The sequence below is a fragment of the Salinicoccus sediminis genome, from assembly GCF_000986795.1.
GTDB classification, from domain to species: domain Bacteria; phylum Bacillota; class Bacilli; order Staphylococcales; family Salinicoccaceae; genus Salinicoccus; species Salinicoccus sediminis.
Genome location: NZ_LAYZ01000026.1, coordinates 1 through 57,671, shown reverse-complemented (window position 1 = coordinate 57,671; position 57,671 = coordinate 1). Strand labels below are relative to the sequence as shown.

General features: G+C 50.0%; 56 protein-coding genes, 1 rRNA gene and 2 riboswitches (1 of these 59 running past the window's edge). Of the genes, 13 read left to right on the top strand and 44 right to left on the bottom strand.

What is annotated here, in order from left to right; genetic code table 11:
- Window positions 1-76: the 5' portion of a DHA2 family efflux MFS transporter permease subunit gene (locus tag WN59_RS12760; RefSeq protein ID WP_046580723.1), read on the bottom strand. The gene continues 1,349 nt to the left of window position 1, outside the view; only the first 76 of its 1,425 coding nucleotides appear in the window; the start codon lies at window positions 74-76; the stop codon falls past the left edge of the window.
- 37 nt (window positions 77-113) lie between these two features.
- Here WN59_RS12760 and WN59_RS12755 point away from each other — a divergent pair, with 37 nt between their 5' ends.
- Window positions 114-617 (top strand): MarR family winged helix-turn-helix transcriptional regulator, encoded by a 504-nt coding sequence (locus WN59_RS12755; protein WP_052747445.1) that lies wholly within the window; start codon window positions 114-116, stop codon window positions 615-617.
- 43 nt (window positions 618-660) lie between these two features.
- On the opposite strand, the gene WN59_RS12750 is transcribed toward WN59_RS12755, so the two are convergent.
- The 5 genes from WN59_RS12750 to ddlA all read right to left on the bottom strand — a co-directional run bounded on the left by WN59_RS12750 (window position 661) and on the right by ddlA (window position 5,774).
- Window positions 661-2,064, bottom strand: coding sequence for an MDR family MFS transporter (locus WN59_RS12750; RefSeq protein ID WP_046580721.1), 1,404 nt, complete (start codon window positions 2,062-2,064; stop codon window positions 661-663).
- Window positions 2,065-2,157: 93 nt separating this feature from the next.
- The gene (pepT, locus tag WN59_RS12745; RefSeq protein ID WP_046580719.1) at window positions 2,158-3,381 is read right to left on the bottom strand and encodes a peptidase T; all 1,224 of its coding nucleotides are present in this window, start codon (window positions 3,379-3,381) and stop codon (window positions 2,158-2,160) included.
- Between the two features lie 319 nt (window positions 3,382-3,700).
- Window positions 3,701-4,213: a GNAT family N-acetyltransferase gene (locus WN59_RS12740; RefSeq protein ID WP_046580717.1), complete on the bottom strand. Its 513-nt coding sequence runs from the start codon at window positions 4,211-4,213 to the stop codon at window positions 3,701-3,703.
- Window positions 4,214-4,250: 37 nt separating this feature from the next.
- Window positions 4,251-4,703, bottom strand: a complete 453-nt coding sequence (locus WN59_RS12735) for an 8-oxo-dGTP diphosphatase (RefSeq protein WP_046580716.1) — start codon at window positions 4,701-4,703, stop codon at window positions 4,251-4,253.
- A gap of 9 nt (window positions 4,704-4,712) precedes the next feature.
- A complete protein-coding gene (ddlA, locus tag WN59_RS12730) occupies window positions 4,713-5,774 on the bottom strand; it encodes a D-alanine--D-alanine ligase (RefSeq protein ID WP_046580713.1) in 1,062 nt (353 codons plus the stop codon).
- 200 nt (window positions 5,775-5,974) lie between these two features.
- Here ddlA and WN59_RS12725 point away from each other — a divergent pair, with 200 nt between their 5' ends.
- Window positions 5,975-7,645, top strand: a complete 1,671-nt coding sequence (locus WN59_RS12725; protein WP_046580879.1) for an ABC transporter ATP-binding protein — start codon at window positions 5,975-5,977, stop codon at window positions 7,643-7,645.
- Between the two features lie 65 nt (window positions 7,646-7,710).
- Here the strand turns inward: WN59_RS12725 and WN59_RS12720 are convergent, their stop codons facing one another.
- On the bottom strand, window positions 7,711-9,192 hold the full coding sequence (locus WN59_RS12720; protein WP_082099316.1) for a Na+/H+ antiporter NhaC family protein: 1,482 nt from the start codon (window positions 9,190-9,192) through the stop codon (window positions 7,711-7,713).
- Window positions 9,193-9,679: 487 nt separating this feature from the next.
- Between WN59_RS12720 and WN59_RS12715 the strand changes: the two genes are divergently transcribed.
- On the top strand, window positions 9,680-10,534 hold the full coding sequence (locus tag WN59_RS12715) for a prephenate dehydratase (protein WP_046580709.1): 855 nt from the start codon (window positions 9,680-9,682) through the stop codon (window positions 10,532-10,534).
- A 105-nt stretch (window positions 10,535-10,639) separates the two neighbouring features.
- Here WN59_RS12715 and WN59_RS12710 read toward each other — a convergent pair whose 3' ends face one another.
- From WN59_RS12710 to WN59_RS12700, 4 genes are read right to left on the bottom strand one after another with little or no spacing between them, the layout of a single operon-like run.
- Window positions 10,640-13,648, bottom strand: coding sequence for an efflux RND transporter permease subunit (locus WN59_RS12710; protein WP_046580707.1), 3,009 nt, complete (start codon window positions 13,646-13,648; stop codon window positions 10,640-10,642).
- A 27-nt stretch (window positions 13,649-13,675) separates the two neighbouring features.
- Complete coding sequence (locus WN59_RS13775; protein ID WP_197073424.1) at window positions 13,676-13,831, bottom strand: hypothetical protein; 156 nt, start codon at window positions 13,829-13,831, stop codon at window positions 13,676-13,678.
- Between the two features lie 21 nt (window positions 13,832-13,852).
- On the bottom strand, window positions 13,853-14,434 hold the full coding sequence (locus tag WN59_RS12705; RefSeq protein WP_046580705.1) for a nitroreductase family protein: 582 nt from the start codon (window positions 14,432-14,434) through the stop codon (window positions 13,853-13,855).
- 29 nt (window positions 14,435-14,463) lie between these two features.
- On the bottom strand, window positions 14,464-15,630 hold the full coding sequence (locus WN59_RS12700; protein WP_046580703.1) for an amidohydrolase: 1,167 nt from the start codon (window positions 15,628-15,630) through the stop codon (window positions 14,464-14,466).
- A 134-nt stretch (window positions 15,631-15,764) separates the two neighbouring features.
- Between WN59_RS12700 and WN59_RS12695 the strand changes: the two genes are divergently transcribed.
- Window positions 15,765-16,688, top strand: coding sequence for a DMT family transporter (locus WN59_RS12695; protein WP_046580701.1), 924 nt, complete (start codon window positions 15,765-15,767; stop codon window positions 16,686-16,688).
- 35 nt (window positions 16,689-16,723) lie between these two features.
- On the opposite strand, the gene WN59_RS12690 is transcribed toward WN59_RS12695, so the two are convergent.
- The 3 genes from WN59_RS12690 to WN59_RS12685 all read right to left on the bottom strand — a co-directional run bounded on the left by WN59_RS12690 (window position 16,724) and on the right by WN59_RS12685 (window position 18,523).
- Window positions 16,724-17,761: a tellurite resistance/C4-dicarboxylate transporter family protein gene (locus tag WN59_RS12690; protein WP_046580700.1), complete on the bottom strand. Its 1,038-nt coding sequence runs from the start codon at window positions 17,759-17,761 to the stop codon at window positions 16,724-16,726.
- Between the two features lie 141 nt (window positions 17,762-17,902).
- Window positions 17,903-18,034, bottom strand: a complete 132-nt coding sequence (locus tag WN59_RS13910; protein WP_269430693.1) for a hypothetical protein — start codon at window positions 18,032-18,034, stop codon at window positions 17,903-17,905.
- A 90-nt stretch (window positions 18,035-18,124) separates the two neighbouring features.
- Window positions 18,125-18,523 (bottom strand): DUF805 domain-containing protein, encoded by a 399-nt coding sequence (locus tag WN59_RS12685; RefSeq protein WP_046580698.1) that lies wholly within the window; start codon window positions 18,521-18,523, stop codon window positions 18,125-18,127.
- 175 nt (window positions 18,524-18,698) lie between these two features.
- Window positions 18,699-18,799: riboswitch (purine riboswitch) on the top strand.
- Between the two features lie 126 nt (window positions 18,800-18,925).
- Between WN59_RS12685 and WN59_RS12680 the strand changes: the two genes are divergently transcribed.
- The 3 genes from WN59_RS12680 to WN59_RS12670 all read left to right on the top strand — a co-directional run bounded on the left by WN59_RS12680 (window position 18,926) and on the right by WN59_RS12670 (window position 21,274).
- Window positions 18,926-19,525, top strand: a complete 600-nt coding sequence (locus tag WN59_RS12680) for a xanthine phosphoribosyltransferase (RefSeq protein ID WP_046580696.1) — start codon at window positions 18,926-18,928, stop codon at window positions 19,523-19,525.
- Window positions 19,512-20,825 carry a nucleobase:cation symporter-2 family protein gene (locus tag WN59_RS12675; RefSeq protein ID WP_046580694.1) on the top strand — a complete coding sequence of 438 codons (1,314 nt, stop codon included), beginning with the start codon at window positions 19,512-19,514 and terminating at the stop codon, window positions 20,823-20,825. The genes WN59_RS12680 and WN59_RS12675 overlap by 14 nt, the downstream gene beginning before the upstream one ends.
- A 98-nt stretch (window positions 20,826-20,923) precedes the next feature.
- Window positions 20,924-21,274, top strand: a complete 351-nt coding sequence (locus tag WN59_RS12670; protein ID WP_046580692.1) for a DoxX family protein — start codon at window positions 20,924-20,926, stop codon at window positions 21,272-21,274.
- A gap of 75 nt (window positions 21,275-21,349) precedes the next feature.
- On the opposite strand, the gene WN59_RS12665 is transcribed toward WN59_RS12670, so the two are convergent.
- The 11 genes from WN59_RS12665 to WN59_RS12610 all read right to left on the bottom strand — a co-directional run bounded on the left by WN59_RS12665 (window position 21,350) and on the right by WN59_RS12610 (window position 31,764).
- Entirely contained in the window at window positions 21,350-22,300 is a 951-nt protein-coding gene (locus WN59_RS12665) for an ATP-grasp domain-containing protein (protein ID WP_046580690.1), read from the bottom strand.
- A gap of 75 nt (window positions 22,301-22,375) precedes the next feature.
- Window positions 22,376-22,480: riboswitch (SAM riboswitch) on the bottom strand.
- A gap of 65 nt (window positions 22,481-22,545) precedes the next feature.
- Window positions 22,546-24,054 carry an FAD-dependent monooxygenase gene (locus tag WN59_RS12655; RefSeq protein WP_046580686.1) on the bottom strand — a complete coding sequence of 503 codons (1,509 nt, stop codon included), beginning with the start codon at window positions 24,052-24,054 and terminating at the stop codon, window positions 22,546-22,548.
- A gap of 21 nt (window positions 24,055-24,075) precedes the next feature.
- Complete coding sequence (locus WN59_RS12650; RefSeq protein ID WP_046580684.1) at window positions 24,076-24,843, bottom strand: glycerophosphodiester phosphodiesterase; 768 nt, start codon at window positions 24,841-24,843, stop codon at window positions 24,076-24,078.
- A gap of 84 nt (window positions 24,844-24,927) precedes the next feature.
- Window positions 24,928-25,557, bottom strand: coding sequence for a 3-hexulose-6-phosphate synthase (gene hxlA / locus WN59_RS12645; RefSeq protein WP_046580682.1), 630 nt, complete (start codon window positions 25,555-25,557; stop codon window positions 24,928-24,930).
- A 21-nt stretch (window positions 25,558-25,578) separates the two neighbouring features.
- Window positions 25,579-26,229, bottom strand: a complete 651-nt coding sequence (gene rpiA / locus WN59_RS12640) for a ribose 5-phosphate isomerase A (RefSeq protein WP_046580680.1) — start codon at window positions 26,227-26,229, stop codon at window positions 25,579-25,581.
- Window positions 26,230-27,516 carry a TRAP transporter large permease gene (locus WN59_RS12635; protein WP_046580678.1) on the bottom strand — a complete coding sequence of 429 codons (1,287 nt, stop codon included), beginning with the start codon at window positions 27,514-27,516 and terminating at the stop codon, window positions 26,230-26,232.
- Window positions 27,516-28,010 (bottom strand): TRAP transporter small permease, encoded by a 495-nt coding sequence (locus tag WN59_RS12630; RefSeq protein WP_046580676.1) that lies wholly within the window; start codon window positions 28,008-28,010, stop codon window positions 27,516-27,518. Before WN59_RS12630 ends, WN59_RS12635 begins: the two co-directional genes overlap by 1 nt.
- Window positions 28,011-28,032: 22 nt before the next feature.
- Window positions 28,033-29,061 carry a TRAP transporter substrate-binding protein gene (locus WN59_RS12625; RefSeq protein WP_046580674.1) on the bottom strand — a complete coding sequence of 343 codons (1,029 nt, stop codon included), beginning with the start codon at window positions 29,059-29,061 and terminating at the stop codon, window positions 28,033-28,035.
- 13 nt (window positions 29,062-29,074) lie between these two features.
- Window positions 29,075-29,617 carry a 6-phospho-3-hexuloisomerase gene (gene hxlB / locus WN59_RS12620; RefSeq protein WP_046580672.1) on the bottom strand — a complete coding sequence of 181 codons (543 nt, stop codon included), beginning with the start codon at window positions 29,615-29,617 and terminating at the stop codon, window positions 29,075-29,077.
- Entirely contained in the window at window positions 29,610-30,614 is a 1,005-nt protein-coding gene (locus WN59_RS12615; RefSeq protein ID WP_046580670.1) for a substrate-binding domain-containing protein, read from the bottom strand. The genes hxlB and WN59_RS12615 overlap by 8 nt, the downstream gene beginning before the upstream one ends.
- A 148-nt stretch (window positions 30,615-30,762) precedes the next feature.
- Window positions 30,763-31,764 (bottom strand): acyl-CoA thioester hydrolase/BAAT C-terminal domain-containing protein, encoded by a 1,002-nt coding sequence (locus tag WN59_RS12610; protein WP_046580668.1) that lies wholly within the window; start codon window positions 31,762-31,764, stop codon window positions 30,763-30,765.
- Window positions 31,765-32,008: 244 nt separating this feature from the next.
- Between WN59_RS12610 and WN59_RS12605 the strand changes: the two genes are divergently transcribed.
- Window positions 32,009-32,899, top strand: a complete 891-nt coding sequence (locus tag WN59_RS12605; RefSeq protein ID WP_046580666.1) for a fructose bisphosphate aldolase — start codon at window positions 32,009-32,011, stop codon at window positions 32,897-32,899.
- Between the two features lie 233 nt (window positions 32,900-33,132).
- Window positions 33,133-33,333 carry a cold-shock protein gene (locus WN59_RS12600; protein ID WP_017549549.1) on the top strand — a complete coding sequence of 67 codons (201 nt, stop codon included), beginning with the start codon at window positions 33,133-33,135 and terminating at the stop codon, window positions 33,331-33,333.
- 104 nt (window positions 33,334-33,437) lie between these two features.
- Here the strand turns inward: WN59_RS12600 and WN59_RS12595 are convergent, their stop codons facing one another.
- The 3 genes from WN59_RS12595 to WN59_RS12585 form a co-directional block, all read right to left on the bottom strand.
- Window positions 33,438-34,709, bottom strand: coding sequence for a glutamate-5-semialdehyde dehydrogenase (locus tag WN59_RS12595; RefSeq protein ID WP_197073428.1), 1,272 nt, complete (start codon window positions 34,707-34,709; stop codon window positions 33,438-33,440).
- Between the two features lie 5 nt (window positions 34,710-34,714).
- On the bottom strand, window positions 34,715-35,548 hold the full coding sequence (gene proB / locus WN59_RS12590) for a glutamate 5-kinase (RefSeq protein ID WP_046517933.1): 834 nt from the start codon (window positions 35,546-35,548) through the stop codon (window positions 34,715-34,717).
- Window positions 35,549-35,774: 226 nt separating this feature from the next.
- Window positions 35,775-37,775: a penicillin-binding transpeptidase domain-containing protein gene (locus tag WN59_RS12585; RefSeq protein ID WP_046517929.1), complete on the bottom strand. Its 2,001-nt coding sequence runs from the start codon at window positions 37,773-37,775 to the stop codon at window positions 35,775-35,777.
- A gap of 218 nt (window positions 37,776-37,993) precedes the next feature.
- Between WN59_RS12585 and WN59_RS12580 the strand changes: the two genes are divergently transcribed.
- A complete protein-coding gene (locus tag WN59_RS12580) occupies window positions 37,994-38,233 on the top strand; it encodes an indolepyruvate ferredoxin oxidoreductase subunit alpha (protein WP_017549553.1) in 240 nt (79 codons plus the stop codon).
- A gap of 65 nt (window positions 38,234-38,298) precedes the next feature.
- Here the strand turns inward: WN59_RS12580 and WN59_RS12575 are convergent, their stop codons facing one another.
- The 4 genes from WN59_RS12575 to groES all read right to left on the bottom strand — a co-directional run bounded on the left by WN59_RS12575 (window position 38,299) and on the right by groES (window position 42,249).
- Window positions 38,299-38,868, bottom strand: a complete 570-nt coding sequence (locus tag WN59_RS12575; RefSeq protein WP_052747443.1) for a M15 family metallopeptidase — start codon at window positions 38,866-38,868, stop codon at window positions 38,299-38,301.
- Window positions 38,869-38,882: 14 nt separating this feature from the next.
- Window positions 38,883-40,115, bottom strand: a complete 1,233-nt coding sequence (locus tag WN59_RS12570; RefSeq protein WP_046517925.1) for a dicarboxylate/amino acid:cation symporter — start codon at window positions 40,113-40,115, stop codon at window positions 38,883-38,885.
- 159 nt (window positions 40,116-40,274) lie between these two features.
- Window positions 40,275-41,906, bottom strand: coding sequence for a chaperonin GroEL (gene groL / locus WN59_RS12565; protein WP_046517922.1), 1,632 nt, complete (start codon window positions 41,904-41,906; stop codon window positions 40,275-40,277).
- A gap of 58 nt (window positions 41,907-41,964) precedes the next feature.
- Window positions 41,965-42,249 carry a co-chaperone GroES gene (gene groES, locus WN59_RS12560; protein ID WP_046517920.1) on the bottom strand — a complete coding sequence of 95 codons (285 nt, stop codon included), beginning with the start codon at window positions 42,247-42,249 and terminating at the stop codon, window positions 41,965-41,967.
- 175 nt (window positions 42,250-42,424) lie between these two features.
- On the opposite strand from groES, the gene WN59_RS12555 reads away from it, so the two are divergent.
- A complete protein-coding gene (locus WN59_RS12555) occupies window positions 42,425-43,177 on the top strand; it encodes a CPBP family intramembrane glutamic endopeptidase (protein WP_046517917.1) in 753 nt (250 codons plus the stop codon).
- Between the two features lie 43 nt (window positions 43,178-43,220).
- On the opposite strand, the gene WN59_RS12550 is transcribed toward WN59_RS12555, so the two are convergent.
- Entirely contained in the window at window positions 43,221-44,651 is a 1,431-nt protein-coding gene (locus WN59_RS12550; RefSeq protein ID WP_046517911.1) for a phosphate--AMP phosphotransferase, read from the bottom strand.
- Window positions 44,652-44,787: 136 nt separating this feature from the next.
- On the opposite strand from WN59_RS12550, the gene WN59_RS12545 reads away from it, so the two are divergent.
- Window positions 44,788-46,488, top strand: a complete 1,701-nt coding sequence (locus tag WN59_RS12545; RefSeq protein ID WP_046517908.1) for a M3 family oligoendopeptidase — start codon at window positions 44,788-44,790, stop codon at window positions 46,486-46,488.
- A gap of 45 nt (window positions 46,489-46,533) precedes the next feature.
- Here the strand turns inward: WN59_RS12545 and WN59_RS12540 are convergent, their stop codons facing one another.
- The 6 genes from WN59_RS12540 to WN59_RS12515 all read right to left on the bottom strand — a co-directional run bounded on the left by WN59_RS12540 (window position 46,534) and on the right by WN59_RS12515 (window position 52,498).
- Window positions 46,534-47,994: an LPXTG cell wall anchor domain-containing protein gene (locus WN59_RS12540; RefSeq protein WP_046517904.1), complete on the bottom strand. Its 1,461-nt coding sequence runs from the start codon at window positions 47,992-47,994 to the stop codon at window positions 46,534-46,536.
- Window positions 47,995-48,267: 273 nt separating this feature from the next.
- The gene (locus WN59_RS12535; RefSeq protein WP_046517901.1) at window positions 48,268-49,104 is read right to left on the bottom strand and encodes a MurR/RpiR family transcriptional regulator; all 837 of its coding nucleotides are present in this window, start codon (window positions 49,102-49,104) and stop codon (window positions 48,268-48,270) included.
- Window positions 49,105-49,305: 201 nt separating this feature from the next.
- Window positions 49,306-50,790, bottom strand: a complete 1,485-nt coding sequence (locus tag WN59_RS12530) for a glycoside hydrolase family 32 protein (RefSeq protein ID WP_046517899.1) — start codon at window positions 50,788-50,790, stop codon at window positions 49,306-49,308.
- 12 nt (window positions 50,791-50,802) lie between these two features.
- Window positions 50,803-51,564, bottom strand: a complete 762-nt coding sequence (tatC, locus tag WN59_RS12525; protein ID WP_046517898.1) for a twin-arginine translocase subunit TatC — start codon at window positions 51,562-51,564, stop codon at window positions 50,803-50,805.
- A 45-nt stretch (window positions 51,565-51,609) separates the two neighbouring features.
- Window positions 51,610-51,855, bottom strand: a complete 246-nt coding sequence (locus WN59_RS12520; RefSeq protein WP_269430692.1) for a twin-arginine translocase TatA/TatE family subunit — start codon at window positions 51,853-51,855, stop codon at window positions 51,610-51,612.
- Window positions 51,856-51,865: 10 nt separating this feature from the next.
- Window positions 51,866-52,498 carry a redox-sensing transcriptional repressor Rex gene (locus tag WN59_RS12515; RefSeq protein ID WP_082099314.1) on the bottom strand — a complete coding sequence of 211 codons (633 nt, stop codon included), beginning with the start codon at window positions 52,496-52,498 and terminating at the stop codon, window positions 51,866-51,868.
- 139 nt (window positions 52,499-52,637) lie between these two features.
- On the opposite strand from WN59_RS12515, the gene WN59_RS12510 reads away from it, so the two are divergent.
- Window positions 52,638-54,548 carry an ABC-F family ATP-binding cassette domain-containing protein gene (locus WN59_RS12510; RefSeq protein WP_046517896.1) on the top strand — a complete coding sequence of 637 codons (1,911 nt, stop codon included), beginning with the start codon at window positions 52,638-52,640 and terminating at the stop codon, window positions 54,546-54,548.
- 365 nt (window positions 54,549-54,913) lie between these two features.
- Here the strand turns inward: WN59_RS12510 and tsaD are convergent, their stop codons facing one another.
- The 5 genes from tsaD to rrf all read right to left on the bottom strand — a co-directional run.
- On the bottom strand, window positions 54,914-55,933 hold the full coding sequence (gene tsaD, locus WN59_RS12505; RefSeq protein ID WP_046517894.1) for a tRNA (adenosine(37)-N6)-threonylcarbamoyltransferase complex transferase subunit TsaD: 1,020 nt from the start codon (window positions 55,931-55,933) through the stop codon (window positions 54,914-54,916).
- Window positions 55,930-56,382 (bottom strand): ribosomal protein S18-alanine N-acetyltransferase, encoded by a 453-nt coding sequence (gene rimI / locus WN59_RS12500; protein ID WP_231577240.1) that lies wholly within the window; start codon window positions 56,380-56,382, stop codon window positions 55,930-55,932. The genes tsaD and rimI overlap by 4 nt, the downstream gene beginning before the upstream one ends.
- Complete coding sequence (gene tsaB / locus WN59_RS12495; RefSeq protein WP_046517890.1) at window positions 56,358-57,014, bottom strand: tRNA (adenosine(37)-N6)-threonylcarbamoyltransferase complex dimerization subunit type 1 TsaB; 657 nt, start codon at window positions 57,012-57,014, stop codon at window positions 56,358-56,360. The genes rimI and tsaB overlap by 25 nt, the downstream gene beginning before the upstream one ends.
- Window positions 56,995-57,465: a tRNA (adenosine(37)-N6)-threonylcarbamoyltransferase complex ATPase subunit type 1 TsaE gene (gene tsaE, locus WN59_RS12490; RefSeq protein ID WP_046517886.1), complete on the bottom strand. Its 471-nt coding sequence runs from the start codon at window positions 57,463-57,465 to the stop codon at window positions 56,995-56,997. The genes tsaB and tsaE overlap by 20 nt, the downstream gene beginning before the upstream one ends.
- A 103-nt stretch (window positions 57,466-57,568) precedes the next feature.
- A 5S ribosomal RNA gene (rrf, locus tag WN59_RS12485) occupies window positions 57,569-57,671 on the bottom strand; the annotation flags it as partial.

Here is a 57,671-nt window from a genome sequence, read left to right as displayed (position 1 = left end):
CTGACAGGAGCACAGCCATCAGCGTGAGACGGCCTTTATTGGACAATTGGCCTTTACTTTCAAGTTGTGGAGACATAAAATTTCCTTCTTTCCTAGACATAGAACAAAAATGATTGTATTATACAACTATATTCGATGTCAATGAAAACAACCCGAAATTTGAAAGGCAGTGTGATCTGCACATGGTCAATGATAGATCGCTGGAAAAACTGGAACTTGAAATCGCCATGATGGTGCGGCGGCTCCGCCACCGGTCCCCCGACATAGATGAAAAGCAGAAACTCCAGCGGGCCAGCTATTTCATCATGCTCATGCTGGCCGACAAGGGACCGATGGGTGTAAAGGATATGGCAGACCGGCTGCACCTGGATATCTCCACTGTCAGCAGACAGGCCGGAGATCTGCTCAAAAAGGAATTTTTGAAAAAGACACCATCTGAAACGGACAAACGGTCCTATAAGTACGAGATGACGGATAAAGGGCAGGAAGTGCTCGAAAGCAACCGCGAAAGCCGCGAGGAGCGGTTCCGCAAAATGATTGATCAGTGGAATGAAGGGGAAATTGAGGAATTTGCCCGACTGCTGAAAAAATTCAACAGTCTGATCGAGTCGGACTGATGACAAAAGCAGCACCCCTGTGCGGGATGCTGCTCTTTTTTGTCTAATGCTTCTGCTCTGCCGGTTTGCGCAGTCTGAATGCGAGGATGAAACCGGCGAGTGAAAAGATGCCGGTGAGTATGAATGACATGTTCACACCGTGGATCATGCCGGCGGCCCCCTCCCCCGGGATCATCGCGATAGTCATGACCGACACGAAAAGTGCCGTTCCGACGGCGCCGGCCACCTGGCGCATCGTGTTGTTCATCGCGGTGCCGTGCGGCACCAGCCTGTCCGACAGCTGGTTCAGCCCGGCGGTGGTGGACGGCATCATCACCATCGATATGCCGAGCATGCGGACTGCATTGACCACCGTAAGATATGTGAATGTCGTTTCTGTATCGAGCACCGCAAACATGAAGGTGGTCACAGTGACGATGCCAAGCCCCGGTATCACCAGCCACCTGGCGCCGAATTTATCGAACATCCGGCCGGTGACGGGACTCATGATGCCCATGAGAAGTGCACCCGGCAGCATCATCAACCCGGACTCGAATGCGGTGAAGCCGAGCATGTTCTGCATCAGGATCGGCAGTATGATGGCACCGCCGATCATCGTCATGAACGCCACCATGCCGATGATTGTGGCAAGGGTGAATATCGGATCTTTGAACACCCTGAATTCAAGTATCGGCTGTTTGAGCCTGAACTGCCTTCTGATGAACAAAGTCAGTGTCACAGCTCCGACAGCAAGTGACGTAATGACCGTCGCGTTCAGCCAGCCGCTGCCTGCGACACTGAATCCATAGAGCAGTCCGCCGAAGCCGAGTGTCGACAGGATGATCGAAGTGACATCGAGCTTTGGATTCGTCTGCTCGGTGACATTCCTGAGTATGAAATACGCGACGATGAGGTCGATGACGACAATTGGCAGTATGATGTAGAACAGACCGCGCCACGGATAGATTTCAACAAACCAGCCGGACAGCGTCGGCCCGATGGCCGGGGCAAAGCTGATGACCAGCCCGAAGAAGCCCATCGCCGTCCCCCGCTTCTCCCGCGGATAGACCAGGAACAGGATCGTCTGCATCAACGGCATGATGATGCCCGCGCCTGAAGCCTGGAGTATTCTGCCGAGCATGAGTATCGTGAAGTTCGGTGCGGTGCCGCAGACCAGAGTACCGATTCCGAACAGTGTGAGCGCTGTGAAGAAAAGCCTTCTCGTCGTAAATTTTCCGATGAGGAATGCCGTGACGGGGATCATGATGCCGTTGACCAGCATGAAGACGGACTGCAGCCACTGGGCCACGTCCGCTTCCAGATCGAGATCCGCCATGATATGCGGGATCGCTGTTGCGAGCAGCGTCTGATTCAAAATTGCGGCGAATGCACCCGACAGGAGGACCAGCATCAGCGGCAGCTTCTTTATCTCTTTTTGTTCTTCCATTTCCTGTACATGTTGGGTCATAAGATTTCCTGCTTTCATTATCGAAAAAGTACGTCTCTGATCTTCCTGCATATAAGAGTGTAAGCGTCCCCGGAAACGGGACGCTTACAAATATCATCTGTCTTTGGCGAGCCTGCTGATTTCCGCGATGACCTTCACTGCTTTTTCCATCACATCGACCGAGGCGTATTCAAATTTGCCGTGGAAGTTCTCCCCGCCTGTGAACAGGTTCGGTGTCGGAAGCCCCTTATACGACAGCTGGGAGCCGTCGGTTCCACCCCTGACCGGCTGGATGACAGGCTCTATGTCCAGATTCCGCATCGCCTGTTCTGCATAATCGACGATTTCCATCACCGGTTCAATCTTATCCTTCATATTATAGTACTGGTCGTGCATTTCAAGCGCGACACGTTCTTCACCGTATTTTTTACCTATCTCCGCGACGTTCGCCTCCATCAGACGTTTGCGGGCTTCGAATTTCCCTTTGTCGAAGTCGCGGATGATGAATTCCGCCTTCATCTTTTCAACATCTCCGCCCATCCGCGTCAGATGGATGAATCCTTCATAACCCTCTGTGTGCTCCGGCGTCTCATCTGCATCGAACATCGTGACGAATTCGGACGCCATACGGCCCGCATTCACCATCTTGTCCCTGGCTGTCCCCGGATGCACACTGTTGCCGGTGAATGTCACATGCGCACTTGCGGCGTTGAAACTCTCGTACTGGAGCTCACCTTCCGGGCCGCCGTCCACGGTATAGGCAAAATCGGCACCGAAGTGGTCGACGTCGAAGTGATGCGGCCCGCGTCCGATCTCTTCATCCGGCGTGAATGCCACACGTATCCTGCCGTGCTTTATATCATCATTATTTATCAGGTATTCCATCGCCGTCATGATTTCGGCGATGCCGGCTTTATTATCCGCCCCAAGGAGTGTCGTGCCGTCTGTTGTCATCAGCGTATGGCCTACGTATTTTTCCAGTTCAGGAAACTGGTTCGGCGACAGTACGACATTCTCCTCCCTGTTCAAAATGATGTCCCCGCCCGCGTACTCGATGATCTGCGGGTTGACGCCGGCGCCTGTGAAATCAGTCGACGTATCCACGTGTGCGAGGAAGCCGACGACCGGCGCACCTTCGACATTCGCCGGCAATGTCGCCATGAGATATCCTTTGTCATCTGTTTCCACATCGGCCATACCGATGTCCTTAAGCTCCTGTTCGAGCAGCCTGATCAGGTCCCACTGCTTGTCAGTGGACGGTGTCGTGTGACTTGCTGCATCCGATTGCGTGTCTATTTTTACGTATCTCGTCAGGCGTTCAATAAGTTTGTCTTTCATATCCCATTCCCCCAAGAATCATTTTAGTTATATTCTACCATACGAATGAGCGGAAATTTATCGATTGGCACACACCGATGGTAGAATAAAGGCAACTGATGATCGGAGGAGATTACATGGAACTATCCGAAGAAAAACCCGATCTGCTTCTGAAACTGCAAAAAGGCGGCCTCGTCATTTAATCTGGAGCGGCCATTTTGGCTAGAATCTTGTCCAAATGGAGATTTTTCCGACTCATCCTGTGCCATGACACCTTTTTGATGGCATAGGCTCCCCACAACTCAAAAAAGCAGACCGCAAGGTCTGCTCAGGCAACAATCTATATATTTTTGATATCTTTCCATCCGAAGACGAGTTCAGTCAGTCTGTCGCCGCCGATATCCGTTTCTTCCTTGGCGATGACGCGGCCGCCCATCTTTTCGTAGAAGCCGCAGGCATCGTTGTCTTCGAGCGCGATGATGATCATGCTTTCAAAACCGCGTTCGATGAGGTCGGCGACCACCGCATCAAACAGCCTGCGTCCACCTCCTGTCCCCTGCACCGCCTCATAAAGGTAGATGGCGTAAAGCTCCCCGTCATATCCGATATGCTCCTCGGAGCGTTCAGGACCGCCGACGGCAAAACCGACAGTGCTGCCCTCCTCATCAATAAGCAGGAACGTATTATTCTGTGTAACCACCGATTCCCATACTTCCTGGCGCTTTCTATAATCGAGTGCGGACAGATAATCATCGCTGACTATCCCCTTATAAGTCGTACGCCAGCTGTCGACCTGCACTCTCGAAATATCTTCAGCATCCGACACACCTGCAGTTCTGATTTCAAATGACATAGTGCTTCCTCCCTCAACATCTTGATGGATAACCTTACTACAGCAATCTGAGCCTGACTTCCCCTTCTTCTTCATAGTAGTAGAACTCCGACAGCAGTTCGGAGTCGAATACTTCAAACATCTCCTTGAAATCCCGGGCGAGCTCATAGTCCAAAAGCTCGCTCTTATCAATCCAGAACACTTCTCCTTCATCACTTGAAGTAAGCTGTCCTTCAAACTCATCCGTCCGGTAGAATAAAACGACATACCTTGCATCATTTTTGTCCTGAAACTGTTTCGTTCCACACAGCTTCAAAGATTTTACAGTAAGACCCGTTTCCTCATAAACTTCCCGCCTGGCTGATTCAACGAATGACTCCCCCACCTCAACCTTGCCTCCCGGAAAAGTGATGCCGGGCCAGTTGCTGCTCACCCGGTCCTGCACGAGGATCCTGTTTCCGTCACACACCATACACATATTGGTAAATACCGCACTTTCATAATCTGCCATATCCCCCACCTACATGATGTCCGTCTTCAGCTGGCGGTCGCGGTTATGCCGCTCAAGCGAGAGTTCGATCAGCCGGTCGAGGAGTTCTGAATATCCGATACCTGATGCTTCGAGCAGCTTCGGATACATGCTGATGCTTGTGAAACCTGGCAGTGTATTGATTTCGTTGACGATGACTTCACCGGTTTCCGTCAGGAAGACATCCACCCGGGCCATGCCTTCGCAGTCGAGTATCCTGAACGCATCAAGTGCCGTCTTTTGGATCCGCTGTTTAGTATCCTCCGCCAGTTTCGCCGGTATTTCCAGCGCCGCCCCGTTCTCGTCGATGTATTTCGACTCGTAGCTGTAAAAGTCGGTGTTCGCAATGATTTCCCCGGGCACTGACACAATGGGATGGGCGTTGCCGAGGACGGACACTTCGATTTCACGGCCTTCCACCGCACTTTCGACCATGACCTTGGTGTCGAATTCAAATGCGAGTGCCACTGCTTCATAGAAGCTTTCTTCGTCAGTGACTTTGGAAACCCCGACGGAAGAGCCCTGATTCACGGGCTTCACGAACATCGGCAGGCCGAGTTCCCTTTTAACGGTGCCGTAGTCCACACCGCCCTTTTCATCGTGTCTGTATAAAACCCAGTCCGCCACCTTTATGCCTTCAAGCTTCAGCAGTTTTTTCGTCATGTCCTTGTCCATGCAGACGGCGGAACTCCGCACGTTGCAGCCGACATACGGGATGTCCGCCATCTCCAGCAGTCCCTGCACGCTGCCGTCCTCCCCAGCGGTACCATGCAGAATCGGCAGGATGACATCGAGGGCTTCCCCGCCTTTTTTCGATGACAGCTGTTTCGACGGGATGATGGACAGCCCTGTTGCCCCGTCACCTGCTTCAAGACTCCTGATCTCTTCGGACTGGTGGCTGAGCAGCCACTCCCCTTTCTTTGAAATATGTACAAGCTTCACATCATATTTATCCTTATCCAGGGCGTCCAGTACACTCTCTGCCGAACGCATCGACACCTCATGCTCCGTCGACTGTCCGCCGTAGAGTATTCCCACGTTCAATTTCGCCATATCATTCCACTCCTAAATTCTGACCGTTTCTGTTTACTTTATAATATCACACAGCGCCTCCCGTTTCTTTTATTTTCCCCCGCAGCCCTTCATTTCCATGCTATAATCTTTGATGGATTAAAATTTCATATTTCGAAATAAAAGGAGGGTCACCCTTGAAGAAATTCTTCTCCTATTATGCACCATATAAAGCACTGTTCATGCTGGATTTCACATGTGCGGTCATCGTCGGCCTGCTCGAGCTCGCGTTCCCGCTCATCGTCAACCTGTTCATCGACGAGCTGCTCCCCGGTGAAAATGTCCAGCTCATACTCCTTGCAGCAGCCGGCCTTGTGGCAATCTACCTGTTCAACACGCTGCTTCAGTTCATCGTTACATACTGGGGCCACATGCTCGGCACCAACATCGAGCGTGATATAAGAAACGAAATGTACGGCCACATCCAGCGTCTGTCCTACCGTTTTTTTGACAATACGAAGACCGGCAGGCTGCTGACACGCCTGACGAATGACCTGATGAACGTCGGGGAGATGGCACACCACGGCCCCGAAGACCTGTTCATCGCTGTAATGACACTGCTCGGCGCCTTCGGCATAATGCTGTCGATCAATGCCGAGCTTGCGGTGATTTCATTCATCATCGTTCCCGTCATACTCATCATCGCCATATATTTCAATAAGAAGATGACAGTCGCATTCAGGGAGCTGTTCGGACGGGTTTCTGACTTCAACCATATGATCGAGGACAAGGTCGGCGGCATCCGGCTCGTACAGGCATTCGCCAATGAAGACCGCGAACTCCGGGCATTCAAGGAAATCAACGAGGCGTTCAGGAAGACGAAGCTCAAGGCCTACAAGATCATGTCCTTCAACAATTCATCCACCTACATGCTCATGCGCCTGGTGACAGTGTTCATCCTGATTGCGGGCACGTATTTCGTGATGAACGGGGAGCTGACCTACGGGGAATTCGTCGCTTTCGTCCTGATTTCAAACATGCTCTTCAAACCGCTCGAGAAGATCAATGCAATCATCGAACTGTATCCGAACGGCATCGCCGGATTCAACCATTTCATGGAGATCATGCGCGAGGAACCCGATGTCAAAGAGCGTGATAATGCGGTTGAATTGAAAGATGTCCGCGGGAATATCACATATGAAAATGTCAATTTCAGGTACGAAGAAAAGATGATACTTGATGACATTTCACTTACCGTGAACCCGGGTGAAACGATTGCCATAGTCGGACCGAGCGGTGCCGGTAAGACGACACTCTGTTCTCTCCTTCCCCGATTTTACGATATAGACGGCGGGATGATCAAAATCGACGGCACCGACATCCGCGACCTGACACTGTCCTCACTCAGGGAAAATATCGGCACAGTGCAGCAGGATGTATTTTTGTTCTCGGGTACGCTCCGTGACAACGTCGCATATGGCAAGCCCGAGGCGACGGATCGGGAAATCCATGAAGCTCTGGGCAAAGCCCGGCTGACTGAACTCGTTGAAAGCTACCGAGATGGACTCGATACTGTCGTCGGTGAACGCGGGGTCAAGCTTTCAGGCGGCCAGAAGCAGCGGATTGCAATTGCCCGGATGTTCCTGAAAAATCCACCGATACTGATTCTGGATGAAGCAACCAGCGCTCTCGATACGGAAACAGAGATGCAGATCCAGAAGGCATTGAACCGCCTCGCCGAGGGCAGGACGACGCTCGTCATTGCCCACAGGCTCGCAACGATCAAAAACGCAGACCGCATCATGGTCGTGACGGCAGACGGCATCACTGAAACCGGCACCCATGAGGAACTGCTTGCCATCGAAAAAGGCATCTACAGAGGACTTCACGAGGCACAGTTCAGCGTGCAGTAACCGCTGTCCGACATAAAAAATCTCCGGCATCACTTCATGATAAGTGACGCCGGAGATTTTTTGTATCAGCTTTCGTTTTCATCAGGTCTTTCCATCAATTCTTCACCATTTTTCCCTTCATAGCGCAGGCCCCATCCTGTAAGTGCTGCAATGAGCATGATGATGAAGAGGAACCAGCCCTGGAATACAAACGGGAATACTGCCGTCGGCTCTACGACAGGCAGCCAGTCGTACGAGTCTGCCTTTATCGTCTGGATCGTCGACCAGCCAAGCAGAACCGGTGCACCCCACGGGAAAATATAGCCTAGGGCCGAAGTCACCGCATCCAGCATGTTTGCACGGCGGTAGCGGTGGATCTGATATTTCTCACCGATTTCCTTCACGAATGGCGCAGCCGCGATTTCTGCTGCCGTATTGATTGTTATGGAACTGTTGAGTAAAGAAACAATCGCCCAGATGGAAAGCTCTGCTCTCCGGACGGAATTCCTGATCCATTTGACCAGTCCGTTCGTTATCGCGGCCATTGTTCCGCCGAGACGCATCAGATGGGCTGACCCGACAATCAGCAGGATGAGTATTGCCATGTTGAAATACCCTGTCAGCCCGGACACAAGCGCGCCCTGTACGACATTATCGGAGTCCGCATCGAAGCGTATGATGTCCCCGAGTGTCCCCGGCGCAATCAGCAGTATCAATACGATCGCCGCCAGGATCCCCCATGTCAGCGATGTCAGCAGATGCTGCCCGGATAAAGCAAGGATGAGGACGATTGCGAAAGGCACGAGCATGATCAGTCCGCTCGGGCCCACGGTTTCCATTATGGATCCTGCAGAAGCCTGGCTCGTCGTCGAGCCGTTACCGCCGAATACTGCAAAAAGGATGACGGCCGGTACAGCTGCAGCAATCGAATATTTGAAACGGCTGCGGACGACGCCCGGCACATCCGCTTCCTGTGTCGTAGCCGATACGATTGTCGTATCGGAAACCGGCGCCAGGTTATCACCGAATACTGCACCTGCCAGAATGGCGGCGAACATGAACGTCGGGTCTCCTCCCACTGCGACACCCGCCGGATACATCAGCGTACAGAACGCAACGGTGGTCCCGTATCCCGTACCGACAGCAGTTGAGAATGTTGATGCCAGTAAGAAAGTCAGCGCTACGAACAGGCCGCCTTCGACGCCTGTCACCGAACCGATCCAGACCAGCCCTTCCACCAGTCCCCCGACCTGCAGAATCTGTGCGAACATGCCGGCATAGAACCATGCCACCATGGCGATCACACCTATCGGCTGTGCCAGGCCGTCAAACAGCCCCTGTGCGTAGTCCTCCCATTTGCTTTTGCATAAAAGAAGCCCCAGGGTCACACCCATCACGGAACCCAGAACGAGCGCAACTTCAGATGACAATTGCATTACACTGATTGTAATCGCCCATACTACAAAGAATAGTAAAGGAACCGCTGCCCCAAATGGTCCCATCCGGAACTCCAGTTTCTCAACCTTCCTCTCCCCTGTAGCACGATCCAATTCTTCGTTGTTACTCAATTTTCTCCCCCCTTGTTTTGACGGCATCTCAAAAGTTGAAGATACCGTTTCCCATTTTACCCTATCACATTTTCCGAATATACCGAATAGATAAATAACTGTTTTTAACTTAACTGATTTGCGTAAAATCAGTGGCAGAACCAATTTGCCTGAATATTCGATAAAAATCATTGACTTTCAAATGAAGTACTGATATCATTTGTTACAATCTTAATTGAATTGAGTGATACTTATGTCAAACACATACATGCAGACTCAATTGAATACTTTCTTTTTCAGCGATTTTAGATAGCGTCTATATTCCATCGTGGATATAGGCGGCATGCATATATCTATGATGGCTGATTTGAACACGCAAATTTTCAAAATCCGGCCATGGAGCAATCTGAATGGCTGGATTTTTTCATCACCTTTTTAACCATTCGGGTGCCTCCTGCAGGCGGGTCCGGATGGTTTTTTATTTCACAATATTCGAGGAGTGGTTTTTATGTTGATTGGATATCAGGGCGTCGAAGGATCATACAGCGAGTTGGCATGCAGAAAGTTTGCAGGCGGAACAGAGTATCAAATGAAAGGCTATCCCACTTTCAGGACCCTTGTTTCGGCGATGATGGACGGGGAGCTCGATTACATTGCACTGCCGGTTGAAAACTCCACAAGCGGTCCGATCACCCGCACCATCGATCTGATGAAATATCTGGAAGTTTCCGCAGTCCGGGAAGTATACATCAAAATCGACCACGCACTGATCATGGAGTCCGCCGCGGAAATATCCGATATCACGACCGTCTATTCCCATCCTGAGGCACTCGAACAGTGCTATTCCTATTTGAGCAAATATCCGAACATAGAAGTCCGGGAATATACAGACACAGCTGAAGCGGTGAAGATGGTGAAAGAAACCGGCGACCCACACATCGCCGGAATCGCAGGCAGCCATGCCGCAGCTCTGTATGATATGACCGTCATCCGTGAAAACATCAGTGACAACCCACTCAATACCACGCGGTTTTTGTTCTTCCGCAGGGGTGTGCAGGGCCCGCGGCCGGAGACGAATAAAACATCGCTCTACATCGAATCCGATCACAGCACCGGTTCGCTGAGCGAAATCCTGAACATTTTCAGCCGTCACGGCATCAATCTGCTGAACCTCACCTCCCGCCCGATCCAGCACAAGCCATTCTCCTACGGATTCTTCATCGATGTCGAAAAAGGCAGGGAAGACTCCGTGCTGGCCGAGGCATTGGAGGATGTCCGGCATGTGAGCAACTATATCAATATGCTGGGGACATACCAGAAGGGCGAGATTCCATCGTATGAAAAGATGCTTACGAATGAGTAGCCGCTCTCACGCCGGCTTATTCCCTGTTCCGGATTGACCACCCTGCACCCTCGCCCCGCTCCTACAAAAATAAGCCCTCCCGGCCGGGAGGGCTTATCCTTTCATCTATTTTCTGTATCTTAGGCGGTAGTAAAGATAGTACAGTGCCGGTGTCGCGATGAGTGACAGTATTGTCGAGAATGCGAGCCCTGCGATTACAGTCACCGCGAGCGGTTCGAACAGCACGTCCCCGGAGAGCGCGACGGGGACGAGTGCGATGATGCTGGTGAATGTTGTCAGCGCGATCGGTTTGAATCTTACCCGGCCGCTTTCGAAGATCGCCTGATGGATATCGAATTCCCCTGCTCTGCGCCTGGCTTCGATGAAGTCGATCAGTACGACGGCGTTCCGGACGACAATTCCGGACAGTGACACCATCCCCATGATGCCGAGGAAGCTGATTGGTGTCTGGGTGACGAAGAGTCCGATGATGCCGCCGCTGAATGCCAGGAAGATACTGAACACTGTGATGAGCGGCATGACGATGGAGTTGAATTCTATGGCGATGACCAGATACACAAGCACCAGTATCACTGAGAATAAAATCCCGATCTCGACGAAGAAGTCGGTCTGATCCGATGACTCACCGCCGACTGTAAGTTCTGTCGTACCGCCGAGTCCCTTTTCGAAGTCTGCGATGGTCTGATTCACCATTTCCTCGTCATCCGCGTACACCTGGAGTTCGGCCGTCCGGTCCCCGTTGCTGTGCTGGATGGAAGGCGTGTCTTTTGTCTCTTCGATGTTGACGAAATCAGACAGCGGATACGTCTCGGGCGCACCCTCACCCGGCTTGACGATGTCCACGTTATATATCGTGTATTCATCCGAATACTTGAGATTCGTCTCTCTCGAATCCCCGTCCATGATGATCTCCTGGATCGGAATGCCCTCTGAGATCATGTTCAATTCATTCTTCACCTGGGAGACGGACACGTCTTCCTCTTCAAGCGCCGCATAATCGATGCTGTAATTCATGGTCTGAACCTGGCTGCCAATATTGGAAGTGACGATGGCCCCCTTAGATTCAAGCAACTCGGTAAGTGCGTCCACTTCATTGTTCAGCGTGTCCAGATCCTCCTCGAACAGTTCGACCGTAACCGGCGCACTTGCCGGCGGCCCCTGGATGATCGTTTCCATGAATATCGTGGCCTCCGGGAATTCCTCACGGACCCTGCTCTGATATTCATCGATGGTTTCTGATGCACTCATCTTTTCTTTATCTATCTCAAGCGCAATCTGTGCCGTGTTCGGCCCTGACTGCTCAAGTGACGCACCGAACAGGTTCGGCAGCCCCTCCCCCGTGAATAACGAAGCGGATTCCACATGATCCATCTCCTCAGTCAGATAGGACAGTAACTCCTGCGCGTCTTCATGCGTCTTTTCGATCGTCTGACCTTCATCGAATATCAGGTCGAGGGTCACTTCCGACCGGTCCGCCTCGGGGAAAAATTCAAATGGCGTGAAGCGGATCAGCCCGACAGAAAGCACAGCGACGATGAGCACCGCAAGAAATGCGAGCAGCGGACGCTTTATGATCTTCGGCAGAATTCTGTCCGCATAGAGATTACTGCACCATGTGAACGCCCTGCCGATCAGGCCGGGATGCTTCGGCACCTTCTTTTTGACGATCAGATACCGGACGGCCGGCACGAATGTCAGTGCCAGCACGGTCGATACGATCATCGTCGATATCAGTATGCTCGGCAGCGCCTTGATGAAGTCACCGTTCGCTCCGGACAGGAGCAGCAGCGGTGAAAATGTAAAGACGATTGCAAGCGTGGAGGCGATGACAGACGGGGCGACTTCCTTCACGCCGTTGTAGACGGCGTCCATCCGCCTGTCCCCGACCGCAAACCGCCGCTCTATGTTGTCGTTGACCACAATCGAGTCATCGACCAGTATGCCGAGTGCGATGATCAGTCCGATGACGGATATCTGGTTGAGGTCGACACCCATCCACGGAATCGGCGCCAGCCCGATCAGCACCGACAGGAACACAGTAACCATCACCGTGACGGAACCGAACCATGACAGGCCGAGGGATGTGCCGACGATGACTGCAAGCAGTGCGATGGCGAGTGATGTATAGAGTCCGACGAATATATCTTCGACATTCTCACGTTCGGAGGAGATGTTATCCACCGCTATATCTCCAGGGAGTTCTCCAAATCCGTCATCAACGACGGATTCGACCTCTTCCGACACAGAAGGCACATCTTCACCCGGTGCCAGGAAGACAGTGAAGGAAACCGCCGGCGCCCCTTCAAACTCCACGATGTCCCGAGGCACATCCTGCACTTCCGCAACTTCAGCCACCTCATCAAGAGGTATGTCTTCATCGCCGACCCTCACCTGCCCAAGGACTTCGGCCGGTTCCCGGTCCTTGAATGACAGGCGGATGGTCTCATCGCCTTCCGTGTCCTGACCGAGTATTACCGGATTCAGCGACAGTTCGATCTCATTCATGATTTCATTCGGGTTCAGCTGGTTTTCAGCCATGGCATCCCAGTCCAGCTGGATCTCATACTTATAGTCTTCATAGCCTTTCAGCGTGACACTGTCGACGCCGTCCATCTGTGATACTTCCTGCTCCAGCTTCTCGAGGCCGTTCCTTGCCCCGTCCAGGTTCTGCCTGTCATCACTGTGGATCTGATAGCTTAGGAGCGGGAAGTTGTTGCTCAGTGATTCCACTTCCGGTTCTGCAGCATTTTCCGGCAGGTCGCCGCCGAGTCCGGCCACGACGTTGTTGACGTCATTCAGTACATCATCCGGATTGCTGCCGTCCGCAAGCTGAAGTGTGATGACGGACACGTCATCCTGAGACACCGAGGATACATCCTCAAGCCCCTCCACACCGAAAATCTCCGATTCGATGAGATTCGTGACATTCGTCTCCACGTCCGCCTTGTCCGCCCCCGGCCATGCCGTCGTGACATTGACAAGGTTGACTTCGGTCTCGGGAATTTCACGCTGCTCGATCGTCAAAAATGTATAGACGCCCAAAACCGACAATGTGAATATCAGTATGATGAACAACAGACTTCTCGTCAGCAGTATTTCATAAAGCTTCTCCATCCAGTTTCCCCATTCCATTTTCTTTTATTATAATTCTGAGCCGTACGTAATATAAATTCCGGCGACGAATAGAAAGAACACGGCAAAATATCCGGGCACTATCAGTGCATCAGGCAGGAATGTCTGTGTACCGAACATGATGAGTGTCCCCATCCCAAAACAGATTGCTGCTGCCACTTTCATAAAAAATCCTCCACTCCGTTCTTACTGATCATCACTGTCGATCCATGTCGTCTTCTCATCAAAGGGGGCCCGTTTGACATTATCTTTTGCCATGTCAGGTTCACCCACGAAAACGAGCCCCAGAATCTCCTCATCCTCCCGGAGACCGAAGTGCGCCTTCACCGGGGGCGTATTGTAGATCGGACCGCTCCGCCAGATGGCGCTGAGCCCGAGCGAATGCGCCGTGAGCAGCATGTTCTGGGTCGCTGCTGCGACCGCGCAGACATCCTCTATGTAGATTGCCTTCGGATTATCCGACGGGGACAGCACGACTGCGATCACCGTCGGAGCGGCGAACGGCTTTTTGCTGATTTTCTCTATGCGCTTCTTTCCTTCCTCCGACTCAGGATCGTCCACCCGGCCGCGGGCAGCCTCTTTGAGCACACGGGACAGTGGTTTCCTGCCCTCCCCGCTCAGCACGAAAAATTTCCACGGTTCCGTACGGTGGTGGTTCGGCGCCCATACCGCCGACCCGAGCATCGCCTCTATCTTTTCTCTTTCAACCGGCGTGTCCTTCACTCTGCCCAGACTGCGCCGTCCTCTGATTGCTTCTGTTACGTCCATGATCACTGCTCCTCAATTTTTTATTAACCTCAGGTTACCAGACTTCTCGCGATCTCAACAAAATAAAGTGCCCCTTTCTCGAGTGCTTCCTCATCAACAGTGAACCTGGGATGGTGAAGCGGGTAGGATCCCCCCGCCTCCTTGCTGTGCACCCCGATGAACTGCATGGATGCAGGGACCGCCTGTGAAAACGAAGAGAAATCCTCGGTGCCGAAAATCGGCTGGTCCACTTCGATCAGCTTGTCGGTGCCGAATATCTTTCCGGCGGCGTTGCGGGTCACTTCCACCGCTTCCGTCCTGTTGAAGACCGATGGGTACCCAATGTCCCAGTCTATGGTGTACTCCGCCCGGTGTGCCGCCGTCACCCCTTTTAATACATGTTCCAGTTCCTCTCGTGCCCGCACTCTTGACGCTTCATCTATCGAGCGGACGGTGCCGCCGATTTCAACATGTTCAGGTATGACGTTCATTGCGTCGCCGCCGTGGAAATTGGTGACTGAGATGACCGGCACTTTGTGCGGCGATATTTTGCGTGAGACAACCGTCTGCAGACTCATCGTGAACTCGGATCCGGTGATGATCGGATCGATTGCGGTGTCCGGGCTGGCGGCATGCCCGCCCCTGCCCGTTATCCGGATGCGGAAGTCATCCGCCGCGGCACAGAATGCACCTTCCCTCACAGCGAAATATCCCGTTTCATAATCGGGGGACACATGGAGGGCGAAAGCATAATCCACCCCATCTGCCACGCCGAGATCGACAAGTTCAGTGGCACCGCCGGGAAAGTCCTCCTCGGCGTGCTGGAAGACGAAGCGGATTTCCCCGTCGATTTCACCGCGCATGCGCGAGAGTTCACATGCCGCGCCGAGCAGCATCGCGGAGTGAGCGTCATGGCCGCATGCGTGCATCACGCCAGGGTTAGATGAGGCATATTCCACACCCGTCTCCTCACTCACCGGCAGTGCATCGATATCCGCACGGAGCAGTACCACCGGGCCATCGGTTTTCATCCCCCTGAGCACTCCCAGAACGCTCGTTTCCGTCGGCCGCGACACTTCGATCCCGTCGAATGTCCCGAGCACTTCTGCAATATATTCAGATGTTTCATATTCTTTATATGAAAGTTCCGGATTTCTGTGAAAATGTCTCCGCCAGCCGATCAGGGACTGTTTAAGATTCTTCGTTTCCATCGTCATGGGCTTTCCCTCCAAATGATTCTTATTCCTACAGTATACTAGAACCGTGCATATTAAATAAGGCTGAGTTGCCAATATTCCGCCTCTCGTATAAAATGGCTTAATACTGATAAAATTTAAAGGAGATGGAAGATTTGATAATGCTGATTCTGCTCGGGGCCGTTGCGGGCACACTCATCCCGGTCCAGACTTCCATCAACAGCCGGCTGGCCGTATTCACCCGGTCGGTCTTCCTGTCGTCGTTCTATTCTTTTCTGGTCGGCACGCTCATGCTCGTCCTCTTCAACCTTTTTGCGAACCCGGGAAAACTTTCGCCGTCATACGTGACGAGCCAGGATTTTTCATACATATGGTTTGTCGGCGGCCTGATGGGGGTCATCTACCTGACCGGCAATGTCCTGCTACTGCCGAAGATCGGCGCGGCACTTACAGTGATCATGACGGTGGCCGGACAGATGGTCATCGGCCTTCTGATCGACACGTTCGGCTGGTTTGACGCCTCTGTGCAACCCATCAACATTTTCAGGGTGCTCGGCATCGTCATCATGATTGCCGGCATCATTTTCATGAACTATAAGAAGAAAAGCGCACGTCTGGCAGCGGAATCATCGAACATCTGGCTCGCACTCGGCCTGTTCACAGGTGCCATGCCGCCCATCCAGACCGCTGTAAACAGCGCACTCCGGCATGAAGTGGATTCGTTCTTTTTCGCATCCCTCGTATCCTTCATCGTCGGCACCGCCGCACTGCTCATACTGTCACTGATCGTTGCCAGACACATCCGCTTCGTCACATATGACAGCACGAGCGGCAGCATCCGGCCGTGGCATTTCATCGGTGGTATACTCGGTGCGCTCTACGTCACGACCAACATCGTCCTCATGCCGCACCTCGGTGCCACGCTGACACTCATGACCGTCATCTTCGGACAGATGCTGATGGGACTCTTCATCGACCACTTCGGACTCCTCGGCATCCATAAGAACCCGATCGATGCGAGGAGGATCATCGGAGTAACCATGATCCTGTCCGGCATCGTACTGCTTCAGGCGTTCTGAACAAAGAGGGCGGCCCGACTTGGGCCGCCCTCTTTTTACATCCTTCTCAACTGTCTTCTCGTGAGGCTGAATACCATTCCGGCGAGAATGGCGAGCCACACGCCGATGGCTGCGAATATCGTGATGTATGGAATGATCATCAGAAATCCGAGATCCAGTGCGAGGGAGAGTTTCGTCGTGCCGACGGTGTACATGGCAATCGGGAAGGCCATGCCCCACATCTGGGGATCATAAGTGAACGGATAGTGGTTTACAATATGCCGCCATATGCCGAGTGTGATGAGCAGCGGAATCCACCATGTTCCGAGTACCCAGTAGAACAGGGTGAAGCCTTTGATGAAGACCCCGAGCTCCCTGATCAGTGCGGAATCCATGCCGTAGATTATGAGCACGGAACCGGCGAGTGTCGTGATGGCCAGTGCCCCCATGTTGATCCAGTACGGCGGTGCGAGCGACATCGCCTCCACTTTCAGGAACATCAGCCTGTAGAATATGAATGCGATGATGTTCAGGTAAAGCATGCAGCCGAGCAGAAAATGGCAGAGTGAAATGAACAGTATGATGTCGCTGTAAGCCCCCATGCCGGAAGCGACCAGTGTCCCGAGCACAGCGATGGACTCTGTGGAGACGACTGCCAGCAGCCATCCGCCGTTCACTGCCTCTTCTATCACCGGCTTCACTTTTTTGACGATGATGATAGTGAAAAATGTATACATCAATATTGCCCAGAGGAAGAATGCCACGCTCCAGAATATGAACCCCCACACATACAATCCCTTGATGACCACCAGCTGGCTGCCGAGCACTTCGGTGCCGGCAATCAGTGTGAAGAATCCCGGCCCCTTGCTGTGGTCCCCGAGATCGGAAAGGAATTCACCCGTATTGAGTGTGAACCGCATGATATTCAATGCGAGCAGGATTACATATATGAATAGATTGAAGTATATGAGTGCTTCTGCAGCGACGGGAAGCCCCAGATACCAGCATGAAAGCGACAATGCGCCGGTCGCCATGACCATCGCAAAATATCCCGGGAACAGGTTGCGCGACTGGCGTCTGAAAAAATTCAACACGATACCCACTCTTTCTGTCCTTATTTATAAAAAGTTTAACCTATTTATGATATACAACTTTCTCAAATTTTTCAATTTGCCGTCATTTGAAAATAAAAGCTGCCACCATAATGAGGTGACAGCCTGAAACATCTATGGGTTCTATTCGTATTGCCTTACCTGTCCATCATCTTTTTCGCCGCTGTGATTGAGCCTGTAGATCAGATAGCCGAAGCCGCCGATTGCCGACAGGCCGGCAAGCTGGAAGAGAAAATCTGCAAGTGTCGCATCCATGACAATCTCCCTTTCTATAAATTATTAAAGGAATTGTAGCACGGAATGTAAGTGGTTTCACTACTTTTTTGTAAATATACGGTAAAAATTTTACGGCCGTCTGCCGAACCGGTTGTTCCCGTCACTTGGCAGGAGGGTCAATATGAACCCTGTAATGTTGAAAAGTGCGATGACTGTGATGACCGCCGCTTTGGCTCCCCTTTTGATGAAGCTCATGAAAACGAGCGGCATCAAGAGAAATGACATCAGCTGTGGCAGCTGGAACCAGCCCGAAACACCGGCATCCTGGTACCGCCTTGAAGTAAGGGATATCATTGGTATCGAAATGAGTGCGCCCAGGACGTTCTGCATCTGCTGGGGCGCCCTGACTGCCGCGAGACCGATACCGGACAGGCCGAGCACAATGTTCGGCACCCAGTATTCTTTTCTTGTCGCGCGTCCCCTGAACTGGAATGCCTTTGCGAAGTAATCCTTCAGATCTTTGAACACATCCGTTCCTCCTCATTGTTTGTTGTTCTTTCATTATACTAAAAATAATCATCATCTCATAAGGTCCTACTCCAAAAACACGAAAGTTGTTCTGTCAGACCTCATGAAAACGCATTAAAACATGAACTTAATTTGATAATACTGTTGAAAAGTTCGTCAATGGTGTTACAATAGTATTATTCTAAATTAAAGCACTCATATAATAGCAGTGATATGGTCTGCAAGTTTCTACCGGACACCGTAAATGTTCCGACTATGGGTGGGCAAAATACGGACGGATATGAATGTACCCGTGTACATTCTCCTTTGATCCCGGAACTGTTGCTCATCCTTCGGATGCGCGGTGGTTTTGGGATTTTTTATTTGGAAGAATGGTTTTAAAAAATGGCTGAGGTGAAAAGAATGGATATTTTGAAAGAGAAGATTTTAACAGAAGGGATCGCCCTTTCCGAAACTGTGCTCAAAGTCGACAACTTTTTGAATCATCAGGTCGATCCGTCGCTGATGCATGAAATCGGACGGGAGTTCCAAAACCGTTTCGAAGAGAAAGGCATCACGAAAATACTGACGCTTGAATCATCCGGCATCGCCCCGTCTGTGATGGCAGGGCTCTTGATGGGTGTGCCGGTCATATTTGCCCGCAAAAGGCAGTCCCTCACTCTGACGGACGGGCTGCTTACTTCCGAAGTGTACTCCTACACAAAACAGGAGATCAATAAAGTCTGTGTCGCCCATAAATTCATCGGGGAGGATGACACGGTGCTCATCATCGATGATTTCCTCGCCAACGGCAAGGCCGCCGAAGCGCTGATCCATCTCGCGGACCAGGCAGGCGCTGAGATCGCCGGCATCGGAATCGTCATTGAAAAAGCATTCCAGGAGGGCGGGAGCGCCCTCAGGGAGAAAGGGTATCATGTAGAATCGCTCGCCCGTATCGCAAACCTCGAAGCAGGCAAAATCGAATTTGTTAAGGAAAAGGAGCATTCCAATGCAGATGTCTAAGACGAAATCACTGTCCCTCGGACTCCAGCACGTCCTTGCGATGTATGCCGGGGCTGTCATCGTTCCGCTCATCATCGGGGCGGGCATCGGCCTGTCCAACGCCCAGCTCACCTATCTGATCGCCATCGATATCATGATGTGCGGTGTTGCGAGCATACTGCAGGTCTGGAAGAATAAATTTTCAGGCATCGGTCTGCCTGTCGTACTCGGGTGTACATTCACCGCCGTCGGACCGATCATCGCCATCGGCAACAGCTACGGCATCGAATCCGTCTATGGATCCATCCTCGTATCGGGTCTCGCCGTCGTCCTCATCGCCAGGTATTTCAGCAAGATGATCCGGTTCTTCCCGCCGGTCGTCACCGGATCCGTCGTCACAGTCATCGGTATCACGCTCATTCCCGTCGCATTCAACGATCTTGCCGGCGGCCAGGGCAGTGAGAACTTCGCCTCGCCGATGAACCTTGCCATCGGATTCGGGACTTTATTCGTCATACTGATGATCTTCAAATTCGGCAGGGGATTCGTCAAATCCATCGCCATACTGCTCGGCATCATGATCGGTACCGGGGTCAGTGCATTTTTCGGGCTCGTGGATTTCTCTGCAGTCGGCGAAAGCTCCTGGTTCCATCTGCCACAGGTATTCTATTTCGGCATGCCGGAATTCCATCTTGCACCGATACTGACGATGATTCTCGTCGCAGTCGTCAGCCTTGTCGAGTCGACCGGCGTCTATTTTGCACTCGGTGACATCACCGACAAGGAACTGGGAGAAGAGGATCTGAAGCGCGGTTACCGGGCAGAAGGGCTCGCCATACTGTTCGGCGGCCTGTTCAACTCATTCCCGTATACGACATTTTCACAGAATGTCGGCCTCGTCCAGCTTTCCGGCGTGAGAAGCAACCACATCATCTATATTGCAGGCGGCATGCTGATCCTGCTCGGCCTTGTCCCGAAAATCGGTGCACTGACACTCGCCATCCCGACATCCGTCCTTGGCGGTGCAATGCTTGCGATGTTCGGCATGGTCATCTCCTACGGCATCAAGATGCTTTCAAATGTAGACTTTGAAAAGCAGGAGAACCTGATGATCGTCGGCATTTCCGTCGGCATGGGACTCGGTGTCACCGCAGTGCCTGAACTGTTCGCAGCACTTCCAGAACGCATATCCGTCCTCACAGACAGTGGCATCGTGATGGGGAGCCTTACGGCCATCATACTCAACATCGTCTTCAATATAAGAAAAGCACCTGCTGTCAATGCGGAAAAAGCTTCCCGCGAACAACACGTGACAGGCTAGTATTTCAGGGCGTCTCCCACAGAGGCGTCTTTTGTTTGTGTTGTGCAGATTTTGGGCATATACTGTTGCACAAAGACAGTTAAGCAGGAGAGATTATCATGAAAAGAATCATAATGGGCACAGTATTTTTGATTGCAGGAATCGCCCACTTCCTGAAACCCGGGAAATTTGCCGGCATCACACCCGGCTTCATACCCTTTAAGACATTCACCGCCTACTTCACCGGCCTGCTGGAGTTTGCTTTCGGAGTACTGCTGCTTCTCGGCAGAATCAGAAACTGGCAGCTGAACGGAATGCAGAAATTCCTGTGGGCAGTATTCCCTGCCAATATCTATATGTACACCCACCAGGAAAAACTCGGCCTTGAAAAATATCCGAAATGGGCACTGCTCGGACGTCTGCCGCTCCAGCAGCTGATGGTCGATATGCTTGAAGATGTTAAGAAGTAGCAATGTCCTTTCAAAAGGATACTGTTAAAATCGAAGAAGCCGGGGGATCATGATCCCCCGGCTTCTTAATCATACCTATTCGTTTGTAACGGTATCCACTTTCAGCAGATATCCGAGGTATTTCGCAATCTCGAGCATGCCGTACTGACGGGCTGCTTCTTCTGCGTTCGAGTTGTAGTTTGTGTTCGTGTTTATGTCATAGGTATATATCGTGCCATTCTTATCCCTGATGAATTCGATGCCGGCTATCTGGATATCGTTGTCCCGGAGCACTTTTTTATACTTTTCAATGACGGGCTCGTCAAACCCGTTGACGATCTGGAATTTTGGCTGGCTGCCTGCATCGGCCCCGGCCGGGCAGAACAGGTCTTCGACCGAGCAGGCGTCTGCCGGGCACAGTTCGAAGCCGTCTGAAGTGTCGACCATCACGGCATACAGGAATTCACCGCCGACGAATTCACATCTGGTGATGAAGGGCTCCGGTGATTCTATATATTCCTGGATCAGGGTGATGCCGTCGACCGACGCGTCGAAATCCTCACTTTCGACATAATCTTTCAAGCCTTCCGGGGATTGGAAGAGCCGGACGCCTAGGCCTTTGCCTGCGCGGTTGTGCTTTGTAATGAAAGATCTGCCTCTGAATTTTTCCGCGGCTTCAATCAGCTGCTCTTTGCCCGCGGCTGCGATTGTTTCCGGTGTCTTCACCCCATATTTTTCAAGCTGCAGATACTGGCGGACTTTGCTCACTTCAAGATCCAATGCACCGCTCCCGTTGATGACCGTCCTGCCGTAGTGTTCGAGCCAGGCAAGTACAGCATCCGCAAGTTCAGGCGCATACCTGTTTCCTCTTGTATGCGAGGAGGCACTCATCCTGTTATAGAATATACCTTCCGGCGGCGCCTCGTTCAGATCGACGGTGCCGCGGGAGAGGTTCCAGTCTTCATAAGGCAGTCCCAGCTCTTCAAACCGTTTATAGAGTGGCTTTGTCCATTCATTGTTTTCATGAATTACATAGATCTTTTCCATATGATCAATACCCTTCCATAACCTTATCCATGATTTTAAAAAATGCGCTTTCCGGATAAGAAAGCGCATCTGCCCGCCTTATCTTCCAGACCGGACGGTCTGATGGATTTGGCACAGTATCATTCTGACCTGCTGCCGAGGTTTCACCGGGCCAGTTCCCTCCGCCTCTCTGGATAAAAGTTAATTCATATTTTATTACTAGGTTATTGATCATGATAAACCCTTCAGAGTATTGTGTCAATGAACTAATCAGCATTCATGAAGGTTTTTTCATATTCGAAAAACCGCTCCACATTGTTATCACCGGCAATTGCCGCAATGTGGCCGTCCGGGCGGATGAGCATGACGGTGTTTTTGCTGATGCCCGCCTTTTTCACCGCTGCCGTCCAGTTGAATTCATGCAGTGCAAAATTTGAATTTTGCATGAACCGGCGCATCTCGGCACTCGTCTGACCGTACAGCTGGTAATGGAACTCCGCACCTTCAAGCGGCGCATAGTTGTCACTGTCCCCATACTTTACCCACGGCAGCCGGTCGCCGCTTTTGAGTTTTCCCGCACTGCCGCGTGACAGCATGCTGTCCTCATAATCGATATGGATCTGGGAGACGAGGCGGAACATCGTCCGCCGGACTGCGTTGAACCGTGTGAGCGCAGGGGCCATAGCCGGCATGAACAGATTTCTCACTGCATCCGATGCGGGATTGTCAGCAATCATGCCTTTGAACACCTGGTCGGTTGTTCTGACCAGAAGGCTTGCAAACGGAATCCTTTCCTCTTCATAGGAGTCAAGAATTTCCGCATCCATTCCCCCTTCGATCACTTCGGCCAGTTTCCATGACAGGTTCATCGCATCTCCGATGCCCGTGTTCATCCCCTGGCCGCCTGCCGGACTGTGGATATGTGCGGCATCACCGGTGATGAAGACCCGTCCTTTCCTGAAATGTTCGCTGACCCTGTGGTGGACTTTGTAGGTTGAAAACCAGTTGATTGTTTCCGCCTCTATCCCTACATGATTTTCAACATAGTCGCTCACATCTCCGTACCGGGCATCTTCTTTTCTTTGGGCGATCTGCTCGGGAACGAGGCCGATGATGCGCAGCGAACCGGATGTCCTTAACGGCAGAACAAGGGCAAACCCCTCTTTTGACATATGGACCTGCACACCGCCGACACTGCTGTCGCTCATCACATCAGCCACGAAGAACACCTCTTCGTATGTGCCTCCCGGAAAGTCATAACCCATCTGTTTCCGGACAGAGCTCCCCGGGCCGTCGCAGCCGCACAGATAACTGCATTCAAGCGTCTCCGTTTCATCATCACCTGATATGACAGCTTTGACTCTGCTATCTGTTTCTTCGTAGTAGAGGAGCTCACGGCTCCATTCGACTTCAGTATTTTTTGTCTGCAGGTAGCGGATGACGATGCGTTCATGCACATCCTGGGGCAGGCTCAGCACGAAAGGGAAAGGGCTGAGTCCTTTGCCGATATTACCGAAAGTGATCTTCCCCCGTTTTCTGCCGTCATTGAAAATCGCAACGTTATCGGCAATGATTCCCTTATCGATCATTTCCCCTGCCAGGCCGAACTGGTCATACAGTTCAAGTGTCCTTGCATGGACCACCATGGCCCTAGATTCCTCGCCGGGTCCGTCTGCCTTATCGATGATCCTGAACGGTATGCCTCTCTGCTCAAGTCCAACTGCCATCGCCAGCCCTGTCGGCCCTGCGCCCACAACCAATACTTCGTTTTCCATACAACCGCCCCTTTGCGCGTGTTATTCCCCTGTTCCCGCTTCTGCTGCCTCATATTCCTCCCGGGCCTGAATCATCTCCCGCGGGAAATCTGTCATGATAGCTTCGACACCGAGTTCGAAAAATTGTTTTGCACTGTCGGCGTCGTTGACCGTCCAGACACGGACTTTATCTTCAGTATGGTTGATCCGTTCCACTTTTTTCAGCACCGCTTTGTATGACAGGTGGAGCGCATCAAGTTTCAGCGTATTAATATAGTCATAGATGATACCCGGCACCTTTTTGCTGAGCCATGCAATCCTCGCATTCGGATTGATCGTCTTCATGCGGATCAGTGTCGGCAGATGGAACGAGGAATAGATCACCTTGTGTTCGATCGAATAGGCGCTGACCATCGCATCCACTTTCTCTTCGATGCCCTCATACAGGACCTTGTTTGTCTTGAGTTCAATGTTGAGCTCTATGTCCTGATGATCCGCAAGATCCAGCACTTCTTCGAGCGTCGGCACAGTCTCTTTGTCCCACGCTTCCTCATAGGCTTCAAAATCCTTGTATCTGACCCCCGCACTCAAAGTCCGTAGCTCGGCAAGTGTCATATCCCTGACGAGGCCTTGGCCGTCGGTCTTCTCCTCAACATATTCATCATGGATGACCACGAGGTGGCCGTCCGATGTCATATGCACATCAACCTCCAGACCATCCACTCCTGCATCAAGGGCTGCCTTAAAAGCCGGCATCGTATTTTCGGGATGGGTGCCCATCGCCCCTCTGTGCGCGTATATTTTAGTCATTGTCCTTCACACTCCATTTGAATTAAAAAAGAGGAGAAACATTCCCATGCTCATCCCCCGGTCTAACTGTCCTTTAGTGCAGTTTCAATTATATTTACCCAATGATTTTTTAATCAAACCCGCTTTTCCCTTTTTATCTTCCGCTTTGGTGATGCCGCTTCCGACGATGACCACTGCCGGGTTCAGATCGAGATAGCGGTCCAGGTTGGTTTCATTGATGCCGCCGGCGACATACACTTTGAAGTGCCGGTCTGTTGTAAGCTCTTGGAAGAGTGGATTGTGACCCGCGCCTCCCGACTGCTGATCTTTGCCGATATGCGCACTGACAGAGCTGACGCCGATAGATTCGAGCTGATCAAAGACGTCCGGATCTTTATTGTTCAGAAGATCGACCACAACTTCTTTCTGCCTTGCCTCAGCAGCCTCCACACAGGCGCCTATAGTGTTCATGTCGGCGAAAGACATGACAGTGATGATATCCGCCCCGTAATCGAATGCCGTCTCGCTTTCACTCTTTCCGGCGTCACATATTTTGACATCGGCCAGCACCGATTTCCGGGGGTACCTCTCTTTTATATCCCTGACGATGCCGAGCCCGTATTCCTTGATGATACCGGTGCCGACCTCGATGATATCCACCGATTCACCCACCTGGGCAAGTATCCGGAAGCATTCTTCATACGTCAACCTGTCGAGTGCGATCTGAAGCTTCATAAATTCCTCTCCTCTTTCTGATCAGTCATACGTTTTAAAGCCCTGTTCATTGAACGAGACGATCTCTTTGATATGCCTGTCGAATATGCCCGTTTCGACAACTCCCGGGATGTTCACCAGTTCCTGGTGCAGCTCACCTGGATCATCGACCGTTCTGTAAGTGCAGTCTACGATGTAATTCCCATTGTCAGTGACGAACAGCCCCCCTCCGGCCATTCTCATTTGTGTCGCAGCACCGGTTGCTTCGAGGAGCCTACCTGTCATCCTGTAGAGGTACTGGTTAATCTCAACCGGAATCTCAACTCCGCCAAAGTCCTCCACTTTTTTACGCTCGTGTGCAACGAGGATGAGCCTCCCGGCAAAGTAGTCCACCTGCTTTTCGCGCATGAGCGATCCTCCGCCTCCCTTTACTGCGAGGCAGTTTCCTGTGAACTGGTCTGCTCCGTCAATTGCGGCGTCCACCCTCTCTGCATCATGGATGACGGTGAGACCCAGGTTCTGCAGCGCTTTTTCGGTTTTTAGCGAGGTGGATAAAAACTCCACTGACAGATCCTGCCTATCAATGTGATCTTTCATCACCGGGATATATTTTTCTATAGTCGTGCCGGATCCCATCCCGATGATGCTGCCGTCTTCAATATATTGATTGAGATATTCAAAAGCTTTCTCCATTTATTCTGCACCCCCTGCCATCATATCAGGTATGATGAACACAAGTCCCGGTACAAATGCTATCAAGAGCAGTACTGCAACGATGATGAGAAGATACGGGATGACTGCCGTAAACGAGCGTTCAATGGACAAGCCGCCGATCTTGCTGGCAATGAGCAGGCATAATCCGTATGGCGGTGTCGCGAGACCCACGGCGAGCGTGATTATGACAATGAGCCCGAGATGCACCGGATCGATGCCGAATGCTTCGGATGCCGGCAGTATGATGGGCACGAACAGGATCATTGCAGGTATCGCATCCATGAACGTTCCGATGATCAGGAAGAAACCGATGATCAGCAGAAGGAATACCCATTTCATCGAAATATTTTCAGTAAAGAATGTCTGTGCAAGTGTCGCGAGCTGATAATAGCTCAGCAGCTCACCGAGTGCACTGGCAGTCGCCAGGGCAAACAGGGACAATGCGCTGAGTGACAGTGTATCAAAGATGATCTTGGGCAGGTCCCTTATTTTGAGTGTCTTATAGTAGAACATGCTGATAAGAAGCGTGTAGACCGAAGCGATCGCCGCCGATTCAGTGGCCGTGAACAGGCCGGTCATTATGCCGCCGATAATGATGATGATTGTCAGAAGTGCCGGGAAAGTGTCCAGGAACTTCTTCCCTATTTCCTTCAGATGCACCCTTTTGAAAGTCGGATACCCCTTTTTCACGGACAGGAAATATATGAATATCATCATGCCGAGGCCGATCAGTATACCGGGTATGATTCCACCCAGGAAAAGCGTGCCGACGGATGCGTTGGCAACCCCTGCAAAGATGATCATCGGGATGCTCGGCGGTATGACGACACCGATTGTGGAGGAGGCTGCGGTGACACCGACAGCCGTCTCCCTGTCGTAGCCGTTTTTAAGCATGCTCGGGATCAACACTTTCCCGGTACCCGCAGTATCCGCCTGAGCGGCACCGGACACACCGGCAAAGATCATGGACACCAGCACGTTCGCCTGGGCGAGCCCGCCCTTCAATGGGCCGACGATGGCAAGCGCCAGATCGATCATCTTTTCGGAAATCTTACCGGAGTTCATCAGGTTCGCAGCCAGTATGAACAACGGCACGGCGAGCAGGACGAACGAATCCAGCCCGTTGACCATCTTCATCGGGATGATCACTTCCGGTATATCAGGAATCGTCATCATGCCGAGCAATGCCACGATTCCGATGACGAATGCAATCGGCACCCCGATTACAAGCAGTATGATAAACAGTAAAACCAGGAGATAACCCATCAGTTACCGACCTCCTTTCCATCCATTTTGCTAAGTTTCCCGATCGAGTCTGCAATATGATCCACAGAATACAGGATCATCGTCACGGACATTACCGGCACAGCCAGCCAGATAAAGCCCATCTTGAGCGCCGGCATTGTTTCCCATGTATAGTTCCAGAAATGCTCCAGCAGCTGGAAACCGTATATTGTGATCAGTACGTTGAATGCCACGAGAAGTGTATCGATGAATATGTTCAGGTATAATTTGTTCTTTTGGCCCAGCTTCATCTGAAGGAAATCGAATGTGAAATGTTCTTTATGCTTCACCATGACGGCCGCTCCCATGAAGATGGCCCAGATGAATGCATTATTTGCAAGTTCCTCCGTCCACAAAACCGACATGCCCATGTAGCGGGTGATGATCTGCAGCAGTGTGGCAAGGAAAAAGATTATCAGAAATATGATACCCGCAGTAATCTGTATCTTTTCTATCGTCTTTATCAGTCTGTTCATTCTTCCACCTCCGGAACTCTCATTATTCTTCCCTCATGCTTCTGATCTTTTCCAGTGTTTCAGTCATATCCAGCTCTTCGGCGAGCCCGTCCTGGATCGGTTTTGCCACTTCCTCCATTTCGGAAGTATCCATCTGGTTCACTTCCGCTCCGTCTTCGATGGCAATCTCCTTATACTCCTCATCCTGCGCGAGCACCGCTTCCCGCTCTGCTTCAACGGATGCTTCTGCTGCCTGCATCAGTATGTCCTGTATTTCTTCGGGATATTCGTCAAACCTGTTGCCGTTGGCAAGCAGGAATCTGGTCGTATAATCGTGTGCGGTCTCGGAGATGTATTTGCCGTTCTTTGTCGTATGATGGTTCTGCTGTACGAAGTATGGATATGAGTTCTCAGAGGAGTCCACGACATTCTGCTGCAGTGCCTGGTAGAGTTCGCCCCATGAGACGGATGTCGGAATCGCGCCGGTCTGTTCCCAGAAATCGGATACGACACCGGATGTCTGTGTCCTGATGGTCATCCCGTTCAGATCCGACATTTCCTCTATCGGCTTTTTGCCGTAATAGTGCCTGGCGCCGGCTGACCAGTAGCCGAGCATCTTGAAGTCATTGTCTGACTTCTCATTCACCGTCTCTGCAAACTCCTGCCCGATGTCACCGTCTACCACCTGCTCCCAATGCTCATAGCTCTCGAACAGGTAATGCAGTGCGAAGAAATCAAATTCCGGTATGCCCGTCCGGGTCATGAAGCCCGGTGACACCAGTACGACATCCGCCGCTCCGACCACGAGCTTCTGCACAAGTTCCGGTTCCTCTGTACCGATGGTGCCGGCATGCACCTCAACTTCTATCCGGCCGTCGGACTTCTCCTCAGCCACTTCCTTGAACTTCAGCAGACCCGCCTGGTAGGGACTTTCACTCGAAGTCTGGTTGTGTGCCGCTATGATCTTGATCGGTTCCTCCTTTGTCCCTTCCTCGATATTCTTTACATCGGAACAGGATACAAGGGTCATACTTGTCACTGCTGCAAGCAGGGTCAGAAAAAATTTTTTCATAAATAGTACTCCTCTACTCCAGATTGAAATGTTTCGCTTTTATTTCCCGGTCGTCTTTGACTGCCTTTTTGTTGAGATTGATGATCAGACCATCCAGTATGAGATGCATGGACTGGTCAAACTGATTGCCGAGAGGCTGGATTGTCGGGATGTCATTGTGTTTGGTGCTGGCATCGATGGACAGCACCGCATCGAACGTTTCACGGAGTTCCTTGTCGTCTGATGCAGTGACAAGTGCTGTGTTGCCGCCCAGCCTTTTTGCCTTCTCCGTCATCGTCCTGACCGAGTGTCCTTTGCCTGAACCGCTCAGAATGAGAAGCAGATCTCCTTCCCGGAAAGCGGGTGTCGTCGTTTCTCCAATCACGTAAACTCTGTAGCCGCTGTGCATCAGCCGCATCGCGGTCATCCTGCCCACCAGGCCGCTCCGGCCGTTGCCGTATATATAGATACTGTCCGCTTCTTCGATTTTTGTACCGAGTGCTTCAAGCTCCATCTCATCCACAGAACTGCACACCTTTCCAACCTCTTCAGATACCGTTTTCAAAATTTCATTCATTTGCATAATCCTTCACCGACTCCCTTATTATCAATTCAGGCGTGAACCTGTGCGTTTTAACCGGACGCTCTTCTCCGTTGATGATGTCGAACAAAGACCACGCCGCCTCTGTGCCTATGCTGAATGCCGGCTGGGCCACGACTGTGATTGCCGGGTTGAAGAATTCAGCGAATCCAATATCATCTATGGTAATGATGGAAACATCATCCGGGATGATAAGCCCAAGATGTTTTAGTGCCTTCAGCACTTCAAACAGCGCCAGATCATTCGACACGATCAATGCACCGGGCAGTTTTCCCTCACTTGTCAGACGGCTTATGCAATCTTCCATCACATCGAGTTTTCCAACGATTTCAAAAGTTCCCATGTCGTTCTTCCCGCACAGCCGCCTGTACTCATCCATCCGCTCATGCCTCGGTGTTATTCCACAAAGCGGCTGCGACACAAAACCGATGGCACTGTGCCCTTTCCCGGTAAGGTGGCTGAATGCCACACGGACCGCTGTTTCGTTATCGAGCATGAATGACGGTACTGGGGCACCTTCAATGATCCGGTCAACGAATACTGTCGGGTAACCGTCTGCTGCGAGCCCGGTGAACAGACCGGCATTCCCCTCGGTCGGGATGACTACTATGCCATCTATCTGTTTCGCCCGCAGCATCCTTATATAATCTTCCTCCTTATGCGGATCGTTATCCGCATTGCAGACGATGACATGATAGTTTACGCGCCGTGCATAATCCTCTATCGCCCGGATGATCTGTGTGGAAAAACTATGTAATATATTGGCCACGATGATACCGATGGTCATCGTTTTTTTATCTTTCAGGCTTTTTGCCACGACATTCGGCTGATAGTTCAAGTCCCGGACGGCACGCGAGATCCTCTTCTTTGTATCCTCGCCCATCGCTGTATAACGGCCGTTCAGATAATGGGACACCGTGGTTTTCGAAACATGTGCAGCCTGTGCGACATCGTTGATGGTCACTCTTTTCATACGATAACCTCACATCGTTTACTAAACCGATTTAGTAAATCGGTTCACTAAAGTATAGGATATGTGTAAGCGTTTTACAACCTTTATTTAAAAATTTAGCCAATTTAAAAACCGGGGGCCAACCCCGGTTTTCTCTTAATCCCACTGTTCAGTCCTTCACATGCTCTTCCAGAAATTGCAGGAGATGACGGTCGCTCTCGTCCTTCGCCGCCTCATTGGAGTCGATCGTACCGCCAACTGCAAGACCGCCAACTGCGGGCGGCGCACCAAACAGATGCCCCGCCTCAGGGTATATATCCATCTCTGCCCGATCGCCCAGTGCTTCTCCTATCTCTTTCGCTGCAGTTTCACTCTGCCACATCGCGTCGTCCCCTCCAGCAATCAAAAGGGCGGTTCCACCGAAGTTTGATGTATCGATACGCTTAGCTTCGCTGTTATCATTTGTTTCGACCGCAGAAACATAGGTTTCCCTGTATTTCACCGGGTTCAGTACAATCGAATCGAAAATCGTTCTTGCGAATGCCCAGAAATCCGACTGCTGCAGACTGATGTAAGGCAGATCCTCGTCATCCCATGTCCAGGAAGAATGGGACTCCCGGCCGAAACTGAGACCCTGGAATACATAGCTGCTCGGTGCATACAGTACCAGGTTGCTGATTTCATCATAATAGTTAGTCAGCACGAGCCCAAGTTCCGCGCCTTTGGATGCACCGATTACAGTGACCTCTTCACCTTCAAGTTCTGCATGTTTCAGAAAGTCACCGAAAAATTCCAAAGGTACTTGAGAGAGCTCTTCATTCTGGTTCGGTGCCCCAAAGAAGAACAGTGAATACACTTCATAGCCTTCCTCTGCAAGCTGCAGTGCCATATCAAAATTACTGCTGCCCTCGGAACCTCCGAATACGGCAATGGGCTCAGTTGCAACAGGCGTATCGGGCAACAGATGGAAACCCGACGCCCCGCCCGACTCGAAATACTCTATGGTCCCTCCTGTGAATGAATCCGGATAATCCGACAGATCATGATAATTCGGCATTTCTCCGGACAAATCGTATTTCTGTGTGTTGTATATACGCATGCCGAACACTGCGATGGCGACAGCAACAATAAGGACCACAAAACCCAAAAATACTTTAAGCACAATTTTCATCATCCATCCCCCTGTATCTGTCCAGTCTTTATTCACATACCCTTAAAATGTAAATTCACACCAAAATATTATGAAGATAGACAGCTCATTTCGTCGGGTTGTTCGGACTCAGGTTAAAAAGGGAATAAAGTTGACTGTCAGCCGATTCTGTTACAGAATTAGAGTAGTAGAATCGTCTGTTGTCAGTCACTCAAGCCTTAAGGGAAATGAACAAAGTATCTGAAAAGAATAAGGAGTGGAATTTATGAACCAGGAACAGTTTGATAAAGTCAAAAACGGCAACGGTTTCATTGCTGCACTGGACCAGAGCGGCGGCAGTACACCAAAGGCGCTGAAAGCCTACGGCATAATGGAAGACTCATACTCCGGTGAAGATGAGATGTTCGATCTTGTCCATGACATGCGTACGCGCATCATCACATCCCCTTCGTTCAATGCAGATCAGATTTTGGGTGCCATCCTGTTCGAACAGACGATGGACAGGAAGATCGAGGGCAAATATACCGCTGAATATTTAGCTGATAAAGGGATCGTTCCTTTCCTTAAAGTTGATAAGGGACTTGCTGATGAAGCAAACGGTGTCCAGCTGATGAAGCCGATGCCCGACCTTGACAGCCTGCTCGAGCGTGCAAATGAGCGCGGCGTCTTCGGTACAAAGATGCGCTCAAATGTTCTGGAACCGAACGAACAGGGCATCAAAGAAGTCGTGGACCAGCAGTTTGAAGTCGGCAAACAGATCATTGCTGCAGGACTCGTTCCGATCATTGAGCCTGAAGTGAACGTCTACAGCGACAATAAGGACGAATCAGAGGAAATCCTTAAAAATGAAATCCAAAAGCATCTCGACCAGCTGTCTGAAGATCAGAACGTGATGCTGAAACTTTCAATCCCGACCGTGGCTAACCTCTACAAACCACTCATCGATCATCCGCGCGTCGTCAGAGTCGTCGCCCTCTCCGGCGGCTATTCCCGCGAGGAGGCCAACGAAAAGCTGAAAGAGAATGAGGGGCTCATCGCAAGCTTCTCCCGCGCACTCGCATCAGACCTCAATGCAAACCAGTCTGATGAAGAGTTCAACAAGGCACTGAAGGATGCTGTCGATACGATCTACGACGCATCAGTGAACAAGAAGTAATGACGGCCGGCACTCCCTTCGGAGTGCCGGTATTATATTTTTTCACTTTTACAGTAGACATTTATATGAATGTGATGTATAGTGTCCTTAATAAGATTTTTAAGTACAGCAATATCTAATTCACATGTTACAAAGAGTAATCGTGACTAGACGGTACTTTTTGTAATGTGTGGATTTTTTTATTCCAGCGTATTTAGGATTATTATTAAATATATTTTTGGAGGTCATCATTCATGACACAAGGTACAGTTAAATGGTTCAACGCAGAAAAAGGTTACGGCTTCATCGAAGTTGAAGGCGGAGACGACGTATTCGCTCACTTCTCCAACATCGAAGGCGAAGGCTACAAAACACTTGACGAAGGTCAAGCGGTAGAATTCAACATCGAAGAAGGTCAGCGCGGACCACAAGCTGCTAACATCGTAAAACTTTAATAATAATTAAGTTTTGTTAGATTTAAGAACCTCCCGGCATTTTGCCGGGAGGTTCTTTGTGTTATGCGGGGTTCCTGGAAACGGAGGTACTGCTTTTCCCACTCCTATTCCCTGATCTGTCCCGATCCTTCGACTACATACTTATAGCTTGTGAGCGCCTCAAGTCCCATCGGACCCCTGGCGTGAAGCTTCTGTGTGCTTATACCGATCTCCCCGCCGAACCCGAACATCTCCCCGTCTGTAAAGCGTGTGGAGGCGTTGACATAGACTGCCGCGGAATCGACTTCATTCAGGAAATTCTGGATGGTCTGATAATCTGTTGCGGCGATTACATCCGAATGCCCTGTGGAATATCCGTCGATATGGTCGATTGCCGCCTCATAGCCGTCGACAACTTTCACGGCGATCTCATATCCCAGGTATTCTTCGCTGTAATCCGCTTCTGTGGCGGGCACGGCTTCAGGAATCAGGCTGCATGTCTTTTCATCCCCGTGAATCCCTACACCGGCTTCGAGCAATGCCTCCCCGAGTGCGGGCAATTCCTTCTCTGCAACGCTGTCATCAATGAGCAGTGTCTCCAGTGCATTGCACACGGATACCCTGTGTGTCTTCGAGTTTATGAGCAGTGATTTCGCCATTTCCGGGTCTGCTGACTCATGGACATACAGATGACAGTTCCCGGTTCCTGTCTCTATCACCGGGACGGTGGCCTGTTTCAGCACGGTCTGGATGAGTCCGGCCCCGCCTCTCGGAATGAGGCAGTCCACATGCTCATTCGCCTGCATGAATTCCGCCGCAAGCTCCCTTGAAGGATCCGTGATCAGCTGCACACTTTCTTTTGGCACGGCAGTGCCGGACAATCCTTCCTGCAGTGCTTCAACAATCGCCCTGTTACTGTTCATCGCTTCCTTCCCGCCGCGCAGTATCACAGCGTTTCCCGCTTTCAGGCAAAGTCCCGAAGCATCCACTGTGACGTTCGGACGGGATTCATAGATGATTCCAATCACACCGAGCGGCACGCGTACTTTACCGATCTTGAGTCCCTGTTCGTTCACCCACTGGCCGTCATTCTGTGTCGTCGGATCGGTGAGTTCCGTCATCTGCCTGAGTCCGTCCTGCATGCCGGCCAGACGTTCTTCATTGAGCGTCAGCCTTTCAATCAGCGCATCGCCCAGGCCGTTATTTTTCCCGTTTTCGATATCCTTGCTGTTGGCTTCAAGAATCTTTCCAGTATGGTTCTTCAAACCTTCAATCATCGCTTCAAGCGCTGTGTTCTTTTCCTTGGCGGACAGTTTCCTCAGCACTTTCGCCGCATGTTTCGCCTTCGTTCCCAAATTTTCAATTACTGCTTCTCCTGTCAGTACATTTTCAGTCATATGATTCATTCATCCCCCTGTATCTGTAGTTCGGCTTCGTTCTTTTTGAAAAAGGTTCCCACATCCTCGCCGTTCAGAATATCGAATATGATGTTCGGATTTTCCGCTGAAATGATCATCATGGACTTATTGATCGACATCATCTTCTGGGCCGCCTTCAGTTTCGTCTCCATGCCCCCGGTTGAGAATATGGAGCCTGCACCGCCTGCCATGGACAGTATGTCGGTATCGATTTCACCGACGTATGAAATAAGTGCCGCGTCCGGATTCGTGTGGGGATTGGAATCATACAGTCCGTCCACATCACTCATGATAATGAGAAGGTCCGCATCCACCAGTTCCGCCACTACGGCAGCCAGCGTATCATTCTCTCCGAATTTCGTGCAGTGTCCTGATTCATCCACAGAAACCGCATCATTTTCGTTGATGATGGGTATTATATTCTTGTCCAAAAGCGAATTGATGGATGTGTTACAATTAGCATAAGAGTTGGGGTAGTTGATGATATCCCGCGTCATGAGTATCTGGCCGACATATTGTTCATAGTGCTGGAAAAAACGGCTGTAAAGGTTCATCAAAGCACTCTGGCCGACGGAGGCAAGCGCCTGCTGTTCAGCAACAGCACTCGGATACTTGTCCATTTTGAGCGTGCTCGCCCCTACACCCACAGCCCCGGAAGATACCAATACGACTTCTTTTCCCTGCTGCTGCAAAGATGAACAGACGAAAGCAAGACGGTCAATCTTGTGGTAGTCCACCTTTGTCGGGGATTTCATTATGGAATTCGTACCAATTTTAATGACGACGCGTTTACATTCTTTTAAAATATCACGATTCATCCATTTCACTCCTATTGCTAAAGATAATGCTTTTAATTATACAGAATATAGTATAAAAATCCACCTTATATCCCCGATTATTCTCTTTTTCTATATAATAAAACGTTTTCATTGGTATAATTACATTAATAAAGCAAATGGATCCTTAGTTTGAAAAAATATAATTCCAAACCTGTATATACTTCTGCATCAAAAAGACCGGCCGAAAACCGGCCGGTCTCGCGTCCTATTCTTCATTCAGGTCATCGTGGATCTCTGCGAATTTCCCAGCAGTGTATTCACTCATTCCCCGGTCTTCAACATCCTCCACATAGAGGCTCATCATCATGTCTTTTTCTCCCTGGTCGTAACCGATGAACCATCCGGTTTCAGAACCCCTTGATTCCTGGGAGACTTTGTTCTCGCTGGTGCCCGTCTTGCCTGCAAACTCTGCGTAATCCCGCTCTGTATCATCCGGGTGGTTTTCCGTGACTACCGCCCTCATCGCCTCTTCCAGATAGTTCAGATTTTCCTGGCTGGAAATGCCTTCGATCTGCACTTCATCTTCAGATTCCTTCAGGATGTGGGGCGTGTACACATCACCGCCATTGATGATGGCACTGTATATGGAAGTGATCTGTATCGGTGAAATCATCAACTGTCCCTGTCCATATGCCGTATCTGCCAGCTGGATGTCACTGTCGATTGTCTCTTCGTTCGCCACCTGGCTCGTGTAGATTGGATAGTCTGTATCATAGACATGTCCGATGCCGAGATCTTCCATGCCCTGGACGAACGTTTCGGCCCCGAGATCAAGTGCTGTCTGGGCCATGTAAATGTTGTCAGAGTAGGTCAGTGCCCGTTTAAGGTCGAATTCGCCGTCAATTTCGTGGTAGCGGTTGACCTGATAGCCGCCCCAGGAGCCGTCTTTCTGCCAGCCTTTGCCGGTGATTGTCCGAGTTGCATTCTTGTCAAAGCCTTCTGAATTCATCGCAACGATGGACGTCAGCATCTTCTGGGTCGATCCGGGGGACGTGGCCCGGTTGAACTTATTAAGCAGCGGGTTATCCTCATCTTCATTGAGGGCATCATAGTCGGACTGTGAAATGCCGAACATGAAATCGTAGGGACTCGGACTCGGGTAGCTTACCGTTGCGAGCATATCGCCGTTTGATGGATCCATGGCGACACTTGCCCCTGAATCATCTTCGAGATTCGAGTAGATCGTCTGCTGGATTTCATTGTCAATTGTCAGTTCAACATCCTCGCCGTCTTCCGGTTCTTTGGAGAACAGATTTTCCACTTCTTCTCCGTTCCCGTCAACGATTGAAATATTGTATCCGTGTTCCGGCCTGAGTTTCTCTTCATAGAGTTTTTCAATGCCGCGTTTGCCGATGATATCTCCGGACTGATAGCCTTCACCTGCCTCCATCTCTTCCTGCGTCACTTCACCGACGTGCCCGAGGAGGTGGTATGTGGCGTTATCCAGTGCGTATTCACGGGCAGGTGATTCTGTGACTGAAAGTCCGTTATCGCTGAATTTCTGCTTTTCCTCTTCAGTGAACCTGTGTGCATCCTTGATCGGCACAAACATACCGTCACTGATCCACTCCTGGTCAAACAGGTTCTCCAGGCTCTCTTCACTCATCTCAAGCTCATCGGCAAGTGAGAGGATATCCTCTTCGTTTGTTGAGCCGGCAGTATACCCGACTGTTTCCTTCACACCATTGAACGCAAGTTGTTCGCCATCTCTGTCAAGGATTTCACCGCGTTCACCATTCAACGGTTCTATGTTGAGTTCATTATCCGCAAGACCCGGTATGATCATATCCGGTGTCCATTCGACGAACCAGTCACCCGCTTCATCATCATATGACAGCAGGATTTCATAATCCCGCTTCAATTCACCATATGCCGTATCCATCGTCAGTTCGCCGGTATATTTTTTGGAATTGTCATCAGAACCCGATTCGGATTCCTCGAGATTATCCAGTGTCACCTGTTCGACGCCGAGGCTGTCAAAAACCTGTGCACTTCGGTCCACCACTTCCTCCTCGGAATATGAACCTTTTGCTTCATCACTGACATAGCCATACAGTCCGTCGAAATTCTGCTTCTCATAGGCAGCAGTGAAGCTGTCCAGTGTTTCATCTTCAGATTTCTGCAGGAGACCGGAATTCAGTACCAGGAGTACCGCTGCACCGAGCGCCACAACCGCCAGACCTATCCATACTATTTTCTTTTTCACTTTCTCACCCTAACATTAAAATCGAGATTAAGGTCATTATACAGAAATTCACCCGCTCCTGAAATCAATTACCTTCCGGATACAGTTCCAAACTCATACTCAGTACCCATTACAAACAAGTCCCATTTGACCTATCATTGAATTTAGCTTACCATTTAAATATATTAATTGATTAAGGGCAGTGCGCTTATGATATTTATAATTAGGAGGTAATTACTATGGCATATGTAATTCTTCAACCGTGCATGGAGGAAAAATCCGGAGATTGCGTTGAAGTTTGTCCTGTAGATTGCATAGAAGAAGGTCCGGACCAGTTCTACATCGATCCGGAAATCTGCATCGACTGCGGTGCATGCGTAACGGCATGTCCGGTGGATGCGATCGTGGAAGAATACGAAATGACACCTGAAGATGAACCGTTCCTTGAGAAAGCCGAGAAATTCTACGGCATCAAGTAACGATCACAATCCGACATACTGATTCCCCGGACACGGAAGACATTTCTCCCGTGTCCGGGGAATTTTCATTCATCCGGCATTCCGGCATCCTCCGCCGGCCGCCACCCTTTTTGAAGTTCATCTATGCTGAGGCCAAAGTCCATCTGCAGATGGGGGTAGTCTGGAAAGTCCTCCCAGTCCCCGCCCCACTCAAATCCGAGCGATTTGGCGATATCCGCGACTTCAATCCAATCAGACTTTCCGTTACCATTGCCGTCATATGCCGTATCCCAGATGATCTCCCCCTCTTCATCCCTTAGTGCAAAGTCGACGGCAAGACCATAGTTATGATAGGATTCGCCGCCTCTGGCCCGCGTAACTATCTCACCTTCTGAAGTGCGTCCCTGTTCATACAGTTCATCCTGCTGACTGACAGAACGGATGTCCTCTGTGATGACAACATCTATATCCCGTTCCGCCGCCCGGTCAAGCAGAATATTTTTATACTCCTCGACCGCCGGGTGCAGTTCTTTTGGCATCGGTGCATTTTCATCAAACTCCTCGTATCGCCCGTCCATATGGTTGCAGGCGGCAACGAGCATGATCAGAATCAGTAAGGCCACCCCTTTAAGCAGTCTGTTCTTCCTGTCTTTCATATTTACATACCTCTTTATCCTTTCCTGCGTCGTGCCCTCTTCTCACTTTCATCCACAAGCTTCGCCCCGGTAAGGTCTCCGGTGATATTGAGCGAGGTCGATCCCATCTGTATGATGGCGTCAACCCCTGCAACAATGGCGACGACTTCGAGCGGCAGCCCCGCCTGGGTCAGGACGATGGATAGCGCAACGATCCCCGCACCCGGGACGCCGGCTGTACCGATGGATGTGAGAGTGGCTGTCACCACGATCAGGAACATGCCCGAAAGTGTCAGATCCTCACCTGCAATCGTTGCAGCAAATATTGCCGCTATCCCAAGCCGGATGGCGGCGCCATCCATATTGACAGTCGCGCCGATCGGTATGGTGAAAGATGACACTTCCTCGCTAATCTCAGCTTTTTTGGCGGATTCCAACGTGACCGGCAGTGTACCGAGACTTGATGACGTGATGAATGAAACAGCCATCGCCTCCCTGATATTTTTGAAGAATTTTATGACCGGCACCTTGAATATCAAAAGCAGCACCAAATATACTGCCAGCAGATGGACGATGAAAGCACTGTAGGTTACAACAGTCAGTGCAATCAGTGATCCAAGCACTTCAAGTGACTGGTTGCCGAATGTCGATGCCCCGATGCCGAACACACCAATCGGTGCATACTGCAGCACGCCCTTCAATATTTTGAGCGTCGCTTCCGTAATGGCGTCCGAAATATCAAAGAGCAGACCGCCGAGGCGCTTCATCCGTCTGTCCTCACTGTAGCGCATGTAGGAAATCGCAAAACCGAATACCAGTGCTGCGAATACGATGGCCAGAACATCCGCTTCCACCAGCGCTTCAAAAATATTGGATGGAACAATGTTCAACAATGTCTCCACAAATGACGGAGCCTCCGGCGTCTCGACCTTGGCATCTCCAAGTGTGACACCCCTCGCCGGATTGAAGACGACAGAGAAGATGATGCCGACAGTCACTGCGATGGCGGTGGTCAGAAGATAATACGCGAATATCTTGCCGCCCACCCTGCCGAGACCGGCGGGGTTGGAGTTATTCGCAGCCACGATGAGCGTGAAAAGGATGAGCGGGATGACGATCATCTGCAGCAAATTGAGGAACAGCGTTCCCAATGGTTCAAAGATGCCGGCAGACGGCCCGAGTATGAGTCCGGTGATGATTCCCAGTATGAAACCGATGGACATTTTCACAAGCAGCGGTGTTTCCAGGTACTTTTTGAACAGTTTCATGGCATACCCCTTCAAGTATGACTTATACAGCAGACACTTTATATGTTTATACCCTGAAACGCTTTGAGTAATTTCATTTTACATGTTTTCGGCATATAAAAAGGAGGCGACCCTTTTCGGGACTGCCTCCTTCGCTATTCTGTACAAATGTAAGCGGGATTACATCATGCCCGGCATTCCGCCGCCCATACCGCCCATATCAGGGGCGCCACCGCCGTTTTCTTCAGGAATGTCAGCGACTACCGCTTCTGTTGTCAGGAACATAGCAGCGACTGAACCTGCGTTCTGCAATGCGGAACGTGTCACTTTTGTAGGATCCACGATTCCCGCTTCGATCATGTTGACCCATTCGTCTGTTGCCGCGTTGTAGCCGACGCCCGCTTCCTGGGTCTTCAGTTTTTCTACGATGACTGAGCCTTCCATGCCAGCGTTTTCCACGATTTGGCGAAGCGGTGCTTCAAGGGCTTTGAGAACGATGTTCACACCGGTCTTGACGTCCCCTTCCGCTTCGATTTCGGATACTTTCTTATGCACGGAAACGAGCGCAGTTCCGCCGCCTGAAACGATGCCTTCCTCTACAGCTGCGCGTGTGGAGTTGAGTGCATCTTCGATGCGGAGTTTGCGTTCTTTCATCTCAGTTTCAGTCGCAGCGCCGACTTTGACGACTGCCACGCCGCCTGAAAGCTTGGCAAGGCGCTCCTGGAGTTTTTCCTTGTCAAAGCTTGATGTTGTTTCTTCAAGCTGCGCTCTGATTTGTCCGACACGTGCATCGATATTATCTTTTTCACCGGCACCTTCGACGATAGTCGTATCATCTTTTGTGACGTTGACTTTGGAGGCTGTACCCAGCATATCGATTGTCGTATCTTTAAGGTCAAGACCAAGGTCTTCTGTAACAACCTGTCCGCCTGTAAGGACTGCGATATCCTCAAGCATCGCTTTGCGGCGGTCACCGAAGCCGGGTGCCTTCACAGCAATTGCTGTGAATGTGCCGCGCAGTTTGTTCAGCACAATGTTTGCCATCGCGTCACCTTCAACATCATCAGCGATGATGAGAATCGGGCGGGACTGCTGTACCACCTGCTCGAGCAGCGGCAGAATATCCTGGAAGTTGGAGATTTTCTTATCCGTAACAAGGATATAAGGGTTATCAAGGTCTGCAACCATCTTTTCAGAGTCTGTCACCATGTATGGTGAAGTATATCCGCGGTCGAACTGCATCCCTTCAACCACTTCAAGTTCAGTCTTGAATCCGCGGGATTCTTCGATGGTGATGACACCATCCTTGCCGACCTTTTCCATTGCTTCTGAAATGTACTCGCCGATTTCAGGGTCATCGGAAGAAATCGCACCGACCTGCGCAATGGCCTCTTTATCCTGTACCGGCCGGGAAATGTTCTGCAGTTCTGCCACACCGGCTTCGACCGCTTTGCCGATACCTGTTCTGATGCCGACAGGGTTCGCGCCGCTTGCCACGTTCTTCAGCCCCTCCTGGATCATTGCCTGGGCGAGGACCGTTGCGGTTGTCGTACCGTCTCCCGCAATTTCATTCGTCTGGTTCGCAACTTCGGCCACCAGTTTCGCACCCATGTTTTCATAAGCATCTTCAAGCTCAATCTCTTTTGCGATTGTCACACCGTCATTTGTGATGAGCGGTGCAGTGAATGATTTATCCAGAACGACGTTGCGCCCTTTCGGACCAAGCGTCACTTTTACAGCATTTGCAAGTTTATCGACACCATCGAGCATCGATTTGCGAGCGTCTTCTGAGAACTTTATTTCTTTTGCCATGTGTAAAATTCCTCCTAAAAATCATATATTAATGTATTATCGTTCCATTATCAGCAGATTATCCGATGACTGCCAGAATGTCCGTTTCAGAAACGATCAGATAATCCTTGTCTCCATGTTTGATTTCTGTACCGGCGAATTTGGAATAAACCACACGATCGCCTTCTTTAACTTCAAGTTCCACCTTATTGCCATTGTCCAGAACTCTGCCGGAACCTACAGCAACGACTGTACCTTCCTGCGGTTTCTCTTTCGCTGATTCAGTCAGGATGATGCCGCTTTTAGTCGTTTCTTCCTTTTGAGTCAGATCAATAACTACCCGATTGCCTAATGGTTTCAACACGTGAAAGCCCTCCTTAGATAAGTTAAAATAAAATGGATGTTAGCACTCGATAGTTCTTAGTGCCAGCAATTTAAATAATAATCAAAGTTGGTCAAAAATGCAAGGATTTTCTCTTTGCTTTAACCTAACAATAATTTCATGTAAAATAAAGCTATTGAAAATTGGAGGTTCTATCGTGAGACAGCTGTACAGTGCACTAATTATCGTCGTATTCATCGCGGTCCAACTGGCCGTGCTGCCAATATCATTCATACTGGCATTCACAACCCCCGGCATGACAGAAACAGAGATGCTCGATGCCATCATGCCATACCAGGCCATCGCCTTTGCCATAGGCGTCGTCATCGTGATTGCCATCGGGCATATCCATAAGAACAAAAACAGGATCGAACGCGGCAGACAATCCGATATCCCCGTCACCATCGCATGGATCATCGGCGGTGTCTTCATCGCCTACGGCTCACAGGTGCTGGCGGGACTCTTCAATGTCTATGTGCTCGGCAATCCGCTCGAAAGCGAGAACACATCCGGAATCATTGAAATGATCGAGTCCGCACCGTTCATGATACTCGTCGTCGCATTGCTCGGTCCGATACTCGAGGAATATGTGTTCAGGCGGGCGATATTCGGTGAAATCTATGAAATGATACCCGGGCCCAAAATCGTCGGTTTCCTTGTCGCCGGACTGCTGAGCGGCCTGGTTTTCGCCCTTGCCCACTGGGATTTCACGCATATCGTCATCTATCTTGCCATGGCCTATGCATTCAGCTTCCTCTACGTCATCAGCGGACGGCTGCTTGTGCCGATACTTGTCCATATGATCATGAACGGCATCGTGGTGCTGATCCAGGTGATCTTCAAGGATTATATTGAACAGCTCGAAGAGATACAGCAGGGGCTCGGCGTCATCATCAACCTGCTTATGTAATGCAAAAAACGGATCCTGTCGGATCCGTTTTTTGCATTTCTCTTCATTCATCTTCCATCCGCGCTTCACATGTCTCTATGATCTTCCTTAAGGCGGTGATGCGTGCATACCGTTTGTCATTACCGGGGATCACGTGCCATGGCGCGTAATCCGTGCTGGTCTGACGGACCATGTCCTCCCCTGCTTCTATATAGAAATCCCACTTTTCACGGTTTCGCCAGTCTTCGTCTGTCAGTTTCCATGCCTTGTCGGGATCATCTTCCCGGTCCTCGAACCTCTCGAGCTGTTCATCCTTATCCAGCGACAGGAAGAATTTGATGATGATCGCACCGGAGTTATACAGAGATTTTTCAAAGTCATTTATCTCTTTGTACGACCGCTTCCACTCGTCGTTTGTTGCGAATCCTTCTATGCGCTCAACCAGCACCCTGCCGTACCAGCTTCTGTCGAAAAATCCGATATGGCCGCTTCTCGGCACGTTTGTCGCAAACCGCCATAGATGATGATGTGCCTTCTCCATATCCGTCGGTGCGCCGGCGGCATTGACGGTGTAGCCCGTCGGGTCGAGCAGTTTGCGTGTCCGTTCTATATTGCCGCCCTTGCCTGCTGCATCCATCCCTTCATAGACGAGGACGAGGGGAATCTTCTTTTCATAGAGCTGGAACTGTATTTCCCGCATCCGTTCCTGCAGTCCGGGCAGAATTTCCTTATACTTCTTCTTTTTGATCTTCTCCCTCCCAAAATCAAATTTGAAGAGCTCCGCTTCATAATCTTCACTGAAATCTCCATCCGCGGCATCTTCCGTTTTTTTCCCGTCTGCATCTATCCGCTTCTCCAGACGGTCTATGATCGTCCGGAACATTCTATTGACCGCCTGACCCCTGTCTTCAAAATCAAGCACCGTCCACGGGCAGGCGGCGGAGGCTTTCAGGAATGGCTCCATTTCCGCTTCGTAATCGAAGTTCTCCATCCGTTCCTGGTATTCCTCCGCCTTCCACTTGAGCAGCGGATTGTCATGCAGTTTATCGATATGTTCCAGTTTTATCTCATCATCCGCATGTATATAGAATTTGATGATTTCATATCCATTATGCATCATTGTATCCTCAAAGTTCTCGATGTCGTCTTTGATATCCTCATAATCCGCATGTATATTCTCTCTGATCCCCCGCGCTTTATATTCAATATACTGCGAATACCAGCTGCGGAAATGGATGTTTATATCCCCGTTTTTCGGCAGATGGTTCCAATATCTCTGAAGGAACGGGTACCTCAGATCCAGTTCCCTCGGCGGCCTCGTCGCAATGAAATCCGTATACTTGGCATCAAGCACCATATACAGTGCATTGGACAGCCTGGATTTGCCCGAAGCCGGTGCCCCTTCTATCACAATCATCACAGGCACACCCATCTTTTTCGTTTTGCGTGTCACTTCACCGATCCTGTTTTCCAGGTTTTCATCTATTTCAACCATTCGCTCACCTCTCAAAATCTTATATACTTTCCCAATTACCCCCAAACGGAAGTTCCTGAACATAATGAGGATTCAGATATTTTTTCTCTTCATTATGATAAAATGGCCTTGTAAATAAAACTTAGGGGGAAACGCAATGGTCACAACTTTCAAGGATTACGAATATGAACGCCCGGATCTGACAAAGCTCGATACCGAAGTGGACGCCCTGCTCATCGAATTCAACCTCGCCGGCTCAGCCGGGGCGCAGGCGGAAATCATCGACAGGCTGAACACCCATTTCAACACTGTTTCCACAATGGAGAATCTGGCCTATATCCGCTCGTCCATCGATACGAACGATGAATTCTATGACAGAGAACGCAACTTCTTTGATGAGTATGGACCCACCATCCAGGAAATCACAAACAAGTATTACAAAGCGATCACGGAGAGTAACTACAGGGATGAACTTGAAGAGAAATACGGCAGCCAGCTGTTCGAGCTCGCCTCCAATTCCTTGAAGGCTTTCGATCCGAAAGTGAAGGAACTGCTCCAGAAGGAGAATAAGCTGGACTCCGAATACTCGAAACTGCTCGCATCAGCAGAAATCGAATTTGACGGGAAAAAGCTCAACCTTTCCCAGTTCGGTCCCTACTCCCAGCATACCGACCGCGCGATGAGGCGCGGTGCGGCGGAAGCTGTCCAGGGGTTCATGGGGGAGAACCTTGAGAAAATCGACCGTATTTACGATGACCTCGTGAAGACGAGGGACAGGATTGCCAAGGAACTCGGCTACAGGGATTTCGTTGAACTTGGCTATGTCCGTATGGACAGGATAGACTATGACAGGCATATGGTGGAAAATTTCAGAAACCAGGTGGCCGAATTCATCGTACCGCTTGTAACTGAGCTCAAGGAAAGACAGGCTGCGAGAATCGGCCTCGATTCACTGAAGTCATATGACGAGAATTTTGATTTCCTTACAGGCAATGCCGTGCCCCGGGGGGACACCGAGGAGATCCTTTCGAACGGCGGGAAGATGTACCGGGAACTCTCGCCGGAAACAGATGAATTCTACAGATTCATGCGGGAGCGGGAACTGTTCGACGTCGAAGCCAAAAAAGGCAAGGAGGGCGGCGGCTACTGTACTTTCATCGCTGATTACGCCTCCCCGTTCATCTTTTCCAACTTCAACGGCACACTGGATGATGTCACGGTGCTGACCCACGAAGCCGGTCATGCCTTCCAGACATACATGTCACGGGGGTATGATGTACCGGAGTACCAGTTCCCGACATACGAATCCGCTGAAATCCATTCAATGAGCATGGAATATTTCACATATCCATGGATGGAACTCTTCTTCAAAGAGGACACCGACAAATTTAAATTTTCCCATATGGCGGGTGACATCACCTTCCTACCATACGGAGTGGCAATCGATGAATTCCAGCATATCGTCTATGAAAACCCCGAACTCACGCCGGAACAAAGGCGCGGCGAATGGCAGAAACTTGAGGAGAAATATCTGCCCCACCGTGATTACGACGGCATAGAACCGCTTGAGAGCGGATCATTCTGGCACAGACAGGGACACGTTTTCGGCGCGCCGTTCTATTACATCGACTATACACTCGCCCAGATATGTGCACTCCAGTTCTGGAAGCGTGCCAATGAGAATTTCGACAGTGCCTGGGAGGACTATGTCAACCTGTGCAGACTCGGTGGCACACTGCCGTTCAACTCACTTGTAGAAGCCGCCAACCTGAGGTCCCCGTTCGAGGACGGATGTCTCGAATCAGTGGTCGGGGAAGTGCGGAACTACCTCAATTCCATCGATGACAAATCACTTTAATACACAAAGAAACCCCGCCTGGACAGGCGGGGCTTCTCTATGCTGTTACTGGTCGTGCGGCTTTCTGGTCAGGAAGTAAAGGATAATTCCCGCGATAAGAAGCACCGCACCATAGATATAGGTATATTGATTGTTTTCACCTGTGTTGGGCAGCTCCTCCCTGTCGGTCTGACTGGTGATCTGCTCCTCCTGCTTGACTTCTTCCTCGATTTGCATGATTTCCTCTTCACTCATATCCTCAACATCAACGATCTTGGAAGTCATCACACGATTAACACGCTTGTCGAGCAGCTGAAGCTGTTCTTCAGAGCCACCAGGCGTAAGGCTGATGCCTTCCAGCATATTGTAATCATACCGGTAGATTTCCCGGTTTCCCTGGCTCTCTCCTGAAGCTGGTTCCTCTTCTGCACCGGAAGCGTTGCCTTGTTCACCGGTCGACTGTTCCGGTGTTTCCAGCGGTTCTTCCCGGGGCTGCTCTTCAGAAGTCTCCTCTTCTGCCGGTGTCTCATCCGTCGGTTCCTGTGTAGCCTCTTCAGTCGGTTCAGTGGCCGGCTGTTCTGTCTCTTCCTCCGTCGGCTCTTCAGATGAGTCTTCTGTAGCCGGCTGCTCCGCCGGCTCCTCTGTTGCAGGTTCGCCGGTCGCATCTTCTGTTGTTTCCTCGGAAGGTTCTTCAACAGCTGGTGTTTCCCGGGACTCTTCGCCGGTCTGTTCCTCAGCAGAAGCTTCTGAGGACTCTTCTTCCCGGGATCCTTCCTCTTTGTCAGTCCCGCTGCCTGGAAGGAAATCGTCTGCCGGCGTGTTCTCCTCCCGGTTTTCATCAGCCTGCTCCTGTCTGTCATCTATGGCGTTTTCCTTGGCTGCTTCGGCATCCTCCTTTTCAGGCTCTGCCGGCTCCAAATGTGGTTCAGAAGCTTTTGTTTCCTGCTCTGGGGCTGACTCTTCACTCCGGGTTTCCGCCGATTCTTCTGAAGTTTCTTCTTCTGTTGGTTCTCCTGTCTCTTCCTCTGTCGTTTCTTCGGAAGGTCCTTCAACAGGTGGTGTCTCCTGAGACTCCTCCTGATTTTCATCAGCCTGTTCCTGTCTGTCATCGATGGCGCCTTCCTTGGCTGCTTCCGCATCATCTTTTTCAGGCTCTGCCGGCTCCAAATGTGGTTCAGAAGCTTTTGCTTCCTGCTCTGGGACTGACTCTTCACTCCGGGTTTCCGCAGTCTCTTCTGAAACCGCCTCTTCAGTCTGTTCTTCCCCGGTCTGTCCCTCAGCCGGTTCTTCATTTTGTCCCTGTGCGGCCTCTTCTGCCGGCGCGGTTTCAGATGCTTCCTCTGCCGTTTCAACCGCTTCATTCAATTGACTTTCTGTCTCTTCGGATTCCTGCTGTCTGGCCTTTGTATCCTGCTCTTCTATATCATCTGTTTCATCAGCGTTTATAGTTGTCATCAATCCTGGAGAAAATGTCGTTGAGGCTGCGAATAAAGTTATGATTGCAAACTTTGTCATTCTCTCTTTCAAAATTATTCCCCCATACCATTTTTCTCATTCTTCATGTATGAAATTTTGGATTTATTCTTTCTTTAATTAAGAATTAAATCAATTATATTAGATGACGGAGCCTGTATCTACAAAATTTCCGATATGTTACATAACCTTAATAAAGCAATTGAATTCATGAAGAATGTTTCAGGAATATTTCAAATGTATATCTAATAATCGAAAAAATCTGATTATCAAAATTTTCACTTGAAACACAAAAAATCCGGGGCGTTCAGCCCCGGACGTGCATTGTCAGTGTGTAATATCATATGTTTTCAGAATGGTATCGTATGCGGAAGAGCCGAGCTCCCGGCATACATAGAAGAAAAGCACGTCGCAGATGACAAGCTGTGCGATGCGGCTGGTCATGTTCATGTACTGGATGTTCGTCTCCTCTTCTGTAATTTCAATTGCCACATCTGCGTTCCTTTTCGCAATGGAGGCGTGGTTCTGTGTCAGTATCACAGTCTTTACGCCCAGCCGTCTGGCAAGCTTCACGACTTCAACAATCTCCGATGTCTTGCCCGACAGAGTGATGAGGAACAGCACATCGTTTTCCTTGGCGTTGGAAAGACGCGTCATGCACAGATACTTATTCTGCGTGAAAAACGCGTTCACATTCACCCTGTGGAGCTTCTGGGCGAATTCATCCCCCACGTTGGCGGAATCCCCGACACCGAATATGAAGGTGTTATCCGCACCGGCGAGTATCCGGGCAGCTTCGGCCATCTTGTCCCGCTCCACTATTTTTTCAGTGTTGTAAAGCGCCTGTACAGTATTTTTGAGAACTTTGTCGAAAATATCCTTATGGCTGTCCATTTCCAGATCGATGACCCTTGAGATATTTTCCTTTTCAAGCGTATGTAATTCCTTGGCAAGTTCGACTTTCAGCTCTTTGATGCCCCCGAGACCGATGCGTTTGGAAAACCTGACGATTGCGGCATCACTGGTATCACTATGCCTGGCAATTTCCTTTACCGGCATATTGATGATTTTCGTCGGATTATCCAACATAAACCGTGCAATGCGCCTTTCAACCGGTGTCATATATTCAAGACGTTTGTTGATCTGACTCAGTACTGAAAACATTCCAATCCCCCCGATGGACAATTAATGTGTAATTTTATAGTATCAAAAATTTTAATCAAGTTTAACAGAATTTGAAATTTAAATATGTTAATTTCCTAAAATTCTCACTGATCCCGCCCCACATTCCTATATCTTTTGATTATATAGAGTCGGATTGAAATGAACAAATGAAAAAACCTGAATTTTATCAATGGACCGTTCTTAGTTTTCAAGGGATTTCAGTTTATATTGAGTCATGGAGACGTAGCAGTCTCCGATTTCTGTCGACATTTCCACGCCCTGTGCCCTTTTGCCGGGGAATATCCTGGAAGACATCACCGCCTCCCCTTCATTTATGAAGATTTCAATGCTTGATTTATCCATATATATCCTCAGCTGTCTCAGATCCTCTTCCAGTTCGACACTCCGCTTCGTGCCGTCAACGTTACCGGGCAGCTTGCCGCTGAATTCGACATCCAGTGTAAACAGCCGGCTTTCGGTATTGTATATGAGCAGCGTCTCTTCCCGTCTGCTCATCCGCAGGTTGATGTATATTTCCGATGCGTTGTTCTCATTGATGTCGATGATCAGCTCGTAGCAGTCACCATAGAAATCCTTCATCTTCCTCGGGAAGTGGTTAAAATAGCCTTCCGCCGATATCCCGTCGTACCTGAGGGTCTCAAGAGCCGGCACCGGATTCTGTCTTATCCTCCCCCGCGCAAGTGTCAGCACTCTCGGGATGGTCATGCAGCCGCTCCAGCCATGATCTTCTGTCGGATAATCGGTTTCTTCGATGCCCATACTGGCAATCAGTATTCTTTCTCCCTTTTCCCCGGTTGCCGTCTTTGGCGCATAAAAATCGAAACCGTGATCGAATTCATGGAATTCGCCGTGCTCCATCACGAGCGTCCCGCGGTAAAGACGGCCGGTGACATAGCCCGACTGGCAGGCATTCCAATAGCTGTAGCGGTATTTATCCAATCCGTGCGGACTGAATGCAAATACGTCCCTGCCGTCAATTGTGAAGAAGTCTGGATGCTCCCACATGAAACCGAACTGGTCAAGGTCTGTGCGGAGCTCGCCGCTGTACTTGAAGCTGCCCGAGTCCCCGGTGGAATAAACCACCGCTCTGCCGTAGTCAGAGTGGGTCTGGGCACCGGCAAGCATGTAAAATACACCGTCCTCTTCCCAGATTTTGGGGTGCCTGAAATTATCCGTGAATCCCTCGGGCGGCCCTTTCACGATCGGGACAGGCTCTTTTCTCACTCTGAAGTGTTCATTCAGCGAGACTTGGAGCTGGTTCGGGATAACCCGGCCGGCCTCTGTCATATGAGCGCCGGTATAAGCGATATTGACTGTGTCGTCAACTGCAAAAGCGGAGCCTGCGAGGGCTCCGTGACTGTCATATATCGTATCCGGACGGAGTTTGACCCCGCGGTTCTTAAAGGCGGCCAGATTTTCCCCTGTTACGTGATACCAGTATCTGATGCCACCGTGCCCATCAAACGGCGCCCACTCATAAAAGAGATGGTAGACACCTCTGTCGCGGACGAATGCCGCCGGGGCTCCGAGATGCCCTGTCACAGGCTGTATATGATAGTTCTGTCTCCACGGGTCTTCCGAAGCTTTCTTCATCAGTGATTCCATTTCATCACGGGGAATTGAATCCAGTCTTTTAAATTCATCAGTTTTTGAAGTCTCTTCCATCAAGAACGCCTCCTAGTCGGAATCCAGTGATTCTTCGATTGCCTTCTGCTCTGCCTTCAAATGTCTTCTGTATCCAATTTTGGATATATATATACTGATTTCATACAGGATGATCATAGGGATGGTCAGCATGATGTGTGTCATAAGGTCAGGCGGCGCAATCAGTGCTGCAAAGATCAGCAGTATGAAATAGGCATATTTCCTGTTCTTCTTCAGGAACATAGGTGTAATGATGCCGAGCTGCGTCAGGAATAAAACCAGTATCGGCATCTGGAAAACCAGTCCGAACGGTATCACCGTCCTGAACAGGAAGCCGAAATACTGATTGATGCCGATGGTAGTGGCAATTCCCATCTCGTCGGATAACTGGAATGTGAAGTCTATGATATACGGCACCAGTATGAAATAACCGAAAGCCATCCCTCCGAGCATCAGCACCATGACAATGGGTATGTAGCTCAGTGTCAGTTTCCTTTCATTGTTATGGAGGCCGGGGGATACAAAAGCCCACAGCTGGTACATGATCACCGGCAGCACTATGACGAATGCGATGATCACGATGACAAGCAGATATATTTTAAGCGGATCCGTCACCTGGAATGCGTGCATCTGTATACCGCTGGTCCAGGGGGCGTTCTGCATTTGATAGATCAACGGTTTTGACAGGAAAAAACCAACGAGCATCGCAGCAACGAAAAAGTACATCACTATGAGCAGCCTTTTTCTCAGCTCATCCAGATGTTCGGTGATTTCTCTTTTTTCCTCATCGTTCATATTATTCTTTCACCTCTTTAAAAAAAGGCGGCTTCCGCCACCTTGTTAACTCTGTGCATCCTGTGATTCGATTTTCTTCTGCTTTTTGTTTTTGTCATCGTCGTCATCATCGTCATCATCAGACGCAAGGCCTTTGGTCGCGTTTTTAAATTCTTTCAAAGTGGAACCCATGGCACGACCGAACTGCGGCAGTTTTTTCGGCCCGAAAATGATCAGTGCGACAACTGCGATAACGATCATGCTGGTAGGTCCGACTGCCATCAATGTACCCGGCATTAGCAATTCAAACATAATACCCCTCCTAGAAATTTTTCATATAAAAGAATAATGCCTGCAATTCAACACTCAAATCTATGTTATGCACGTAAATCCCGTCACTTACATCCAACCTGATTGGAGTAAAGTTCAATATCCCCTTGATGCCTGCCGCTTCAAGGCGCTCTGCCATCTTCTGTCCGGCTTCAGCGGGCAGTGTAAGTATCGCAACGTCGATGCCCTGCTCCGGAATGATCTTCTCCAGATCATCAGAGTGGAACACTTCGGTATCATTGATCTTTGTCCCAATCATACCCGCATTCCTGTCAAACGCAGCTACTACATTCATTCTATCATTTATATTACTGAATTTATAGTTCAACAGCGCGCTCCCAAGATTGCCGGCACCTATGATTGCCACATTCCTTGTCTCATTTCCGTGGATGTGTTCCATGAAGAATTTCAGCAGGCTCTTCACATTATAGCCGTATCCCTTCCTGCCGAGCTCCCCGAAATATGAGAAGTCCCTCCGGATTGTTGCAGAATCTATATCGAGAGCATCACTGATCTCTTTTGAAGACACCCTGTCCGTGCCTGATTTCTCAGCTTCTTTAAAATACCTGTAATATAAAGGGAGACGTTTCATTGTTGCGTTTGGGATTTTCTTTTTATTGTTCAAATGTCCCACACCTCTTCTTTTAGGCTCTATCACTGTATTATATCACAAGTCCATTTTTGAAGTGTAGTACAAAAAGGCTTTCTTTCATCGTTTTTTTGATGTCTTTATTGTAAACTGGAGGAAAGAGAGGGTATTTAAAATGATAGTAATGCAACTTGGAAATATAAAGAAATCGTACGCGACGGATTTGATCTTTGAAAATGTAAACCTTGAAGTCAAATCGGGCGAAACGACGGGTATCGTCGGGAAAAACGGCGCCGGAAAGACGACACTGATGAAGATAATGGCCGGTGAACTGTCTTATGATGAGGGGACGATCTCTGTACCGAAAGGTACTTCAATCGGCTATCTCACGCAACAGATGACACTTGAGTCCTCACAGACTGTCCGCGAAGAGATGATGCGCCCGTTTTCCGGGCTTCTTGAATTGAAAGCGGAAATCGAAGGGACTACCGGATGGCTCGCAGAACATGACTACAGCCACAGTAAATATGAAGATCAGCTCAGGCGTTTCGAGCATCTGCAGAACCGTTTTGAAAATGAGGACGGCTACAATATCGACACTAAGATAAAGACCGTCATGACCGGCCTGAACTTTGATGTGGATGACCTCGGGCGCAGTGTTGATGAATTCTCCGGCGGCCAGAAAACCCGCCTCGCACTCGGGCAGATGCTCCTGTCCTCCCCCGACCTTCTGCTGCTCGATGAGCCGACCAACCACCTGGATATGACAACCGTCTCATGGCTGGAACAGTATTTGAACAGCTTCCGCGGTGCGGTCGTCATCATCAGCCATGACCGCTACTTCCTCGACAGCACTGTCGACAGGATATTCGAAGTGGAAATGTTCAAAGGGACGCTTTACCACACCAACTATACAAAATATGCGGTTGAGAAGGAAAAACGCTTCAACCTGCAGATGAAGGCGTACGAAGAGCAGCAGAAGGAGATAAAGCGGCTCGAGACGTTTGTTGAAAAGAATATTGCGAGAGCCTCCACCAGCGGCATGGCCAAAAGCCGGCGCAAGCAGCTTGAACATATGGACCGCATCAATATGCCCACACGGGACCAGAGGAATGCCAACTTCTCCTTCGACATCAAAAGGGAGAGCGGCAATGACGTACTCAGGGTGAAAGAAATCGGCATCGGGTACGAAGAGACGTTGAATGAAGGGATTAGTTTCAATGTCGACAAGGGCGACCGCATAGCGGTCATCGGCCCGAACGGCATCGGGAAATCGACGCTCGTCAAAACGATTGCAAAACACCTGCCGAAGCACAGCGGAGAAATCATTTACGGAACGAATGTATCCATCGGCTACTATGATCAGAAGCAGGCAGAATTTACGTCCGCAAGAACGATACTCGAAGAACTCTGGCATGAATATCCGCACATGAAAGAAAGTGATGTCAGGGGAGTGCTTGGCCGCTTCCTGTTCACCCAGGATGAAGTGCTGAAGCGCATCAATGACCTGAGCGGCGGGGAAAAGGCACGCATCCAGCTGGCCAGATTGATGCTTGAGGAAAATAATCTGCTCATACTCGATGAACCGACCAACCACCTGGACATCGACAGCAAAGAAGTACTCGAGAACGCGCTCAAGGACTATCCGGGCACCATCATCTTCGTTTCGCATGACCGGTACTTCATAGACCGGATTGCTACGAAAGTGATGGAGATTGGCCACCGGGCGATCGATCTGTATCACGGTGATTACAGTTACTATATCCACAAGAAAGAAGAACGGGAGTCACTGGAAATACAACCCGAATCCCACGGGCAGAAAAATACCGATACGGGCGACTATGCCTCACAGAAACAGAAACGCAATGAAATGCAGCGTCTGAAAAGGAACATTGCCAAAATCGAAGACGCGATACACCGTATCGAAGAGGAAATCGGAGAAATTGAGGAAACACTCCTTGATCCTGAAGTTTATGGGGATTATGAGAAAGCCGACGCCTACAATCAGCAGCTTGGCCAGAAAAATCAGGAACTGGAAGCGCTGATGTCGGAGTGGGAGAAAACAGAAGAATTAGTGGATGAATAAAGAATGCAGATGCCATGCATTCTTTTTTTATACAGACAACCAGACGTTCGGTGGAATATGTAATTTAATAGAAAATTTACTTAGACACAATATTATTCACATAAGAAAGTCGATAAACAGGGGGTTGTGATGAGTTATCCACATGATCAACAATTATCCGTAAAGTTATACACACTTATATCCACACCTGTTAATAACCTTATCCACGACTTATCCCCAAGTTATCAACAGATGTGGATAAAACACACGTTCCGTATTGACATTGTTAAGACTGTCTTTACATTCCATACCTTTGAATATACGTTCGCCGCAAAAAAATCCGGTATCTTTTTCAGATACCGGAACAGTATTAATATACAGAAGCATTATACAAAAAGTTCTATGTCGATAAAATTCCTGCCATTCAAATCCAATGAAGCGAAATGGTCTTTCTGATACAGATGATGTGCCACCGCACCGATCATCGCTGCATTGTCTGTGCAGAATTTAAGCTTTGGTATGCTCAATTTGACATCATTCTCCCTGCACAATGATTCAAAACGCTGACGCAGTCCGCTGTTCGCGGCGACACCGCCGGCAACAAGCAGGTGTTTCACTTCATATTCTTCCACCGCATCCATCGTTTTTTTCGTCAGAACATCCACTGCACTTTCCTGGAAGCTTTTTGCGACATCTTCCTTTTTCACTTCCAGACCTTTCTGCCTGTGATTGTGCAGGGTGTTTATTACAGCGGATTTAAGACCGCTGAAACTGAAGTCATAACTGCCCTGTTCAAGGTATGACCTCGGGAAATCAAATGTATCCGCGCCTTCCCTGCTCAGCCGATCTACATGCGGGCCGCCGGGATAAGGCAGTCCGATGACCCTTGCCACTTTGTCGTATGCCTCTCCGACAGCATCATCCCTCGTTTCCCCGATGACTTCAAACGAGAGGTGGTCCTCCATATAGATCAGTTCAGTGTGGCCCCCTGAAACAATCAGGGCCACCAATGGGAATTCCAGTTCCTCTTCCAGCTGGTTGGCATAGATGTGCCCGGCAATATGGTGGACCGGGATAAGCGGCAGATCGTGTGCGAAACTGAACGCCTTCGCAGCATTGATACCGACGAGAAGCGCACCGATCAGGCCCGGCCCTTCGGTCACAGCCACTGCAGAAAGTCCTTCCGGTGTCATACCTGCTTCCTCCAATGCCTGCTCTATCACCAGTGTGATCGTCTCCACATGGTGTCTTGAGGCGACCTCGGGCACAACACCGCCAAAGCGTTTATGGCTCTCTATCTGACTCACTACAACGTTCGACAGTATTTCACTGCCGTTTCTCACGACACTCGCTGCCGTCTCGTCACAGCTTGTTTCTATGCTTAGTATCACTGTATCCTGTGTCATTTCAATTCCACCCACATCACATGTGCATCCTTTCCGGGCCCGTAATAATCTTTGCGTACGCCGGCGTATTTGAAGCCCTCTTTTTCATACAGTTTCATCGCAGGCTCATTGTCTATGCTCACCTCAAGCGAAAGATAATCAGACTGTTCAGCCGCATACTCCTTCACATATCTGAGCAGTGAATTCCCAAAGCCGTTACCCCTCGCATGTCTGTCGATTGCGATTGTGGTGATCTGGCTCTGATCGATGACCATCCACAGTCCGCAGTACCCGATGATCTCCCCATTTTCCTCCATCACAAAATAATGGGCGAACTGGTTGACAGTCAATTCCCTCAAAAACGATTCCATATTCCAGGATGTATTCGGAAAGGAGGCGGTCTCAATTTCATGGACGGCTTCCAAATCATTAATTTCCATCTGTCTTATGACTTGTTCTGTTCCATCCAATTTCTTTCCGCCTCCGATATTCTCAAATATTCCGGCACCAGGGAGTGAATATCTTCTTCCTCCAGTGCAGTTTCGAACTGCTCAATCAGGCTGATACGCGGTACAGTATGGACAAAATCTTCAAGATTTGCACTTATGTTCTCCTGTCCATCCAATAGAATAACTGATGATTCATAGGAAGAGAGCTTTGTCTGCAAGTCTTTCAGACTCATATGAGCCGGTGCCACTTCTTCAGTAAAGCTGTCCGGTTTCATATTATATACAGCACCGAATACATTGCCTCTTCGTGCATCAAACAGAGGGGCCACAATCCCCTCCTTACTGTATGAGGCAGCAACCACGAAGAGAGAGGATACACTGTACAGCTTAGTTCCGAGAGCAAACGCAAGCGTTTTGGCTACAGTCACACCGATCCGCACACCCGTGTAAGAACCCGGGCCCTTTGCCACAATGATCCTGTCGATATCATTTTTCTTCAACTCCGTCATCCTGAAAAGTTTGTCTATATAGTCCATCACTGTTGCGGAATGCGTTTTTTTCACAGTAGTGTTGATTTCCGCCAAAGTAAAACCATCACGGTTTAAAGCCACAGAGAGCGGCCTGTTTGATGTATCAATTAGAAGGGATATCATTTTGAAGCGCCTCCAGTACAGAATCGTATTTCCTGCCGTTCGATTCAAAAGTAAACAACCTGCCGTCCCCGGCTGTCTTCTCAATCGTCACAGACATATATTCGTCAGGCAGAAATTCCTCTATAAACCCCGGCCACTCAATGATCGAAACATCCTGCTCATTGAAGTATTCATCAAAACCCAGGTCCTCATCACTGTTTTCCAAACGGTAACAGTCCATATGGTGAACAACGAAGTTTTCCGCATTATAGGATTTGATGATGTTGAAAGTCGGTGAACTCATACGGCGTCTGACACCCAAAGCACTCCCGACAAACTGGGTGAAAGTCGTCTTACCCGCCCCCAGATTGCCTTTAAGGAGCATTACTGTACCGCCGGAAATAAGAGCCCCCAGCTCCCAAGCAAGCTGTTCAGCCTCTTCAATATTGTCAATATCCACTTCCAATTTCATCAAAAACCCTCCTGATCCATAAGTCTCATTTACCCTATTATACAAAAAAAGAGACCTCTACAGGTCTCCATGCGGCTCATCGCATCCATATTGAATATGTACTGCCCGGCAGCGTCCTACTCTTGCGGGACGTCAGTCCAACTACCATCGGCGCTGGAGAGCTTAACTGCTGTGTTCGGCATGGGAACAGGTGTGGCCTCTCCGCC

Excerpts from the sequence above, each read along its gene's own strand:
- tsaB (WP_046517890.1), bottom strand. The coding sequence starts at position 57,014 with ATGATATCCCTTCTAATTGATACATCAAACAGGCCGCTCTCTGTGGCT.
- proB (WP_046517933.1), bottom strand. The coding sequence starts at position 35,548 with ATGAATCGTGATATTTTAAAAGAATGTAAACGCGTCGTCATTAAAATT.
- WN59_RS12650 (WP_046580684.1), bottom strand. The coding sequence starts at position 24,843 with ATGACTAAAATATACGCGCACAGAGGGGCGATGGGCACCCATCCCGAA.
- WN59_RS12655 (WP_046580686.1), bottom strand. The coding sequence starts at position 24,054 with ATGGAAAACGAAGTATTGGTTGTGGGCGCAGGGCCGACAGGGCTGGCG.
- hxlA (WP_046580682.1), bottom strand. The coding sequence starts at position 25,557 with ATGAAGCTTCAGATCGCACTCGACAGGTTGACGTATGAAGAATGCTTC.
- WN59_RS12675 (WP_046580694.1), top strand. The coding sequence starts at position 19,512 with ATGCAGATGTCTAAGACGAAATCACTGTCCCTCGGACTCCAGCACGTC.
- WN59_RS12740 (WP_046580717.1), bottom strand. The coding sequence starts at position 4,213 with ATGTCATTTGAAATCAGAACTGCAGGTGTGTCGGATGCTGAAGATATT.
- WN59_RS12580 (WP_017549553.1), top strand. The coding sequence starts at position 37,994 with ATGGCATATGTAATTCTTCAACCGTGCATGGAGGAAAAATCCGGAGAT.
- rpiA (WP_046580680.1), bottom strand. The coding sequence starts at position 26,229 with ATGGAGAAAGCTTTTGAATATCTCAATCAATATATTGAAGACGGCAGC.
- WN59_RS12710 (WP_046580707.1), bottom strand. The coding sequence starts at position 13,648 with ATGGAGAAGCTTTATGAAATACTGCTGACGAGAAGTCTGTTGTTCATC.
- WN59_RS12570 (WP_046517925.1), bottom strand. The coding sequence starts at position 40,115 with ATGAAACTGTTCAAAAAGTACCTGGAAACACCGCTGCTTGTGAAAATG.
- WN59_RS12735 (WP_046580716.1), bottom strand. The coding sequence starts at position 4,703 with ATGGCAGATTATGAAAGTGCGGTATTTACCAATATGTGTATGGTGTGT.
- WN59_RS12725 (WP_046580879.1), top strand. The coding sequence starts at position 5,975 with ATGCTGGATTTCACATGTGCGGTCATCGTCGGCCTGCTCGAGCTCGCG.
- WN59_RS12625 (WP_046580674.1), bottom strand. The coding sequence starts at position 29,061 with ATGAAAAAATTTTTTCTGACCCTGCTTGCAGCAGTGACAAGTATGACC.
- WN59_RS12595 (WP_197073428.1), bottom strand. The coding sequence starts at position 34,709 with ATGACTGAAAATGTACTGACAGGAGAAGCAGTAATTGAAAATTTGGGA.
- WN59_RS12600 (WP_017549549.1), top strand. The coding sequence starts at position 33,133 with ATGACACAAGGTACAGTTAAATGGTTCAACGCAGAAAAAGGTTACGGC.
- WN59_RS12665 (WP_046580690.1), bottom strand. The coding sequence starts at position 22,300 with ATGGAAAAGATCTATGTAATTCATGAAAACAATGAATGGACAAAGCCA.
- WN59_RS12750 (WP_046580721.1), bottom strand. The coding sequence starts at position 2,064 with ATGACCCAACATGTACAGGAAATGGAAGAACAAAAAGAGATAAAGAAG.
- tsaE (WP_046517886.1), bottom strand. The coding sequence starts at position 57,465 with ATGAAATTGGAAGTGGATATTGACAATATTGAAGAGGCTGAACAGCTT.
- WN59_RS12530 (WP_046517899.1), bottom strand. The coding sequence starts at position 50,790 with ATGGAAGAGACTTCAAAAACTGATGAATTTAAAAGACTGGATTCAATT.
- WN59_RS12715 (WP_046580709.1), top strand. The coding sequence starts at position 9,680 with ATGTTGATTGGATATCAGGGCGTCGAAGGATCATACAGCGAGTTGGCA.
- WN59_RS12520 (WP_269430692.1), bottom strand. The coding sequence starts at position 51,855 with ATGTTTGAATTGCTAATGCCGGGTACATTGATGGCAGTCGGACCTACC.
- WN59_RS12700 (WP_046580703.1), bottom strand. The coding sequence starts at position 15,630 with ATGACGATGGAAACGAAGAATCTTAAACAGTCCCTGATCGGCTGGCGG.
- groL (WP_046517922.1), bottom strand. The coding sequence starts at position 41,906 with ATGGCAAAAGAAATAAAGTTCTCAGAAGACGCTCGCAAATCGATGCTC.
- ddlA (WP_046580713.1), bottom strand. The coding sequence starts at position 5,774 with ATGGCGAAATTGAACGTGGGAATACTCTACGGCGGACAGTCGACGGAG.
- WN59_RS12670 (WP_046580692.1), top strand. The coding sequence starts at position 20,924 with ATGAAAAGAATCATAATGGGCACAGTATTTTTGATTGCAGGAATCGCC.
- tatC (WP_046517898.1), bottom strand. The coding sequence starts at position 51,564 with ATGAACGATGAGGAAAAAAGAGAAATCACCGAACATCTGGATGAGCTG.
- WN59_RS12635 (WP_046580678.1), bottom strand. The coding sequence starts at position 27,516 with ATGGGTTATCTCCTGGTTTTACTGTTTATCATACTGCTTGTAATCGGG.
- WN59_RS13910 (WP_269430693.1), bottom strand. The coding sequence starts at position 18,034 with ATGGATGCGACACTTGCAGATTTTCTCTTCCAGCTTGCCGGCCTGTCG.
- WN59_RS12550 (WP_046517911.1), bottom strand. The coding sequence starts at position 44,651 with ATGGTTGAAATAGATGAAAACCTGGAAAACAGGATCGGTGAAGTGACA.
- WN59_RS12680 (WP_046580696.1), top strand. The coding sequence starts at position 18,926 with ATGGATATTTTGAAAGAGAAGATTTTAACAGAAGGGATCGCCCTTTCC.
- WN59_RS12705 (WP_046580705.1), bottom strand. The coding sequence starts at position 14,434 with ATGGACGTAACAGAAGCAATCAGAGGACGGCGCAGTCTGGGCAGAGTG.
- WN59_RS12510 (WP_046517896.1), top strand. The coding sequence starts at position 52,638 with ATGATAGTAATGCAACTTGGAAATATAAAGAAATCGTACGCGACGGAT.
- WN59_RS13775 (WP_197073424.1), bottom strand. The coding sequence starts at position 13,831 with ATGAAAGTGGCAGCAGCAATCTGTTTTGGGATGGGGACACTCATCATG.
- tsaD (WP_046517894.1), bottom strand. The coding sequence starts at position 55,933 with ATGACACAGGATACAGTGATACTAAGCATAGAAACAAGCTGTGACGAG.
- WN59_RS12545 (WP_046517908.1), top strand. The coding sequence starts at position 44,788 with ATGGTCACAACTTTCAAGGATTACGAATATGAACGCCCGGATCTGACA.
- WN59_RS12605 (WP_046580666.1), top strand. The coding sequence starts at position 32,009 with ATGAACCAGGAACAGTTTGATAAAGTCAAAAACGGCAACGGTTTCATT.
- WN59_RS12575 (WP_052747443.1), bottom strand. The coding sequence starts at position 38,868 with ATGAAAGACAGGAAGAACAGACTGCTTAAAGGGGTGGCCTTACTGATT.
- WN59_RS12535 (WP_046517901.1), bottom strand. The coding sequence starts at position 49,104 with ATGTTTTCAGTACTGAGTCAGATCAACAAACGTCTTGAATATATGACA.
- WN59_RS12610 (WP_046580668.1), bottom strand. The coding sequence starts at position 31,764 with ATGAAAATTGTGCTTAAAGTATTTTTGGGTTTTGTGGTCCTTATTGTT.
- pepT (WP_046580719.1), bottom strand. The coding sequence starts at position 3,381 with ATGAAAGACAAACTTATTGAACGCCTGACGAGATACGTAAAAATAGAC.
- hxlB (WP_046580672.1), bottom strand. The coding sequence starts at position 29,617 with ATGAATGAAATTTTGAAAACGGTATCTGAAGAGGTTGGAAAGGTGTGC.
- WN59_RS12630 (WP_046580676.1), bottom strand. The coding sequence starts at position 28,010 with ATGAACAGACTGATAAAGACGATAGAAAAGATACAGATTACTGCGGGT.
- WN59_RS12615 (WP_046580670.1), bottom strand. The coding sequence starts at position 30,614 with ATGAAAAGAGTGACCATCAACGATGTCGCACAGGCTGCACATGTTTCG.